Source organism: Agrobacterium sp. DKPNP3, from assembly GCF_052686535.1.
Map to the genome: position 1 here is coordinate 1 of NZ_JBQYSN010000031.1, position 48,028 is coordinate 48,028.

Here is a 48,028-nt window from a genome sequence, read left to right on the forward strand (position 1 = left end):
TGCGGCATCCTCGCTGGACAAGCCTGCCGCTATTTCTCGCCAGAACCGGCACAGGTTCTCACGCTGCCATACCGGTGGTCGCCCTGGCGAGAATAATTTCTGCCGCGTTGACCGCTCCGATTTCCGTCTTCCCGTCACGATAAACACCTCCATGTTTGGGGTGTTGCGGCGACCGGTTGAATCTGCCTTGGACTCCCCGGTCGGAATGGTGAACCAGGCTGCCCAGCTCGGGTTGACGATCAGTAATTGCCATCTCAAGCGCCTCGATGGCCAGGCTTGCCCTAAGATGCGTGTCCAGTGACCACCCGACCACTTTCCGGCTGAATGCGTCTAGCACAACAGCAAGGAAAGCAAATTCCTCAGCCAGATGCAGGAAAGTGATGTCGGCAACCCAGAGCTGGTCGACGCCATTCAGGATCATTCCCTTGGCAAGGTTCGGCACAACTCCATCCATGTTTCGAATCGGTGGTTCTCGGAACGAATGGACGAGAGCGCAAACACAGCAGATTATCCTCGCGCATGATGCGCAAAACGCATTTGTGATTGACTTGCCATCCGTCCCGCCGCAGCAACGCAGCGATCCGTCGATATCCATAATGAGCATTGCCCAGAACCAGCTTTTGAATGAGATCGCGCAATCCGGTCTCGGCCCTATGAGGGGCGGAATCGAGCCAATGGCGATAATAACTCGCGCGGCTGACGCCGGCGAGCCAGCACATTCTATCGATGTTAAGTTTGCCCTGCGGCAGATCAGCCATCATTTTTTCGATGACTTGGAAGACGCCGTTCCGCCAGGCGCGCTGCTCCGACGACGAGCTTCCTCGAAGTGCCGCAAGGCTCCGCGAAAAAAATCGATGTCCAATTGCTGCTGGCCGATTTTCTGCTCCAATTCCCTAACCCTGCGTCTAGCCTTGGTCAGCGATTGTTCTTGAGGGGAAGACGCGATCATAGCGGTCTGCAATGGCGAAGCACCGTCAACAATTGACACCACGCTCGGGGGGCGACCTCGCCGTCGTGAACTCAGATCGCCGTAGAGCCTGAGATGATCTCGCCACTCGTAGAGCCGTTGGCGGCTAACGCCGGCTTCGTTCGCCAGCTTGCTGACATTCTCACCGGCTTGCATGCGCTTAAGAAGCGCGAGCTTTTGGTCTTCATCAATGTTGTTTTGTCGTAGGGCCATGCACGGTTTCCTCTCGGTGTGGGGAAACTGTCCGCGATTTTCCTTGTCTCACCCTGCGGGTGCACTCCACTCCAGTCCGCGATTTAGTGAAACGACTGTCCGGGATTTACCGGGATGTCCCGTTAATCTGAAATCCGCAAACGGGACGTGGGTATTGCCAATGAAGCCTGTGCCCGGTTCATCCGCTTCTGGCTGAACACGACTGCTTCCCTGCCGGAAACCGTGCAGGCCGCCGCCCGCGCCAAGGAAGGCGAGCACTATGATAAATTCCTCGAAGCCCTTGGCCGGAGGCTGGCCAACGGGCTGCGGCTCAAGCAGGAAGTGCCGGAGGATATGGAATCAAATACCTGAAAACATTTCCTTATCAGCATTGTGAAGGCCAAATTTTCGTTGCCATCATGCAACAAGGCGCATGAAAGTTTACGCTCGCCTACGACATTCTTCTATTCACCGCCCGGATCGCTTTCGGCCGTATCCCACGGAATAACATGAATTTTATCGACAAGTTTTAAGATGCAGTGAAATCCTCATCGAAATCTTTGCGAAAACTGTACTTGCAAGGAATTTTCGATTGTCGCTAAAAAGATTGTAACCGTGGCTTCCACTATGGAAGAGAGATTGGCCGTGCGTGATTTGATAGAACCATTTTCCGAGGAAATGACAGAGGCCATTGCCACGGCTTCCGCATTTCGTCGTCGGTTCGGTCGACTTTCCCGACACTGTTTTGAAGTGTCGGAGTGAAAGGCAGGCAGCAATGAGTTGGGATGTACAAAATCTGTTCCGGCATTACGCCCCGGGAATTGCGAAGTCCCTGCATCGCCGGGGTATCAACGAGGATACGGCCGCCGATCTTACCCAGGATACGTTCCTGCGTGTTATTGCAACGCCGCCAGCCAGTACCACGCAGAACCACAATCCCAAAGCCTATCTCTATCAAGCTGCTCGTAATCTTGGTCTCAACCACCAACGGCGTGAAGCCTTGATCGAGACCGTCACTCTTGACGACGAAGAAGCAGCCAACATTCCAGACCCGGCCCCTTCTCCCGAAAAGATCGTCTATTCGAGGCAATGCCTTGTTCAGACCCATCAGGCGCTTTCCGAATTGCCGGAGCGGACGCGACAGGCTTTCGAGATGCACCGTCTGAGCGAGAGGACCATCGCTGAAGTTGCCGAAGAGCTTGGCATTTCGACCACGCGAGCATGGTCTCTCATCCGCGACGCATACCGCCATCTGGTCGGGCGCGTGGATGCATTCTGATTTATTTCTTCCGAAAGGAGAAAATTCGCACCGCTCGTTTGTATTAATAAATAGAGGCAGGTGAGATTCACCGCTCCTGCCGAAAGGATACAGATGAACGAGACGACGCCAGATCAGGAGCGATTGCTTGATGAAGCGATCGACCTGATTATCCGCTTGCAGAACGATCCCGGTAATCACGTGGCGATCGAGTTGATCCGTGCATGGCGTGCGCGTGGTCCGCAGCATGAGGAGGTTTGGGCGCAGGTATCGAAGGTGCATGGCGCATCTGGAAAAGTTCTCACAGAGAAGCGGCGGATAGAACGGCGGGAAAGCCTTGGTCTCACGCGCCGCAACTTCATAGTGGGTGGATTCTCCGCCTTTGGTGTCGGCGCAGCCGCTTATTCCTTCGGGCCGGGGATGCTTCTGCAGGCCCGTGCCGACTACGTGACCGACAAAGGTGAGATACGCCGGATCAATCTTCCCGATGGGAGTATTGTGACGCTTGGGCCGGAAAGCGCGATTGCGCTGGATTTCCGCAGCGAGCGCCGCGTGGTCGATCTTCTCGCCGGCATGTCGTTCTTCGAGGTGGAGGGCGATGCAAGCCGGCCGCTCTCGGTCTTTTCCGGAACCTTGACCGCGACCGGGCTTGGAACGGCCTTCGACGTGTCGAATGACGCCGGTATCCTGACAGTTTCCGTCGATCATGGTCTAGTTGATGTTCGGGCGTCGGACTCTGGTTTAGAAATGGGCGTGAAGCTTGCCGAAGGCCAATGGATCACCTTCGATTCTTCCTCCGGTAATATCGGCCGCGGCCAGCGTGAAAACGGGCAGATCGCATCATGGCGTGACAATCTCGTCATTGCGGAAAGGGAAACCGTATCTGCTCTCGTCGCTCGCATTGGCCGCTGGATACCGGGACGCATTGTCATCGCCGATCCATTTATCGCCGATATGCGTGTCAGCGGGGTGTTTGATCTGAACAATCCGCTGGTTGCTCTTCAGGCGGTGGTGCATCCGGCCGGTGCCCGTGTGCGCCAAATTTCCTCGTTTGTGACAGTGATTTCCCCCCTCTGAAAAAAAAGCAAAAAAACTTGAGCCAAAAAGTGAAAATTTCGCTGCCCCGATTGTAACAGTAGTAGGGACAGTAATTGCCTGAAGCCCAGGCCCAGCCTGTCCCTCCATACGAGTTGAAGAATTGGAGAGGTTTAATGGTCAAGGGGCGTGGGATTAGCAACAAGGTTTTCAGGGGTACGAGCCGGACGCTGATGGCAACGCTTCTGGTGTCGACGGCAATCGTCGTCGATCTCGCGGTAACGCATGGTGAGGCTGCTGCGCAGACACAGGCGCAGACGTCCTTTTCTATCCCGGCTGGTAAGCTCAGTCGCGCTCTCACGGCTTTCGGGCGGCAGGCGGGTGTTCAGGTCACATACCTTGCGTCTGCCGCGGCAGGTAAAACGTCGTCTGGATTCTCTGGCTCTGCAACACGTGAACAGGCGCTGGGAAGAATTCTTGCTGGCTCCGGGCTAATTTACTCCTTTCCAAATGCAACTACGGTTGCAATTTCTAATCCCACGATCGGTAGCGGAAATGCCTCTGCGGATGGCTCAACGGTGCTGGAAACCATCACTGTTCAGGGCAAAGGTGCGACGACCGAGGGGACAGGTTCTTATTCAGCCGACGAAAGCACAATTGGAAAAACATCGGAGAGCTTGAGAGAAACCCCACAATCGGTATCGGTAATAACAACTCAGCAGATCCGGGACAAAGGAATGACGACGCTTACCGATGCGCTCGAGGCAGCGCCAGGTATAACGGTCACTCCAGACGAGTACTATGGTGCCGGACGATATTTTTCACGCGGTTTTGAAATAACCAACGTGCGTAAAGACAGCGGCGCCGTGGGGGTGACGAATGCCTACGACGCAATATCATCGACCAGCCTCGCAAAATATGATCGTGTCGAGGTTCTGCGTGGCCCGGATGGGCTCTATTCAGGTAACGGCGAAGCTGGCGGCGTTATTAGTCTTGCTCGCAAGCGCCCACTCGATAAATTCCAGGCTATTGGTGAGGTGTCTGCGGGGAGCTGGAACACTTTCAAGTCGACGATCGACGTCACGGGTCCTTTGACCCAAGACGGAGGAGTGCGTGGTCGTTTCGTCGGATCATTTGACCGGGCGGACGCTTTCTACGATATCAGCGACAGTCGCAACGTCACACTCTATGGCGTCTTGGAAGCGGATGTGACTGACAACACTTCTATCATGTTCGGCGGCAGCTACGAAAAAAGCGACAGCACGCCTTGGCGTGCTGGTCTGCCCCGCTATTCAGACGGCTCGGCTATCGATTTCCCCGTGTCGACGAGCCTGGGAACGGATTGGAGTTACCTGCATCACAAAAGCTGGGAAGTGTTCGGCGAACTCAAGCACGAATTCGAGAACGGTTGGAATTGGACTACGACAGGTTCTTATGTCGGACACAAATACGATGCCAAGTACGGGTTCGTTACCGGGGTGGTTGACCCGGTGACGCTCGACGGCCTCTCCTATAATGGATCATATAATTGGTCTGATGGCTATCAGATCCAATTTGACACACACGCCGACGGTACTTTCGAACTCTTCGGTCGGGAGCATGAAGTTGTTGCCGGTTTCGATTATTCTAAGCATAGTTCCGACGTGAAGAGAGGCGAGTTTACTGGACCGGCGGTCAATCTTAATGATCTCAGAACATCTTACTGGTCGAGCAGTGATACACCAGCGTTCCCCTCCGACTATTATTTTAACTTCCACCCCTATATTGAGGAGCGCTATGGTGCTTATCTGCGAGGGCGGTTCGAGATCACCGATCCGTTGCACGTCATCCTCGGTGCCCGCTATGGGAACTATAGCTATTCATTCCATCGCGCGAGCTACAATCGAGACGGTTCAACAAATTGGACGGAAGCGCTCGATTATCATGACAATGGAGTAGTGACACCATTTGGTGCCGTGACCTACGATCTCACAGATCAGTGGACAGCCTATGCGAGCTTTGCCGAAATATACAAGTCGCAGGCAAACAACCTGAAGGGGCCGCTCCCTGGAACACCGCTCGAACCAATCACTGGCCAGACGTATGAGATTGGCCTCAAAGGTGAGTTGCTCGACAGTGGGCTTAATGCCGGGCTCGCTCTTTATCATACGAAGCGCAAGGGCCAAGCTGTCTACGATCCTACATTCGTGGGGGCATACAACCCCGACAACGGTAGCAATTGCTGCTACACAGCGTCAGGCGACATCGTAAGCCGCGGTATTGACCTGGAACTCAGCGGTGAGATTACAGACGGGCTTCAGATTTATGCTGGATACACTCTGAATCTCAATAAAAACAAGGTAGAGGACACGCTATATAGCGCAATTACACCAAGGCACCTCTTCAAGGTGTGGGGTACCTACAATCTGCCGGGCGAATATTCCGCCTGGACTCTTGGCGCAGGTGTTCGTGCTCAGAGCAAGACAACCGCGAAGGGAGAGGAGTGGGTTACGGATAGCAACGGCAACTCGACCGGGATTCCGTTTAATCTCACTCAGGAAGCCTACGCCGTGGCAGATGTCAGTGTCCGTTATGACATCAGCGACACCACCTCGTTAACCGTCAATGTCAACAACGTCTTCGACCAGAAATATTTCTCTCAGCTTGGTTCGTTGGCGAAGAACAATTTTTACGGCGAGTCGCGCAACTTCCTTGTTACTTTGCGTAGCACCTTCTGAGGCAGAGGAGATTGGATCGCGGCCGGAAAATCCGGCCGCTGCCTATTCCAACGGAGATGCAATGCATAATCCAACAAGAGTTATTAATCGGATATTCCAGTTTCTGGTGATTTGTTGCCTGTTTTCGGGCGGGGCATCGGCGCAGGAGTCAAGTATATTTCCAATATTTGTTGAGCACGCGCTTGGAAAAACGCGGATCGAAGCTCGCCCGGAACGTATCGTCACAATTGGATGGAGCGGTGAAGATGCGGTTCTGGCTTTAGGCTTGGTTCCCGTCGGCATGACGGAGTACAAATTTTTCCCTTCAGGCATGTTTCCCTGGAATGAAACGGCCGTGGGCGATGCGAAACCAATCCTTTTGTCAGATGCTGTAATCGACTTCGAGGCGGTGGCGGCTCTTCGACCGGACGTTATTCTTGGTATATATTCCGGAGTCGATGACGTGTCCTACAAGCGGCTTTCGGCGATTGCACCCACCGTGGTTTACCGATCAGGGCCATGGCAAGCAGACTGGATGGAACAAACCTATCTGACGGGAGAAGCCCTCGGCAAACGCCAAGAGGCGCAAAAGCTGATAAACGATACGATAGCAGAGTTGCGCGCGCTTGGTACAAGCCATCCCGCACTTGTTTCGAAGACGTTCATATTCGGGAGTTATTTTCCCGGCGGAAACGGGATCGTCGTCTATCTTCCCAAGGATCCCAGAGTGGCGGCACTGGTCGAGCTAGGCATGGTTGTCCCGCCTTATGTCGCCGATCTTGCTTCACAGAATCCCACTGAACTCTCTGTATTCGTCAGCTTTGAGGAAATGGAGAAACTCGCACCTGATCTGGTTGTCATGTGGTATAAACCTGGCGCGCGCGAGGCGTTGGAGAAGCAACCACTATTTACGAGCTTGGATGCGTTTCAGTCTGGACGATACGTTCCTTTGGAAGACGCAGTTTCTATCTGGGCGACATCTGCGCTCAGCGTCCGTTCCATCCCGTACTTTTATCCTCACTTCATCGGTCAACTCGCCGATGCTGCTGCGCATTAAAAAGCAACTATAAGATGAATGCAAACAAACACGCACTGTCGGCAGCCGTGGAACATGACCACGAACCTTACTCCGAAGACTACTTTCTTGGAGAGACCATTTCTATTGGGCGCCTGACGCCGTCGATGACCCGGGTGGTTCTGAAAATTGAGGGCGGCGAGCGGTTGGCGCCAAGTGGACATCCCGACGAGTGGGTGCGTCTGGCTTTTCCGCCCGATGTCGATACGCTGGTGACGCTGCCGGTCCTGATGGAGAACGGCAAGTGGGGCCGCCCTGATGGCTCAAAGCCCTGTCCGAACCGACCCTATACGATCCGGCGCTGGGATGCTGCCACCCATGAGATGACCATCGACATTGTCGCGCATGAGGGTGGCGTGGCTGCTTCCTGGGCCATGAATGCGAAGGTCAGCGATGTGGTCGGCATCTGCAATCCGGAGGGGCGTTTCTGGATTCCCAGAGGCAGCCAATGGCTCCTGATGCTGACTGACATTACCGGGCTTCCGGCTGTCGGTCGGGTGCTGGAGGAACTACCGGAAGGTTTCAAAACCATTGTGCATGTCGAGGTTCCTTCTGACGAAGACCGTCAAGACATCGATACGGCAGCCGACGCCTCGCTCGTCTGGCACGCTTGTCATGGTTTAATGCCCGAACGGCCCGGTTACACGGAGCTTTCGCGTATCGCCGGAACGATCACCGAACTACCGGAAGGTCCAGGCTATATTTACATCGCCGGCGAAGCAAAAGCTGTCTCGGACAGCCGCAAGCATTTCCGCGACGTGCTCGGGTTCGACAAGAATCGCATCGACGCCATCGGCTACTGGATCGAAGGGCAGGCGCGGGTTTGAGTGTCGGTTTGCTTAACGAGCATAATGAAGGAAGCGGATTTTCGATCAGCAACACCACGCGGCTGACCGGTCTGCTGCTTGGGCTTGCTTTGCTTCTGTCGGTTTCGCTGGCGGGCCTTTTGATCGGAGCGCGTACCATCTCGATTTCGACTGCGTGGAATGCGCTGTTCGTTCACGACGCCAGCATAGTCGAGCACATTATCGTTCGCGACTATCGTTTGCCGCGAACCTTGCTCGGCATTCTCTGCGGTGCAGCCTTCGGCGTATCCGGTGCTTTGATCCAGGCAGCGACGCGGAACCCGCTGGCCGATCCCGGTATTCTCGGTGTTAATGCTGGTGCCGCTTTCTTCGTGACGCTGGCGGTCGGCCTGTTCGGCTTTCACTCCATCGACGCCTATCTCTGGTTCGCCTTTCTCGGTGCCATCCTTGTCACTCTTGCCGTCTACGCGCTCGGGGCAGTGGGTCGTGACGGCGCGACACCCATTCGCCTCGTGCTGGCGGGCGTCGCACTTTCAGCCGTTCTCGGCGGTATCGGTTCATCAATCGCCCTTTTGAAGCCGCAAGCCTTCGATTCCATGCGTTTCTGGTCGATCGGCTCGGTTGCCGGAAGAAACATGGAGATCGTGGCGACGGTCGCTCCGTTCATCGGGATTGGGCTGGTGATTGCTTTGATTGCCGCCCGTTCTCTCAACGCCGTTGTGCTCGGCGACGATCTGGCCCGCTCGCTTGGTGCCAATATCATTCGCGCTCGCATTCTCACCGTCATTGCTGTCACACTACTTGCCGGAGCAGGAACTGCCGCTTGCGGGCCGATTGGCTTCGTCGGGCTGATGGTGCCGCATGTCGTACGTTGGTTCACCGGACCGGACCAACGCTGGATCATCCCCATGACCATGATCTTTGCTCCAGTGCTGCTGTTGTCAGCCGACATCGCCGGACGTCTGATCCTGTTTCCGGGTGAACTGGAAGCGGGCATCGTCACCGCCTTCATCGGCGCTCCCGTCCTGATCCTGCTGGCGCGGCGGAAGAAAGCAAGCGGCTTATGAAAACCGCAGTACCGCTCCATGTCGATTTCGGCCGCTCCGTGTTTGTCATGCGAGGCTTCCGTGGTCGTCTGTCAGCCCGGTTCGATAGGCTATCGATATTCATCGGTCTTGCGCTTGCCATTCTCGCACTCGGCATCACCGGTCTCTCGCTAGCAAGCGGCAAGTATCCGATCGCCCTGGCTGAAGTGCTTGGCGCTCTCGCTGGCCGTGGCGACGACCAGGTGCGAATGATCGTGGTGGAATGGCGTCTGCCGCGCGTTGCATTGGCTTTCCTGCTCGGCGGCGCGCTCGCCATCAGCGGAGCAATCTTCCAGTCGCTGACGCGCAATCCGCTTGGATCACCCGACATCATTGGCTTCTCGGCCGGCTCCTATACCGGCGCACTGGTCGTCATGCTGCTTCTGTCCGGCGGTTATTACGAGACCGCGGCCGGGGCGCTGATCGGCGGCATCCTCACGGCAATGGCTGTCTATCTTCTGTCCTCCCGGCGAGGCGTGCAAGGCTTTCGCCTGATCGTCGTGGGCATCGGTGCCGCCGCCATGCTGTCGGCCTTCAACGCGTGGATGATCCGCGAGGCGGAACTACAGGTGGCCATGTCCGCTGCGATCTGGGGCGCCGGCTCGCTGAACGGTCTCGGCTTCGAGCAGCTTGTTCCCGTCGCCGTCGTTCTGGCTGTCGTCGTCCCCCTGACGCTTCTGCTGTCACGACCGATGCGACAGCTTGAGATGGGCGACGACGCGGCAAGAGCGTCTGGCGTCAACGCCCACCGCACACGACTTTTGTTGATGGTGCTCGGCGTGGCGTTGACCGCCATCGTGACGGCCGCAGCCGGTCCGATTTCCTTCATTGCGCTGGCCGCGCCCCAGATCGCCCGGAGGCTGACCAACTCGGCCGGCGTTGCGCTGATCCCTTCGGCGCTGACGGGCGGTCTTCTGTTGCTCGCCGCCGATTGGGCGGCACAGCACGCCTTCGGTGTTCAGCTTCCCGTTGGTGTCATGACGGTCAGCATCGGTGGTCTCTACTTCATCTGGTTATTGATACGGGAGGGCCGCAAATGAGCCATTCTCACGGTGGTTTCGGCCGCCTTCATGCCGACAACGTGACCCTGCGCTATGACGAGCGGACGATCTCGCGGAATCTTTCGGTTGCCGTGCCCGATGGCTCCTTGACGGTGATCGTCGGCCCGAACGCCTGCGGCAAGTCCACGCTATTGCGCGCCCTGTCACGACTGCTTGTTCCCGCTTCTGGTCAGGTCATCCTTGACGGGAGGAGCATTTCCGATCTTGCCGCCAAGGACGTCGCACGCCGTCTCGGTCTTCTGCCGCAAAGCTCGATTGCACCGGAGGGCATCACCGTTGCCGATCTGGTGGCGCGCGGGCGCTATCCGCACCAGTCCTTCTTCCGCCAATGGTCGAAGGCCGACGAGGAGGCCGTCATCGCCGCGATGGACGCCACCCGAGTCACGGACCTTTCAGGCCGTCTTGTGGACGAGCTTTCCGGCGGCCAGCGGCAGCGTGTCTGGATCGCGATGGTTCTGGCGCAGGAAACGCCGATCCTGTTGCTGGACGAGCCGACCACCTTCCTCGATATTGCCCACCAGATCGAACTTATGGACCTGCTGGCCGATCTCAACGGCCAAGGCCGCACCGTCGTCGCCGTGCTGCACGACCTCAATCATGCCTGCCGTTATGCCTCGCACCTGATCGCCATGAACGACGGAGCGATCGTCGCAGAAGGCAGGCCGTCAGCCATCGTAACCGAACGGCTTGTCGAAGACGTCTTCGGTCTACTATCCGTCATCATCCCAGATCCGGTGTCCAATACGCCGCTGATCGTGCCGAAAGGCCGGCAGCAAACGCCGCGAGCAGCAGAGGCCACGCAAGTCGTGCGGCTGGACACCTCCCATCGCGCTGGAAAGGAGCGGCATCGTGATTGACCTGTTGAGACGCTTCGCCGCCTATTACCGTCCGCATCGCGGTCTGTTCGCGCTCGACTTCTCCAGTGCCGTCGCCGCCGGCCTGCTGGAACTGGCATTTCCCGTCGCCATAAGGCTGTTCATCGACCGTCTGCTTCCGACCAACCAGATCGGCATGGCCGCGCTCGCCAGCGTTGGTCTGTTCCTGATCTATGTGGTCAATGCCGGCCTTCAGGTCATCGTCACCTATTGGGGCCATATGCTCGGCCTCAAGATCGAGACCGAGATGCGAAGGAAAGCCTTCGACCATCTGCAAAAGCTCTCCTTCGGTTTCTTCGACAACCAGAAGACCGGCCAACTGGTCGCAAGGCTGACCAAGGATCTCGAAGAGATTGGCGAAGTCGCCCATCACGGCCCGGAAGACCTGTTTATCGCGCTCATGACCCTGATCGGCGCGTTCGCGCTGATGATGTGGGTGCATGTGCCGCTGGCGCTGATAACCGCGACCATCGTTCCGGTCACGGCAATCGTCACCACGCTTTACGGCAAGCGGATGATGGCAAACTCGCATGCGCTGTTCGGCCGGATCGGCGAGTTCAACGCCCGCATCGAGGAGAATGTCGGCGGCATCCGCGTGGTGCAGGCCTTCACCAACGAGGATCACGAGCGGGCGCTGTTTGCCCAGAACAACCGCAACTATCTCACGACCAAGCTGGAGTTTTACAGGACGATGGCGGCATCCATGTCGCTGTCCTACCTCTCCATGCGCTTCGTGCAGGTGGTGGTGATGCTAGCCGGGGCATGGTTTGTGGTGCGCGGCGAACTGACCGCTGGCGGCTTTGTTGGCTTCCTGTTGCTGGTCGGCGTGTTCTTCCGGCCCATCGACAAGATCAATTCGATCATCGAGAGCTATCCGAAGGGGATAGCCGGTTTCCAGCGCTACACGCGGTTCCTCGATACGAGGCCGGATATTGCCGACCGAACGCAGGCAAGGTCCGTCGAGCGATTGAACGGTGACATTGACTATCGCAATGTTCGTTTCGGCTATAGCCCGGACAAGTCCATCTTCGACGGTCTCATTCTCTCGATCAAGGCAGGGGAAACGATTGCCTTTGTTGGCTCGTCCGGCGCGGGCAAGACGACGATATGCTCGCTGCTGCCGCGTTTCTACGAGGTGACGGGCGGCACGATCAGTATCGGCGGCATCGACATCAGGGACATGAAGCTCAAGTCGTTGCGCTCCAACATCGGCATCGTGCAACAGGATGTGTTCCTGTTTGCCGGCACGATTCGCGAGAACATCGCCTATGGCCGTCTTGATGCAACGGAAGCGGAGATCGTGGAAGCTGCCCGCCGCGCAAGGCTGGACGGCGTTATCGCCTCGCTGCCTGCCGGTCTCGACACAATTATAGGTGAGCGTGGCGTCAAACTGTCGGGTGGCCAAAAGCAGCGGCTCGCCATCGCCCGCATCTTCCTGAAGAACCCGCCGATCCTGATCCTCGATGAAGCGACGTCGGCGCTCGACACCGAGACGGAGCGCGCCATCCAGCAATCGCTCGCCGATCTGTCGCAAGGCCGCACCACGCTGGTCATCGCCCACAGGCTCGCCACCATCGCCAATGCCGACCGCATCGTCGTGGTCGAAGACGGCCGGATTATCGAGCAGGGCAGCCATGCCGAGCTGTTGGCGCATGAGGGCGGACGCTATCGCGCGCTCCATGCAGCGCAGGCCAACGATCGCTTCGACGCCGCCAACGACCGAAAACCATGTGCCTTGCCGCTCGCAGGCGAATAGCAAGGAGGAATACCGATGATGACGGCCACTTTGGTTAGTCCTGATGAGCGATTTTGGCGAGGGAAACCGATTTGTTCCAGGGCCGGCGTTCAATCTCTCTCAACCGGCCAGCCTGAAAGGAGGTTAATACGATGAATTGGAGAATGCGGGCAACTGCCGCGCAACCGAGACACGAGCTTTCTGTGGGCGACCCGGCCCCGCCCCTAGTCGTCGGTGAGTTCCTGAAGGGCGAGCCGTATCGAGACCTCCGCTTCGGGACTGTCCACGTCGTCGGAATTTTGGGGTTCCGGCTGCGGCGTCTGCAAGACTAGGATACCGCAGCTCTCGGCGCTCCAGGTTAAATATCCCGACGTCGTGTTCCTTGGCGTTGCGATCCTTGAGCATGATATCGAGCGTTGCCGTGCCATCGTCGGGGAATTTGGCGACAAGCTGCGCTATCGCATCGCCGTGGAGGTGGCGGAAGCTTCCCGCGACGGGCTGTGGGCTTTGCCGAGCGGCGCGATGACACGGGACTGGTATGAGGCGGCATGCCTCCCGGGCGTCCCGGAAACGTTCATCGTCGACACACAGGGCCGCATTGCCTGGCGGGGTCATCCGTCCGACATCGAAGACCCATTGGACGCGGTCGTCGCCGGAACGTGGGACATCGAAGCCGCACGGCACGACCAGCAGGAACGATACCGCCGCGAAGCGACGCGGGAGCGCTTCTGGCTTATGCAGGACTACTGGCCGGCCCTGACAGGGAACGAGGGTGCGCAATCGGCTCTGCGATTGCTCGATGAGGAACTCAACGCCGATCTTGTGCATCGGAATGACCCCATCCTGCAGAGTTATCGGCTGACCGCGCTGTCCCACATCGATAACCGCGCCGACGAATTTCTCACTTTCGCCGAAACACTGGCGAACAGTGAAGCATTTTCGAATGCGCCCGGCCTCTACGCCATCGGTTGCATGATCATTCAGGTTGCGGCGGGCAGGCGAGCCTTCGCATCGCAGGGGCTTACCGTGTTTCGCCGCCTCGAAGCTTTGATTGCAAGCCCTGGGCAAACTCAAATCATGTCACCCTACGAGGCCGTCTCGCTGGAACTGTGGTTCCTGCGCGCCTTGATTGATCTTGGCCATACGGACGAGGCTACTGTGCGGCTTCCGGAAGCGAAGGCTCGTATCGAGGCCACTACCGCGCCTCAAGCCCACAAGGAACAGGTTCTATCGCAGATTGCCGAACTCATGAACTGCAGCAAGGTGGCCGGATGATGCGGATGCAAATCCTTTGCGGCCGATCGCGCGCGTCTCGATCCGGTCAGGGCACTCGCGAATAAACAACGAGGATACAGCATTGCCGATCTCGTGTCCGGCCCGCTGCATCACGCTCCGGCGGGCAAGCAGATGTCCCACCTTCGATGCTTTGATTGCGGGCTGGTGAAGTCGGTTCGCGAGACGGAAGGCAGTCCCTGGCCCTTTGTCATCGAGCAGGCGCGCAGTTCGTCATTGCCGGTTCAGCGATGAGCGCTTGGAATGGATGAAATCACCGTGGATAGTAGCTGGCGCAGATGCAAAGGGGAAACTGTCGTCACAAGCTAGGTGTTTGGTCCCAGCATGTCATCGCTTGGTACTCGAATGAAGATTTCAGGCTTTTTCTCGCTGATTTGCCTGATTGCTTCAAACGGTGTTTTAAATCGTAGGGCTTTGAGCTGTTTGGCGTAATTGTACGCGAGCAGCCAATTCCTAACGTGGCGTCGCAGGTCGGTGATTGAGGCGTAATGGAATAACTTAACAGTCGCGTCCTTGATCGTTCTAACCATGCGTTCAGCCTGCCCATTGGTCCATGGATGATAAGGCTTGGTCTGACGGTGCTCGATATCATTTGCGGAGCATACAGCGCCGAATATGTGATCAACGAACCCACGTTCTGTCCGTCTGTCATGCTGCACGAATTGGACGCCGTTATCGGTGAGCACTGTGTGGATTTTGTAGGGTACTGTTTTGACCAAAGCCTTGAGGAAGCCGGCCGCCACAAGCTTTGTCGCCTTGCGATAGATTCTGGCGACGACGATCTTTGAAGTGCGATCGGCTGCGACAAAGAGGAAAGCCTTGCCGCCCTCATATCGCAACTCTGCAATATCGATGTGGAAATAGCCGATTTCGTAGGGTTTGAACCGCTTGGGCTTTTCACGATCCGCCTTAGGCAGACGGGAGATGCCGTGGCGCTGTAAGCGGCGATGAAGGCTCGAACGGGACAGATGTGGGATTACGTCCTTCAGGGCGATATAGACGTCGTCCAATGGCAACCGAGCCTGAACCCTCAATGAATCGATCGCGGCCTCTTCAAGAGCCGACAAGACCGTACTGTTACGTTCCTTCGGACCCATCGCATCATCCTCGACGCGTGGTCAAGATCGCCATTTCCTCACCGTTTTCTCGTTGATGCCGTATCGACGCGCGAGCGCCGCGGTTGGAGCTTTCGATCGCTGTAACTCTGCTCGAATGTCGTGCGTGGTCTTGGCGCTGCCGTGAAGAAATTGGCCCATAGAGTGTCCCTCTGTGATCGCGACGTTGATACGCCATCACACTGTGGGACTAAACACCTAGGTCGCATGAAGCGTGGCTAAGTAGATGGAGCCGAGTCGATGAGAGAGGCATTGAAAGCGGCTGCAATCTCGTCTTCGCTGCGGCCTCCATTGATGGCGATGCGCCCGCTAAAGACGAAGTGAGGGACAGACCTGACGCCAGCAGCCAGGGCTCGGGCCGCTTCCTGTTCGACGCGTCTGTGTTGTTCGGGATCAAGCGCGATTGTACGCGCTTCTTCGCGATCGAAACCAAAAGCCACGGCAATATCCCCTAAGGCATCCGCATCGGAAATGTTCCTTGCCTCCAAGAAATAGGCATGGGTGATTGCGACTGCGAGCTGATGTTGTGTCCCACGTTCTTGCGCCGCAAGAATGAGACCATGCGCTGCCTGCGTCCTGTAGGTCCATGACTGAAGGCTGAGATCCAGATCAAGACCGGACGCACGGGCTTCGGCCTCGGGCCGGGCGAACGACGCCTTCGGATCGGTCGCGCCGTAGCGAGAAAAAAGAAGATCGGGAATGTAATGACCCTCCGCCGGCGCATCCGGAAGCAAAAGAACTGGGTGCTGGCGGATGTCCGCCTCCAGTCCAGGGAAACGCTCCACCAGAACCTTGTCGAGACGGTGATGCCCGATGATGCACCAAGGGCAGGTGATCTCGGTATAAAAATCGATTTGCAGCATAATGTGATCCTTCTCGCCATTGAGCCTAAAAGTCCAGGATTGAGGTGAGCCGCTTGACGGCGGCTGTGGGACTTTGCGCCAGTAGGTCAGTCCAGCCGATTGACGGGAGGCAAGCCGGGATCGATCCCGGTCATCGCGACAGATACGTCCCATAGTCGTTTGGCCGCCTGCGGATCTCTTGCCTCCCCGGAGGGCACGCTTTCACCGGACGGACCTCGCAACCCTGACAGTCCCATAGGACCATAGTAGCCGCCCGGTTTTATCTCTCCGGTCGCCGCATTCAGCGCCCCCCAGGCACCCATTGCCGGCTTGGCGAACAACAAGCCGATCATGGTCATTGCCATGTCGCCCCACCAACTGCCGCGGGCGAGGTTCGATCCGACTAGTCCGGGATGGCATGCGATAGCCGTTACTGGCGCTCCAGCCGCTCTCAGCCGCCGATCCAGTTCGAACACGAAGAGAAGGTTTGCAAGCTTGCTGGCGGCATAACGCGGAAGCCATTTGTAGCTCTTGTGAGCGTTGAGATCGTCCCATTCGATTTTCGCGCCCCTGTGCTGCCCGCTGCTCGTAACGACGATCCGCGATCTTGGCGTTTGCACGAGCTTGGGCAGCATGAGCGCGGTAAAACCGAAGCACCCGAGGTGGTTGACGCCGAAGGTCTGCTCGAAGCCCTGGGCAGTGTATCTTAACGTCGGCCCCTGAACGCCGGCATTGTTAATCAGCACGTCGATGCGTGGCTCCCTGGAAGCCAGTCCAGCCGCCCGCCGCACACTTTCCAGGTCCGCCAAGTCAAGCGGAAGAAACGCGAGATCGGCACCAAAGGTCTTCTGGCGGATAAGGCTCATCGCCGCTTCCGCCTTGGCTTCGTCGCGGCAGGCGAGCAGCACTCTTGCACGTCGCGCCGCAAGTGCACTCGCCAACTCGAAGCCTATTCCCGTATTGGCTCCAGTGACGATAAAGCACTTGCCTGACTGGTCCGGCACATCGGCCGTCGTAAATCCCTTGGATGCCATGGGGAGTTCCTGCCTCGTAAAGAGCGCCAACCTCTGACGCTGCTGAATGCTGCCAAACCGCATGCGGTATCGGGTGCCATTGAGCCGGGTCGAATATTCCCTTAGTTTCCGTCGGCTATCCCCGGCGCGGTACGCACGAACTCCTTTGCTGTAACTTGATCGATCAAGAATTTCGCGAGGTTCCCGCGTGACAGTTTCGCGCCGAGCTTCGTCTTGCCGTACCAGCCTACTTTCACCCGGCCTGTCGCGGGGCCATCCTTGAGGTTGGGAATCCGAACCAGTGTCCAATCGAGGTGCGAGTTGCTCACCAGTTCGGCCGTCGCTTTGATGTCATCATAAGCGTTATGGACGATCAGCTTGAACAACAGAACGAACGCCTGCGATTTGAAGTCAAAACCGTCATTGGGATCACGATAGGCAGCCGTCGAGATCTGGATGAGGCGACGAACGTTCAGTTCTTCCATAGCGGAGATGATTGCACCGACGCCGCGCATGATCGGCCGTTTGCCGCAGGATTTCAGACTGTTTGGCCCAAGCGCGCTGATCACCGCGTCTGCGCCCACGATGCATGTCCTGATCGCTTCGCGATTGCTCAGGTCGCCGACGATGACCTCGATCTTGCCATCGAAGGCCGAAAGTTTCGTGGAGTCACGCGTGTAGACGGACAGCGCATATCCTCGCCGCAGTGCCTCTTCGATAATGTGCTTCCCGGTTGGCCCGGTTCCTCCAAAGAGAGCGATCTTCATAGCATTTTCCATTTGTATCGTGGCTGGGAGCGGGGGCTCGGGCCGCTGACGTAGAATTTATCGCTGACAGCCGAAGCAGTTAGCCGTCCGCATTTTCAGGCTGCCTTTTCCAGCACCGCGCGAACCTGGGCATCAGTGGCCGCGATGGCGGCCTTGGCAGGCTCGGGACCGAAGACGGTGCCCTCTACCGAAACGATGTCAACATCGGTAAGGCCAATGAAGCCCAGGAGGTGGCGCAGGTAGCCGGTCTGGAAATCAAACGCGGCCCATTCACCTTCTGAAAAAACGCCCCCCGCGGCAGTGACCAGATACACCTTCTTGCCGGTCAGCCATCCCTGTGGGCTTCCGGCTTCGCTATAGCCAAAAGTGACGCCCGGCCAAGTGATGTGATCGAACCAAGCCTTGAGCTGCGACGACGGACCGAAATTGATCATGCTCGAGCCGAGAACGACCACGTCAGCCGCCTTCACCTCTTCGACAAGTTCCTGGGCAAGGGTGACGGCCTTAACTTGTTCAGGCGTACGCTTCTCTGGCGCTGCGACGCGACCCTGAATATACGCTTGTCCGATATGCGGGGCCGGGTTTGATGTAAGATCGCGGGTCATGAGGCTGCCACCCAGACGGGCCTTCAGGCCTTCGGCGATCTCTCTCGAGAAACGGGTGGATAGACCTTCCGAGCCACGTGGGCTCGACGTAACGAGGAGGATATTGGTCATGATTGCTCCAATGTGATCAGGGTGGTAAATTCTTGTTACTAACGATAGTAAGATCACTGGCAACCGCCCGCAAGAAGGCACTCGGATGACACTCAGTAACACTGATTTTCCTACTCCCAGCGAAGGTGACGACTGCCGCGTGGTCCGAGAAATCCTCGATCTCGTTGGCGACAAATGGACCCTGTACATCATCGCAACCCTTAGAGACGGGCCTGTTCGGTTCAACGAGCTGCGACGTCAGATTGACGGGATTTCACAACGGATGCTGACGATTAACCTGCGCGGGTTAGAACGTGATGGTTTGGTAAAGCGGACGATGTTTCCCACTATACCGCCCCGGGTGGATTATGAGTTGACGGATATGGGGCGAACACTCCTCGCGCCGGTCATGGCTATCGTGGTGTGGGCAGACAGCAATCGGCAGAATATCCAGGACGCTCGCGGTCGGTATGATACGAGATAAGCGCAGATTTCACTTCCAGGATTGCTGTGAAGACAATGTAGGAAATCCGGAAAAAGAAGGAACATAGAATGGCTCGAACACTTATCAGGCCGGGTGGACGGAGTGAGCGCATTCAGGTCGCGGTTCATAAGGCAGTAAAGGAACTCATTTCTGAGATGCCGGCAGAGAACCTCACAATAGCGCTTGTCGCTGCGAGAGCAGAAGTGCCGCCGTCAACCATCTACCGGCGATGGTTGACGCTTGATCAGCTTTTGGTGGACGTTGCCAATGAACGCTTCCTGCCCGACGCTATCCCGCCCGACACAGGAAGTTTCCGTGGTGACCTCGAAGTTTGGATAGAGCAGACGGTAGACGATTTGTCATCTGCGCCAATGAGAGCCGTACTCGGCGAGAGGTTGATCAATCGAAAGATCTCTGAGGTCGCTGCGGGTTACGTCTATATGAACTTTTGCTATCTCACGGATCGCTGCGCGGCTCGCGGTGAGCCTGTCCCCTCTGCCGATCGGCTCGTTGATATGGTTTTTGCCCCTTTGATCTATCGAATATTCTTTGCCAATCAAACAATCACCAAGACATATCAGTTGGAACTTATCGAACAGGTTATTTCCTCTCCTTTGCTAACACGCCCGCTTTCTGACCAGCTTAGCCTGGATGGCTACGCGCTGTTCGAAAACGACCCTCAGTAGTTTACGAGTGCGCTTTCGCGACCAGAGCCGAAACGCGGCTGGACACCCAAAAGTGCGCCTGTACGCTCTATGATGGCCTTCGCCATTGGGGCTGCAGTGTATGCTGCCAGTCGACCACCTTTCTCGCCTGTCAGCGGGGCGTCTATTATGGTCAGCACGACATACTGGGGCCTATCGATAGGGAACCCCGCCAAGAAGGCATTAAAATTGAGATGGGCAGCGTACCGCCCGTTGATCACCTTATCTGCCGTTCCCGTTTTGCCTCCGACATTGAAGCCATCAACCTGAGCGCTTCGGCCTGAGCCCTTGGTGCCATTCCATTCAAACAGAAAGCGCATGGCAGAGCTGGTTGATGGATTGATGACCTGATGAGCGACGGATAGTGCTCGCTCTGGAGTGCGAGGCAGGAACGTTGGAGAAATGAGTTTGCCGCCATTGATGAGCGCCGCTCCTGCAACTGCGGTCTGAAGGGGGGTCGTTGCAACGCCGTGGCCAAAAGAAATTGTCGCCTGATTGATTGGTTTCCATACACGGGGTTGGGTCGGTGTCGCAACCTCCGGAAGTTCCGTATCCATCTTCGTCAGCAGGCCAAGTCTCGTCAAGAAGGCTTTATGGGCATCAAGTGCGACCATACCTGCGATTTTGGCGGTTCCGATATTTGAGGAATACTGGAAGATTTCCGGAACTGTGAGAGGGCGTCCCTGTCCATGGTCGTCGTGGATGGTGAAACCTGCCATGCGAAGAGGCCGTGTGGCATCGATGACCGAGTTTAGGGTGATTTTTCGCTCATCAAGCCCCATCGCCAAAGTGAAGCTCTTGAAAGTCGATCCCATCTCATAGGTTGCGTTACTGATGCGATTAAACCAACCCTTCTCATATTCTTTGTCTTCTGAGCCGTCAGCTAATCGGCGGGACGGATTGTTGGAGTCGTAATCTGGGACCGAGGCCATCGCCATTACCTCTCCCGTATTTGCATTTAAAACAACCGCGCCAGCAGCCTCCGCCTGATAAGCTGTCATAGCATGGGCGATGACTTCATGAACGATGCTTTGGACCCTCAGATCTATAGATAGACGAATAGGCGCGAGCTCAGCACCGCTCGCCAGACCTGTGTCTCGCAGATCCGTTAGTCCCTGCTGATCCAGATAACGCTCCATGCCAGCAAGACCCTGGTTGTCCACATTGACGTGCCCAAGAATGTGAGATGCCACGGTACCAGCCGGGTAAAAGCGTCTCTTCTCGGGGCGAAACCCAATTCCAGGGATGCCGAGTTGGAGGATAGCAGCCTGTTGTCGAGGAGTTAGTAGGCGGCGAAGCCACTGAAATGCGCTGTTGGAAACAAGCTTTTTATGCGTTTCCAGCCAATCGATGTCGGGAATGACTGTTGCAAGCTTCTCGACTGCTTCATCTGGATCAATGATGCGTTGAGGCTCGGCATAGAGCGAAACGACATTAAGGTCGGTAGCGAGCAATTCCCCGTTGCGATCAACAATATTTGGTCGGGACGCTGGAGTGCTTGTCCTGCTAACAATGCCCGTCGCCGCAGTCCTCGCCATACCGTACTGAACAAGCCTGGCGCCGATCAAGCCGTAAGCTCCGAGGAATCCACAAAGTATGATGCCTATGCGCTGGCGTGACATTCTCTGGTGTGACCTCATCTCACCACGCGGAAAGCCCAGAACGTTCTTTCTCATTTGCAGATGGAGAATGCTGCGAAGTGCGAAAATTTTTGAAATCATGTCGGCTATCGTCTCATGTCACCCGAGAGATGACATTTTCCTTTAATGCAATCATAATTGCATTAGAGCCTTCGACGAATTAATGCAACAATTGCTGCAATGAGGCGAGTTTCCGTGCGAGGAGGCAACCACTACCATTTGGATTTGCCGCCTGACTAACCTGCTCAGTTGTAAGTGGAAATCAACAAATGCAAATTGCGATGGCATTTAGGTCGGTAAAAGCCGAACTCCTCTTCCAACCGCCTGGGCGGCTATCACATGGAACAGTATCATCGTTGAATTGCACGCCGACATCCGCTGGCACAGTGAAAAGCATATTGAGCCTGGCAAATGGCTGTCCTGGCAAGGGCAAGTTCTCGCCGCAGCGCTTTATTGAGCAGTCTCAGATTGTCGATTACACCATGGTAGGTAGCGCGACGATCTGCTTGTAAACCGTTAATGCGCGTCAAATTGCAACCGTAGAAATTTCTGCTATCCTACAGGTATGACTACAGAGGTAATTCGCACCATCGCTTGGATATTGTTGGTGACAGTTGGGGCGTTGGTGCTAGCGCCTGTCAACTGGCGCGCGCACTCTGCTATCACGGCAAACATAGACCGGCTGTCTACTTTCGCCCTCCTGGCAATGCTCTTTGTACTTTCGTATCCGAATGATCGTCGAGCAGTCGCGATTTTCTGTATCTTGGGGGCAATCGCGTCAGAACTGCTGCCGCCCCTCACATCTGACAAGCATCCAAAAATTAAACAAGCGCTAACGAAAGCAGTTGGCGCCTTGATGGGTGTCCTTATCGGCGCGATTATCTTACAAGTCTCAACCTATCGCTGACCGGTTGGACCGGGAATTTATGCGACCGCCATTTCCGGACAATGTGTTATCTTCAGTGTTAGTATCCGCCCTGACGTGAGTCAGTGGAGTGCACCTCGGGCCGGCTCACTTCTGTGCGGAAACCAACACTTGGGAATTGGCCGCGCACTACCTGATAGCCCCGATGGAAGGACCTCTGCCTCTCGGGCTTGGTTAAGTGGTTCGCGGAAGATAAAGGGGATTCCAGCGCCCGTCGGAGCGAGAAGCGCATCAAGTATAGATCATGCGTCATACGCGGCGCCCGGGCGTCTGAAACACTTCGCGAATGCCAGCGACCTCGATGTCGGCGGTCGCCGGTAATCGGGCTGGCCGGGGATAGAGCGAAACTGTGTAGGAAGGTTGCCGTCATAGGGCTAGCGCTCGTTGCAAATCATCGTGCTCGAATGCACTGGCCATACGGTTGATCTCGGCTGACCGCGCGCCGACCGCCTTCGCAGTCTCGCGCCATGGTGCGGTGGCGCTCGCGACTTCCTTAATGATAGCACGGGCTTGGGCGAGTGTGAGGGCGAAGAACTCGGCAGCCTCTTCCAGCAGGTCAAGGGAGCAAGTGCCTTCGTCAAGATCTATGTTGGTCGCCAGGACGCGCGCCTTGACGTCAGTAGGCACTGGATTGAGATCATACGCAGGGGATAACGACCAGCCGGCTTTACCGAGCCACAGAAAGCCGTGATTTCTCAGGTGGTCATCAACGTTGGAGATCAGCACATTGAAGGCGACGCGGCGATAAAGCGCGTGCGCATCGGTCTTTCCCTGCGCGCCGTGTTCGGCCAAGGCGTCTACGATCTCCGGATGGCTTCCACGCTCACCGCCGATTGCGCCCATCATCGCCATCGCGGACAAGGAAGGGGATCCGTATAGCTCCATCGCGGTCGAAGCGACGCGAGAGCATGACCTTATTGCCAGCGACGTCTATGAGCTCATGGCGCGGCGTGACAATGCCAGCTTGTTCAGCCAGTTGCAGAGCGACCGCTTCCCATGTCTCAATGCTGTAGTCGTTGGTTTCCTTAGGAAACTTGGCGATCGAAAGATTGCCATGTTGATCGATAACAGAAGCCTTCGGACGCGCTCCGCCAAGCGAGGAGACAGGCGCGAAGATGAGTTGAAGGTCTTCGTCGGTTTCCTCATCGCGTAGAATACGTTCCGTGATCTGCAGCAGGCGGTCGAGCTCGATGAGGGCGGGAACGCCGGTACGGATCGGCGCCTGGAATTCCTCGTCGCCTACCCAGCGGAACCGGAGCGCACCGAGCCGTGTCTCGTCGGCGACGCCAAGCAGATAGTCGCTTTCGGCAAGCGTGCGAACGGCCCGCCCATTGCGCTCAGCCAAGCGCCTTTCCGAGCGTTGCATGAGCCGTCGGCCCCAAGTATCGGGTGCTGAGTCGCCAATAGAGCCAAATGTTGCAAGGCCCGCGGATGGGGCGAACGCTCCCCGGCTCAGAGCTAGAGCGGGCTCCAGCGAGAAGCGGTCGGGTCCTCAAGCCAGGCACGGTCATACTCAAACATGATCGTTTCGGCACCACGGACGCGATTGCTCCGCGCCAAACCGATTGGACGTGGGCGGTCGTGGAGGTCAAGATGAATTTCAAAATCAGCCATCGTGTGACGATCCCGGCGATCGCTTTAGGTGAGCGTGCTTGGGCAACTGCGCACTGGCCAGAGCCTGGCCGACGCTGTCGTTGCTGATGTCGGCGACTTGGCTCAGCCCATCTAGTAGGCCGAGTGCCTGGAGGACGCCTGCATAGATGCCGATGCTGACATTCGTGTCCCCGGCCTCGATCTTTTGAAGCGTTGAGCGTGAGGTGAAGGCACGGTCGGCTACTACCGCCATAGATAGGCGGCGACGTCGACGTGCGTCGTGGATGTCTGCGCCCAGTTTGCGCAGCGCGCGCCGCACAGCGGCCGAAGGATTGTGAGGTGTCGGCATTTGCGACCTTCGCACTACAGATTAGGCCGATATGTAGCACGAAGATTACAATATTTCCAGACGGATGGGTAGGTAGAAAGCTGATTGTTTCGGTGAGATTGGCATGGCTTCGAGTAGGAACAAATCACATACGACAACTTGCTCGCTAAGCCATCCAAGTCGGCAGCTATTGGCGGAACTTGAAGCAGCGTATGCTCTAACCACGAATTCCATCCAACAAAGATATTACTAATCAGTAGCTTAGGCAAATCAGAGCAGGGGGAGGCGGTTCGTATATCTTCAAGGCGGAGACTGCTATGCCTTGGAAGTATTCTCGCAACCGACTGACCTACTTATCATCGGTTTCCAGGATTTTCCGAAGATTTTCGAGGGCAGCCCTGTGCTTAGCCTCCGGCATCCGCTCCAGGTTCTGCATTTTCCAGCGGACGGCCGGTAGCTTATCCGCGCCATCGACGCTGAGCAGTGACCAGTCAGGGTTTCGAGACTTGAAGGATATCAAGAACCGTCTTTGATCGTCGGTCAGGGCCTTGTTGATTTCGAATATCAAGCGTTCGTGCACGTCCAAAAGCGCATCAAGGCTGATTTCTACCTCTGCCATTTGCAGAAACTCGCCCTCGTAAAGGCCCGCGATGTCCTTGCGTACCGGGCGCAGCAATTCGCCCATCGTGCGGTTGTGGCTGATCAGATAGACGATGAATGTTCTGACGAGATCTGGAGTTAGCCCCTCGTTTTCGAGGAGTAGCTTCACGTCGAAAAGATCGCGTGGGTGCTGCCGGTCGAGAGCGGCGCAGATTTTGCCGGCGTAAAGATCGGGGAGCGAAAGCAGCGACATCTCGACGTAGCCGAACCTTTCTTCGACGCTCGGTGAGAATTCCCGCAATTCCTCCGGAAATACCGATCCGCGCAGGACAGGCGAAAGCTCAATCTTGATGCGATCGCCTCCTTGCGAGACGAAGAGCCTAAGTGCATCGACCCGATCTTCGAAAGACCGAATAATCTCGGAGCCAGGCATTGCCTTCTGGATTGCATCGGCGATGCGGCCGAGCGCGGCCGTAATGTTTTTCAGCGCTGTCTCGCGGTCGTCCATCGGCAAGTAGACGAGATCGATGTCGACTGAGAGGCGCGGTAGATCCCGGACAAAAAGATTGATGGCGGTGCCACCCTTCAAGGCGAAGCACGGTTCTTGCGCAACAAGAGGCAGAATGCGTGTCAGAAGTCTGACTTGCCGGTAGTAGGTGCTGGCGGTGTCCACATATCCTCCGGGACGGTTATCATATATTTCTTGTCGAGTTTGCCGCCCTTGACCAGCACCCTGTTTCCACGGCCAAGTCCAAGCTGATCGAGGATTTCAGGCTGTGGCAGCTTCTTGAGCCACGAGTAGGATTGGCGTTCCGCCATCCAATAGAAGAGCCGACGCACTTTGACGTGGGTGCATTTTCGCAGGAGCTGTTCCATGACACGCGGCGACAGCGTTGTCATGCCTTGCAGTAGTTGATCGGCGTGTTCGAAGGATATCGTTTCTGGCACGTCTTGTAGAACTTCGAGGTATGCCCGTTCGGGCGAGGACACGGTGAATGGCCACGCGCTTTTTCGCTGTCCGGATATCTCCGGCCTGACGAGGGTCCGTTCCTGCGTTTCGTATTCAAAATTGACAAGACCAGTCGCCCCCAAGTTCGGGAGAGGAAGATGGCGGATGAACTCTATATCTGGCAGTGCTGCTTCAACCCATTTCGGAACAGCATCCTTGCCGTACAGATGCACTTGGCGCTTGCTCGAAATCGGAAGGTAGTGAGCGAAGCCCTGCTGTTCGATGGCGGTCAGTCCTCCTGGTGTTAAATCCAGGTGAAACACGTTCTGCAGTGAGGCAACCGCACTCTCCCAGCTTACTCGTGTGCCTGGCCGAAGATAAACGGCAGGGGCTATGGGTGTGAGCTGGCGACTCTTTAGCAAATTATCTACGGCATGCCGATCCATTGTTGGTTCCTGACGTATGAGCCACGACTTGCTGACCGGCATCCCGTCGGGAAGCAGGTTCAGAAGAAGCAGCCGTCGTTCAGCGTCAAGAGGCATAGATTGCAATAAAACACATTTGCGGCGACCATCGCCGCAATCTGTTCCTGTGGTAAATATCATTATCTTTCGAGTTTATCAAACTGCAAATATTCGGCGATGGTCGCCGCAAACAACGCGATATCCAAATAAAGCCAAGGGTGTGGTTTGATAACGCTGCGAAGCCGGGTGCAACGGAATGCGGTCAACACTGGCATTTGGCCAACGTGGTCAGTGAAAGCACCCGTATCGCACTGGGTGCCGCGAAGAACTTCGCGGTCGTCAACACGATCGCCGATCAGGAAGCCGTAGTCCGCCGCTAAGCACTTACATGACGACTGACGGAGAGAAATCAGGTCGTGGCGGTCCTTGTGGCACCGTGAACGATCTGTGCCGGAAAAACCCCTCGGTCCTCCGAAGCAAACCAATCCCGCACTTGATGGATGGCTTCCTGGTCCGGCCCCGGATCTCCGCCGCTCAACCCGCTGACGGGGTCCGCTAGCAAGCTGCGGCCGCTTCGGCTCTCGCCTTCGCGGTGATCGCGACCGGTTCCGGACACTGACGGGAGCCATCGAGCGGGAATGGCCCGCTCCAAAGATGGAGCCTTAGATGAACACCGATCTTTCCCTTGCGCAGAACCACGTCTTCCAGCTTTCCCGCACCCTGATGGTTCCAGTCACGCTTTTCAGGTCCGGCGACGAGTTCGGCGTTCCGCCGAGCGACGAACTCGATGACGAAGACGATCTAGAGATCGTGCATGAATATGAGCCGTGATGACTTATGGTCATCTCAGGCTCGGTCACCCTGCTTCGCAGGACATCCTCGCCTTTCAGTTGCACATAATCCGCCCCGGCTTGGCAGCGGTTGACTTCTCCAATATATCCAATATTCTGGATATATGGAAAATAACAACGCAATAGCGGCCCTTGCGGCCTTGGCGCAGACCACCCGCCTTGAGACATTTCGGCTACTCGTGCGCCAGGAACCAGACGGCGTTCCGGCTGGCGAACTCGCGCGGCTACTCGCGGTCCCGCAAAACACGATGTCGGCGCATCTCGCGACGTTGTCGCGTGCCGGGCTGGTCAAGAGTGAGCGCCAGAGCCGATCAATCATCTACCGGGCCGATCTAGATGGCCTGCGCGACCTCACTCTATTCCTGCTGAAGGACTGCTGCGGCGGATCGACGGAGCTTTGCGCGCCGCTCATCGCAGAACTGACGCCATGCTGCGTGCCGGGAGCGAAGCCATGTTGAGCGCGATCGCATTGCACGAAGTGGTCGGTATCGACGCTCGTCTCCGCGAGGCGCTCCGTGCCGCGGACCTCCCGACCGATGATATTGAAGACGATGGCCGCGCCTTCTTCGAAGCCGTCTCAGGCGACGGCCAGACGATTGGATATGCCGGCCTCGAACGGTGCGCCAGCGATTACCTGCTGCGTTCTGTTGTCGTGCTCACGGAACATCGAGGGCACGGGTTCGGCCGGGCCCTCGTCGAGGCAACGCTAAGAGACGTCGTTGGCGATGTGTTCCTCGCTACGACGAGCGCTGTGCCGTTCTTCTCGACCATCGGGTTTTCAGAGGTACCGCGGGCCGAAGTGCCGACCGCGGTGCTTGCGACCCGCCAATTATCCTCAATCTGCCCATCGTCGGCGACCATCATGAAGCTCAACAGGCCTCAGACCTAACAACGGACCACGACCATGACTAACAAGACATATAACGTGCTGTTCCTCTGCACGGGCAATTCCGCTCGCTCTATTCTCGCCGAGTCCATCCTTAACAAAGAGGGCGGTGGCCGGTTCAAAGCTTATTCAGCCGGCAGCCAGCCGAAGGGCGAAGTCAATCCCCACGCGCTGAAGGAACTGGATGCGCTCGGCTATCCATCGACGGGTTTTTCGTCAAAGAGTTGGGACGTATTCGCCGGACCGGATGCCCCCGAGATGGATTTCATCTTCACCGTCTGCGACAGCGCCGCAGGCGAAGCCTGTCCGGTGTGGATCGGCCATCCGATGACTGCTCACTGGGGTGTTGAGGATCCGGCGGCCGTCGTCGGCACTGAAGTCGAGATCCAACGCGCTTTCGCTCAAGCTGCACGGTTCCTGAAGAATCGGATCAGTGCATTCATCAACCTGCCCATCGCCTCGATCGACCGCTTGGCCCTTGCTCAGCACGTGCGCCAGATCGGTTCGTTGGAAGGCGCCTCGGTCAAATCCGCGAAGGCAGAGTAAGATGTCGACATTTGAACGATACCTGACCCTATGGGTCTTCCTCTGCATCGCCGTCGGCGTTGCCCTCGGCCATCTGATGCCCGGCATCTTCCAGATCATCGGGGGCGCCGAGATCGCCAAGGTCAATATCCCGGTCGCGATCCTTATTTGGCTGATGATCATCCCGATGCTGCTGAAGATCGATTTCCGGTCGCTGGCGCAGGTCGGCTCCTACTGGCGCGGGATCGGCGTCACGCTGATCATCAACTGGGCGATCAAACCGTTTTCCATGGCATTGCTGGGATGGCTGTTTGTCGGCTGGCTCTTCCGGCCCTATTTGCCTGCAGACCAGATCGACTCCTATATTGCAGGCCTCATCATCCTGGCTGCGGCGCCTTGCACTGCCATGGTCTTTGTCTGGTCGAACCTGACACGGGGCGAGCCGCTGTTCACCCTGTCGCAGGTCGCCTTGAACGACGCGATCATGGTGGTCGCCTTCGCACCGATCGTCGGCCTGCTGCTCGGTCTGTCAGCCATCACCGTTCCTTGGGCGACGCTCGTCCTGTCGGTTGCGCTCTATATCGTCGTGCCCGTCATCATCGCGCAGGTGCTGCGGAGCCGTCTGACGGCCGATGGAACGACCCGATCAATCGATAGCCTCCTTGGCAAGCTGCAGCCGATGTCGCTGGTCGCGCTGCTTGCCACCCTCGTGCTTCTCTTCGCCTTCCAGGGCGAACAGATCATCGCCCAGCCAGCCATCATCGCGCTTCTGGCCGTGCCGATCCTGATCCAGGTCTATCTTAACTCGGCGCTCGCCTATCTCTTGAACCGCATGGCAGGCGAGCGCCATTGCGTCGCGGGGCCTTCCGCCCTCATCGGCGCCAGCAACTTTTTCGAGCTCGCCGTTGCTGCCGCCATTAGCCTGTTCGGGTTTCAGTCGGGTGCGGCACTCGCCACCGTCGTCGGTGTTCTCATCGAAGTACCGGTCATGTTGTCGGTCGTCTGGATCGTGAACCGCTCGAAGGGTTGGTACGAGGCATCGCCCGCCGTTTCTCGCAACACCATCATCGAAAGGCCTTAACCATGAACGCCGTCATCTATCATAATCCGGCCTGCGGCACGTCTCGCAATACGCTGGCGCTGATCCGCGCTGCCGGGATCGAACCCACTGTCATCGAGTACCTGCAGTATCCTCCATCGCGCGCGCAGCTCTCGAAGATGATCGCAGACGCCGGCCTGACGGTCCGCGAAGCGATCCGTGAGAAGGGCACGCCCTTTGAAGAACTCGGCCTCGACCATCCGGACCTGACAGAAGAGCAATTGCTGGACGCGATGATCGCCACCCCGATCCTGATCAACCGACCACTCGTCGTCACGCCGCTGGGCACCAGGCTCGCCCGCCCTTCCGAGGTCGTGCTCGATATCTTGCCGGCAGACGCATTCAAAGGACCATTCACCAAGGAAGACGGCGAACAGGTCCTCGACCAGGAAGGAAAGCGCATTGTCTGAGACATTTCCCGCTCTGCACGACGACCATCTTCAGCCCATCGCGGCAGAATCGCTTCGGCCGGCATTCTCGACGCACAAGCCGAGAATCCTGATCCTTTACGGCTCGCTACGGGAAGTGTCCTATAGCCGCCTCCTTGCCTTTGAGGTCCGTCGGCTGCTCGAACGGTTCGGATGCGAGGTGCGGATATTCGATCCGGCTGGATTGCCGCTTCCAGACGAGGCGCCTGTCAGCCATCCCAAGGTTCAGGAACTGCGTGACCTCTCCCAATGGTCTGAAGGCCAGGTCTGGATCAGCCCGGAGCGCCATGGCGCGATGACCGGCATCATGAAGTCGCAGATCGACTGGATCCCGCTGTCGCTCGGCTCCGTTCGCCCCACCCAGGGGAAGACGCTGGCGGTCATGGAGGTGTCGGGCGGCAGCCAGTCCTTCAACGCCGTGAACCAGTTGCGCATCCTCGGCCGCTGGATGCGGATGATCACCATCCCCAATCAGAGCAGCGTGGCGAAGGCGTTTCAGGAATTCGACGCCGACGGCCGGATGAAGCCATCGTCGTATTATGACCGCGTCGTCGATGTCTGCGAGGAACTGGTGAAGTTCACTATTCTCACGCGCGATGCCTCGTCCTATCTGACGGACCGCTATAGCGAGCGCAAGGAGAAGGAGGCCGAGCTGGAGAAGCGGGTTTCGCTCAACTCGATTTGAGGGATCAAACTGTCGTGGTGGCAGGCTGCCGGCAGGACACTGCCACCGCACAAACGCAGCGACGCTCATCGCCACGAGGCATGCATTTGCAACAAGCGCAAAACTCAGCCGAATGCTCTTCACAGCACCGCGAGATCGAAAAAGGGTGGTAAGAATGACTGTTTCGGAAGGTTTCCGTACTGTCGGATTTCGCTCCAACGAAGGTTCTCTCAATGACTTTGTTTAGGAAAGTTGTGGACTGTTTGTTGAACGCTTTCAGACTGTTAGCGCAAAACGAACTGCGGTGTCCTTGATCCAGATCCCTTCAAGGCGAAGGCTACTGTCGTTTCGCACCTTCCTTCATGTCATCTTGGTCAGATGTAACAGTGTCCGCTTGTCCCTGGACCTTGGCGGAGACCCTTCGCATGGTGTCGCGTATACGGTCGCTCAGAAGTCTGACGCGCGCAGTTTGCCGGGTGTCGCTGTGGGTTAGGAGCCATACATCGCCGGTGTGTATTACCGGACTGCCTGGGACACGCGAGAGCAGCGGGTCTGCATCGCCGACAAAGCAGGGTAGCAATGTGATGCCCATGCCCGCGCGCGTGGCGTGCAGCCTCGACCGCATCTCGGAAAAGCGGACAGGCGTGGCAGCCATTTCGATCTCTCCCGGGATCCAATCGAGAGGAACAAACTCGTCAGGTCCTAGCAACCAGGCCAAAGGGGATGAAACGTCGCTGAGCCGGTCACAGCGTCGGTAAAACGCTGTGTGGAATCCGCAGAGCCTGCTTCCGTAGAGGTTTTCCGGAGGCGACGTCTTTCCAAGAACGACGCGCAAAGCCACATCCGCCTCTCGGTTGCTCAGGTTGGCAACCGTCCCCGTTCCGATGATTTCGAGCGCGATGTCCGGATAGGTGGATCTGAACTCCGTCAGGGTCTCCATCAAAAGATCGGTCGCAAACGAGACGGGGAGCGTGAGGCGCAACGGGCCAGATACACTCTGGTCGCGAGCGAAGATCCTTCCCTCGATCTTCGTGGATGCCTCCGACATCTGCGCGGCGAGGTCCACAATGTCGGCACCCGCTGACGTCAGCCTGTATCCGGAAGGAAGCTTTTCGAAGAGTTTTGTTTTCAGTCGCTGCTCCAGACGCGCAACGCCGCGAAGCACCGTTGCGTGGTTGAGGTCCAGCTTGTCAGCCGCCGCACGCACCGTTCCGCCGTTGGCCACTGCTAGGAACATCCGTAACTCATCCCAATGATCCATGGTGCGTTTATTCATATCCCTTGTGTTATCTCTCGGAGTTTATCCTCGGATCAGTACCGTTGTATATCCAAAAACCAGATATGGTGTGTGAATACGCACCGTTCGACTGGTCCTCTCCGATATCTCATGCAATCGCCCAACACAAAGGTTTATGATGCAGATCCTCTCCAAGATGCAGGCAACCGTGCTTGCCCTTCTCCTCAGTACAGCCGGTGCCTCGTCGCAATCGCTCTCCGACATCAAGCCCGCACCGGAGCCGCTTGTGCTTCAGAGCCAGGGTAGTTTCTTCGTCGGCGGCCGGACCGTCGAAACCGAAAGCGCCGGCTGGGGCGACCTGAAGGACATCTTCGGCGAGAGTTTCGAAGCCGGTGATGTCGTCGTCGATCAGATGTATGTCCAGTTCCAGACCCCGCCGAAGCCGACGCACCTGCCGATCGTGTTCATGCATGGCGGGCTGCTCTCTTCAAAGCAGTGGGAAACCACGCCGGACGGTCGCATGGGCTGGTTCGAATATTTCACGCGACAAGGATTTCCCACCTATCTTGCCGAACAGACGGGCCGGGCACGTTCGGGCTTCAACGGTACGATCTTCAACCAGGTGAAAAACAAAACTCTGCCACCTGAGGCGCAGCCAAAGGTTTTTCTTGGCACGTCGAGCATGGCCTGGAAGGTGTTCAGGTTCGGTCCTGAGCTCGGCAGGGCCTGGCCAGACGTCCAGTTCCCGATCGAGGCGACCGATGAATTCGCCAAGCAGGTGATCCCTGATATGATCGAGACCCAGGTGCCGAGCCTGCTGGGCGAACTGATCCAGCCTGAAACTGACAACCCGACCGTCGCGAACGTTGCCGATCTGGCCGCAGACCTCGGAGGGGCAATCCTCGTCGGCCACTCGCAGTCGGCGGGATTTCCGACCCAGGCAGTCCTGAAGGGCAATGGCGGTATCAAGGGCCTGATCCAGCTTGAGACCGGCTGCTTCTCCAACCTGACGGAGGAGCAGGTCAAGGCGCTGGCCGAGGTTCCCATCCTCGTGGTGGTTGGCGATTACATGGGCGACAACCCAGCCGCAGCCTGCGCCAAGGAAATGGAGCAGATCAAGGCGGCAGGTGGTGACATTAGCTTCCTCTCGCTCCCCGACGTCGGGATCAAGGGCAGCACGCATATGTTCATGCAGGGCAAGGAGAACATCAAGGTCGCGGACGTCCTGATCGACTGGATCGGCAATCACGTCGGCCAATAGGGACAGGACCTATGTCTTGAGATGCGGTCAACTGCGCGGAGCACGGCTGCCACCGGTGCATTTCGGTTGCGGTCCTTAAGAGAGGCTTGAGGGATATTGCGGCGGGGATCTTCGACGCTACGGCTCCTGGGGCTTCCGCGCGAGATTGAGATCTCGCGGGGAAAGGCCTCCCTTCACCTGAGCTTGTCCAGGACTGGCAATAGTTCAGAGGGATCGGGGCGCCGGGTGTAGTCGGGATTGACATCAGCATAGGCGATTAGACCATCACGGCCGATCACGTATCGGGCAGGCATTGGCAAACGCCAGTCCTGACCGGCATCGAAGTGTGAAAGGTTGCTGCCGAAGCTCTTGTAGACCTCGATAAGATCGTCCGGTAGCGAGAAGCGGAGGCCAAATGTTTCAGCGACTTCACTGTCCGGGTCGCTGAGGATCGGAAAGTTGAGTTTGTTGTCACGCTGGGACCTGCGGCTATTGGCAAGGGTCTGCGGAGAGATTGCCAACAACTGGGCGCCACGAGCTTCGATCTCTTCGCGTACGGCCTCAAGAGCCACAAGGTCCAGATTGCAAAACGGGCACCAGACACCGCGGTAGAAGGTCACTACGAGCGGGCCATGAACCAGAAGATCTCTCCTCGTCCGGGGCATCCGGATGGAAAATCCTGGGTTCCTTGGAAAGCAGTGAAACTTGAAGATCGAATTTGCGGTGTGGATCCCGCCAACGTCGCGAACGCCATCGAGACAGACGGATATTTCATCAGCGAGTGAAAAGCCGTCAGCCATTTGCATCCATCGGCATCCTCAAGGCTCTTCAAAAGTGGCCAGCTCTTGCTGGTCACGATCCGCAAGTGCGGTGAAATTGGAGGAGCTGGCGCACCTCAATCAGAACAGCATGACCGAGCACAGGTCACTCGAATAGAACGCCTTGAAGGGAACTAAACCTGCGACACCAGGAGATGATTCGGCTAAGTTGCTGTTTCGTCGATATCTTAGTCGCCAACACGCCCGGTACGGAACTGTAAGTCGCTCCTTACAGCATAGCTGGCTTTAGGCGTTCGGCACGAAATGGCTGCTCCATCAGTGCATGTGGACATCGAGAGGTGGGCCGGTCCAAATGCCGCATTGCGCTTGTGATCCCCAACAGATAGTGTCCGAAATGTGTCATGAATGGCATTATGGGGATCTATGACCAAACGGTTGGGCTTTGCTGAGCAATGCATCGTGCGCACTTTGTGCGCGCTTGCGTTGCTGTTGGTAGGCTTTGCCCATAAGCCACCAGTTCTGGCTAACAGCCAGATCCCTCTCAGCGAAATCGCACAATACGTCCTTCCAGACGGAACCCTCCCGGTTCTCTGCCTCCCATCGGAGGACGGCAAGGCCAACCACGATCACCGCGACATCGGATCGGGTTGCGAAGCGTGCCGTTTGACGGCTTCGGTGCTTCTGCCGGCTCCCGCCGATGCACTCGGGCTGCCAATCCTTCGCGAAGTTGAGCGTCTCACTCCGATCCGGACGGAAGCGTTCTATCGCCAGCTCTTTCCACCGAATGCCTCTCCTCGCGGACCTCCATCCGGCCTGACTGCATAAATCGCCGCTGGCATCAGCGGCTATTTCAGTCTGTGCCGGTTCGCTCCGCCTGTGGCGGAATACCTTCCGGCACATTGCCGGAACCCTTTCCATGTCACACGGAACCACCGCGTCCGCATGCGCGGATCGCGCTCTGATCGCACCCGCGAGGAGCATCAAAGAAATAGTCTATCCCGGCATAGCCGCACCCCAGGGCGCGTCGCTTCTGCCTGCGGGACATCATCGCAGACGATCAATCACTGCCTGCGAACGGTTCACGCTTCCGGCTGACACCGCAAGCACTTTCGTGGCCGCTCATCGCGGCAGCCAGACAATCACCATCAATCTCGGGGACTGCCAATGACACTCACTGCCGACACTCCGTCCGCAAGCTCGGACAAATCGCTCAGCCGGGCATTCTACAACACCGCATGGCGCTGGCATTTCTACGCCGGCCTCTATGTCGCTCCGTTTCTGATCATGCTGGCCATAACCGGCCTCATAATGCTCTGGTCATCAGTCCTGGTCGGTCGTGACGGCGAAAAACTCTATTCCGTCGTTTCCGCCTCTCAGACCGTTGCGGTCTCCGAACAGGCGAATGCCGCGGTCTCCGCGGTTCCAGGCGGATCGCTCGTTCAGTACATCGTCCCGCGAACGGAAGATCAACCAGCGGTCTTTCGTGTCAATGTCGACAAGGAGTCAACGATGGTAGCGGTCGACCCCTATCGGGGAACGGTCCTCGGCACATGGGAACGTCGCGACGCCCTCTACGACCTCGCCAACCTCATTCACGGGACTTTGTTGATTGGAACCCTGGGCGATCGATTGATCGAGATCGCCGCAGGCTTCGGCGTGGTTCTGATTGTCACTGGAACTTATCTCTGGTGGCCGCGCGAAGGTCGTGGACTTGCCAGATCACTTCGGCCCCAATTTTCGGGACGCGGCCGCCAGATCTGGAAGTCGCTCCATCAGACTGTCGGCGTCTATGCCGCAATCCTTCTTCTGTTCTTCCTGATCTCCGGCCTGTCCTGGGCGGGTATCTGGGGTGAGAAGATGACGCAGGCTTGGAGCACGTTCCCCTGTCTGATGTCACGCATGCCAGCATGAACCATAATGGCGTGAAGGATGTGCCGTGGGCGCTGGAGCAGACCCAGATGCCCGCCTCCGATCCCCATGCCGCCCATAATGGTCATGCAATGATGCCGCAGAATAGCGTCGACGGCCTCGATGCAGTCGTTGCACAGGCACGATCGCTCGGTTTCGATGGTCGTTTCCAGCTCTCGTTCCCGAATGGAGATACGGGTGTCTGGACGATCGCACGGGACACGATGAGCAATGACAGTGCCGACCCTTTGTCCGACCGAACCGTTCATATTGATCGCTACACCGGCAAAGTTCTGGCTGATGTCAAGTTCGCCGACTATAGCCCAGCCGGCAAGGCCATGGCTGTCGGCATTGCACTTCATGAGGGCGATCTGGGCGGCGGCTGGAATGTCGCGCTCAACACGATCTTCTGTCTCTCGGTCATCTTCCTGTCTGTCAGCGGTATCGTGATGTGGTGGAAGCGCCGGCCCTCCGGCGCAAGCCGCCTCGTGGCCCCTGTCGTTCCGGACAAAATGTCGATCTGGAAAAGCGGTGCGATCGTCATGGTCGCCGTCTCCCTGCTCTTCCCGCTCACCGGGATCGTTCTCGTCACCGTGCTGGTGCTGGACCTGCTGGTCATTCGGCACGTGAAGCCGTTGAAGCGCGCGCTCAGCTAATTCTCACCCTCGTTCGAATGGAATCTTCATGATGCGAATACTGTTCAGGCTGCTTGCCATCATCTTGGCACTCACGTTCCCGGTCGTGGTTTTCGCCCACGGCTTCAAGATCGGCGAAGTACAGATCAGCCACCCTTACGCACGAGCCATGCTGCCGGGCGCCAAGGTTGGTGGTGGTTATCTCAAAATCGTCAACGACGGCGCAGCAGACCGTCTTGTCAGCGCATGACGAGCTGGAAGCTAGTGAACAACGCTTGCGGCTGGCTCTGGAAGCTGGCAGGCTTGGCATATGGACTATAGACCTTGCGACAGGTGAATTAACAGCCTCAACCGAATGTAAGTCGATCTGCGGTCAAGCGCCTGACGAACCGTTGACGCTCGCAGACCTGAGATCGTCCATTCATCCAGAAGACCGCCAGCTGCAGGTAGAGGCGATCGATCAAGCGATTGCTGATGGAACCCCGCTCGATGCGGAATACCGGCTTGTGACCCCAGCCGGTGAGCTCAGATGGGTTCAAATTCGTGGACGAGCAACCTACTCGCCAAGCGGCGTACCCCTATCCATTACCGGTACGACACAAGACATTACATCGAGACGGATCGTCCAGGGGCATCGCGCGCTCCTTGCGCGAGAATTGAGCCACCGTGTCAAAAACACGCTGACATCCTTGCAGGCTGTTGTGTCACAGACAATTCGGCGGGCGGGGACACTGGATGAGGCTGGCGCCACCTTGGCGGCACGCATCCGCGCGATGGCTGTCGCCAACGATCTTCTCGTCACCGAAGACTTCGGGAGCGCGTCTCTTCGCAACCTTGTGACGCGAACGCTTGCCCCATTCGGTGTCGACGATGCAGCACGTTTCACGATTACCGGCGAGGACTTCGAACTGCCGTCTCATGTTGTCCCGGCTTACGCGCTCGTTTTGCATGAGCTTGCGACAAATGCCACCAAATATGGTGCGCTTTCCACTGACGCAGGCCACATCGAAATTGAATGGGTTATGGACACGACGTCGAATGGAGGAGAACTGACGCTGAAATGGCGAGAAAGCGGCGGGCCGCATGTCACTGCACCGGTCAAGACCAGCTTCGGAACGCAACTCATTCAACGTCTTTTGGCAAGCGAAGCAGGGGGCGTCGCAAAGATCTCTTACCTTGCGTCTGGTGTTTCCTTCACCGCAACAGTTCCCATGAGATAAAAAAAACCGTGGGCGTGAGAAAGTACTTAGGCAGTCGCTTGGAACTGTATCTCGCCCGCCGCCATTATCGGTGACATCATAAAGGGAGTCACCAGATGGCATTCATCGAAGCAAAAGACGGCACGAAGCTGCACGTAAAAGATATGGGCGAAGGCCGCCCCGTCATCCTCATCCACGGCTGGCCATTGACGGGGGATATGTTTGAATACCAGGCATTGGCTCTCCTGGAAGCGGGCTTTAGGGTCATAACCTACGACCGCCGGGGATTTGGCCAGTCAGGACATCCTGCAAACGGTTATGATTACGATACATTCGCTGACGATCTGGCTTCCGTGATCGATGGTCTTGAACTGGGAAGTGTCAGCCTTGTCGGCTTCTCCATGGGCGGGGGTGAGATCGCCCGGTATCTCTCGCGGCATGGAGCATCGAAAGTGTCGAAAGCCGTTCTGGTCGCTTCGGTCGCCGGTTACCTGCTTAAGGACGAGAGCAACCCCAACGGTGTTGACGCGAGCGTCTTTGAGGGCATGAAAAAGGACATCCGGAAGGACCGCTTCGACTTCCTGCAAAGCTTTGCCAAGACATTCTATGGCGTTGGCTTCGTGACCAGCCCGGTCAGCCAGGGCGTGCTGGACTGGTCTTTCGTTCTTGGCATCATGGCAAGCCCGAAGGCGACAATCGATTGTGTCGACGCTTTCGGCAAGACAGACTTTCGTCCGGATTTCTCAGCCTTTACGATCCCCACGCTCGTCATTCACGGCACGGGCGACAAGACCGTACCGATTGATCCGACAGGCCGGGCGGCTGCAAACGCGATCGCAGGCGCAAAGCTCATTGAATACGAAGGCGAGCCTCATGGCTTGTTTGCAACGGTGCCAGAACGTCTGAACAAGGACTTGATCGAATTCCTGCGCTGAGATGAAGGCGACGGGCGCGCCTTGGTGCGCCCGGATTCCTTGGAGAAATTTTGGCTTTAGGCCACTCCGGTCAGCGGAGTAGGCCGTCTAGGTCGAATTCCTCCCAGCCCTTAAGCTCCAGATCTGGCTCGCCCACGCGATCCGATGCATCCTTCGAGCGCTTCTTTTTTTCATTTCTACTCAGGCGCTTCAGCTTTGCCCGATAGGCCGCGCGAATTCTCTTCTCGGCTTTCGCCTCTGCGTCCTCGACGCGCCATTCGTCTACAGCTTCGCTATTGAGGAGCTCCTCAACCACCTCGGGGTCGAAGACATGGAACGTAATCTGGCGGGCGCGTCCATTCAATCGGACCGTCCTTGTACCAGCGCTTTGTAAACGACCGTCGGCGAGCCAGCGGTGACGCTCGCTGGTCTTCATGGTCAGGATGTCCTCGATTTCTCGCGGAATGACAGGAAGTCGCTCGGCTTGAGATATCACGCTGTTCGCAATACTTGCGGCCGCGTTGAAGGCGGCCTTTTCGCTGGCTCGCATCGCCAGAATAAGATCGATTCCATCAAGAGAAATCGACTTTTTGGACGGTGCAGGCAGCCTGGCCTGCAGCTCTTGAAACACGCCCTTCGCGCGTTTGGCTGATCCCAAGGTTACTGCGACGGGCAGGGTCCACGTCCTGATCAGTTCTATGTCGTTATGTTCACGCTTCGGCATCGCTCATAAATGGGGGCAGCCCGCTTTCAGTCAACGCGTGCGCGGGCAGAGGTCTAACAACATCGGCATTGCTCGGATAGTCGACCGCGCCGGTTCATATCTCTTTCCGGCGCTCTCCGCGGAAAGTTCGGTACGGGGAGTAAATGCTTGCCGCATCAATCAGCGCCTTGCCGTGCAAACCACGCCGCATATGGCGTGTTCTTTGCCAGATGGCGATTGAAATCCTGAACGCCATCGTCCCACCAAACCGGCCCACGCTCGCCGAGCGCGCGCTTGGCGGCGTCCACTTCTTCTCTAGCCCTCGCCATTTCAGGGGAATTTGCTGATGCGTGGTGGACTGCTCGGCGTGCCGACATCAGATCATCGACGAGTGCCTGGCGTTTGTGTTCATCGAGCGCTGGGTTACTACACCGCCAAAGTCTTCCCTTGACGACAAAGTATCGACCGTCCGGTGTCTTGGGATAGAGCTCCTTCATTTGAGCCAATTTTCTCCTCAAGCCGCGCATAATGAAGCGGAATGAACGAACTCGCGAGGTGTTCGGCGACTGTGAGATCCTTAGTCTGGAAATCTCCTCCCGGCGTTCATGCAGGGAGGAGATAGCACAACAGATTGCATCGCGCTCAACTTGCGGATAACGCAGTCTGCAGAACGCGCCTCTACTTCGTCTGGCCCTTCGCAACCGACGACGTCGCCGGAACGCCTTGATATCCACTAATCGAAGCGGCGCTCGCCATTCCAGGACATTTTGAGGTACCGCCGACCAGATCACGGGTTGCCTTTTCGATCCTGTCCCCAATCTCTTTGTCAACATTGCGCCAATAATCGAATGCTCGAACCAAAATCGGCTCGCTTACGCCGTCGGCAAGGTGACCTGAAACATTTTGGACAAAGCGATCGCGTTGTGCGTCGTCCATCACTTCGCGCACCAGCGCGCCAGCTTGGCTCCAATCGTCATCGTCTTTTCGCAAGGTGTAGGCTGCCCGGACCATCTCGCCATCTGCCAGCCAGGTTGCTTCGCCGCCTGTCTGCGGCTGGGCGGCGGGACCTCCGTAAGAGTTGGGAGCGTAAACGGGATCAAGCGCATTGACCGTGCGGCCCTGTCCCGCTCGCGAATAGGAATGCACCTCGGCTGCTTTGGCCTGATTGACGGGGATTTGTTTGTAGTTCACGCCGAGGCGGGCACGATGTGCGTCAGCATATGAAAAGCCGCGGGCGAGAAGCATTTTGTCCGGGCTGAGACCGATGCCCGGCACCATGTTATTGGGTTCGAATGCCAATTGCTCAATCTGGGTGTCCCAGTCGACGGGATTTGTATCGAGCGTAAGCTTGCCGACTTCCATGAGGGGGTAATCACGGTGCGGCCATGTCTTGGTAAGGTCGAAGGGGTTTATCCGGTATGTCTTTGCATCATCGAACGGCATCACTTGGAACTTTAGCGTCCAGCTCGGAAATTCGCCCTGGGCAATATGATTGAACAGGTCGCGCCGGTGATAGTCGCCGTCCTGACCTGCCATGTTGTCAGCCTGATCCTGAGTCAGATGCGCATTACCATCGCCCAGATCGGTATGAAAGTGCCACTTCACCCAATACTTTTCGCCCGTTTCGTTGATGAGCATATAGGTGTGGCTTCCATAGCCATTCATCTCGCGCCAGTTTTTTGGAACCCCGCGATCGCCCATCAGGTAGCTGACCTGATGGGCACTTTCGGGGCTTAGCGTCCAAAAGTCCCACTGCATATCATGATCGCGCAGTCCATTATCCGCTCGCCGCTTTTGGCTGCGGATGAAATGCTGAAACTTCATCGGGTCGCGTATGAAGAAGATAGGCGTGTTGTTGCCTACCATGTCGAAATTACCGTCTTCCGTGTAAAACTTGACCGAGAAGCCGCGAGGGTCTCGCCAAGTGTCTGGGCTCCCACGCTCGCCGGCGACCGTGGAAAAGCGAACAGCCGTTTCCACCCTGGCACCCGGTTGAAGGAATTTTGCTTTCGTAAATTTGGTGACGTCATTTGTCACTTCAAAATGGCCAAACGCCCCGCTGCCTTTGGCATGCGGTTGCCGTTCAGGAATACGTTCCCGGTTGAAATTCGCCATTTGCTCGATCAAATAGTGATCGTTCAATACGATAGGGCCGTCTGGTCCTACCGTCAGTGAATGCTCGTCACTTTGTACAGGGATGCCTGCGTCGGTTGTCGTGCGGGGGGCGGATTTCTTGTCGGTCATGGTTGCCCTCGAAAGTGCGGGTTGCGGCTGGATGCTACAACGCAACCTCAAGCCTGCGGTTCCATGCCCCGTGATCCGTCAGATGGAAATGCTTAACGCCCGTACCGTGTTGGCTGGAGCTGGAGAGCCAAAGAGGCAATTTCGCCAACCGAAGAGAAGCTTCTGGGGGCTGGTGACGACGCCGGCCGGAACCGTCGACTAAAGAAGTGTAATCAAATCTGACAGAGTAGGAACTTGTCTCGACCTGCTGCGGTTAAGGTGCGCGGCGCTACGTCGACTTCGACACGTTGAATGGAGATAACAGATGGCAAAGTCTCTCAGCAAGGGCGACAAGGTAGAGTGGTCCACCAGCCAAGGAAAGACGACCGGCAAGGTGGTCAAAAAGCAGACCAAAAACACGAAGATCAAGGGCCATGAGGTGAAGGCCTCGACATCCGATCCGCAGTACATCGTTGAGAGTTCGAAATCGGGCAAGCGAGCGGCCCACAAGCCTGAGCAACTGCACAAGACATGACTCTGGAGCAGAGTCCGCGACCAGTCGTATCGGCGGGAGGGTCCGCATCCTCGGTCAAAACACGCTACGACCTTTAAATTTCGCTCGAAAACCGCATATGGTGCGTTAACAGACCATGTCATCGGAGGTAAGATGCAAGAAAGCGATATCGAGCCGGCGCTGAAGGATTTCTTCGGCAATTCTTCTATTGCGCTAGCACTGGCAAGCACAGAACGTGATAACCCGTTGGTTTTAGCCAATTCGCAATTTTACAAACTGACTGGGTACGAAAGCACCGACGTGATCGGCCGCAATTGTCGTTTTCTTCAACGACGACCGGACGGCGAGTTCGCTTCGAACGAGGAAGCCAAGCGCAAGCTGCACGCTTTTATCCATGGTGACGAAACAAACGTGAGAGCGCCGATCGTCAATTTCCGCAGAGACGGCCGCCCGTTCGTCAATTTGCTGTTCATGTCAAAATTAAAAGCTTCAACTGGGAAGGTTCGTTACATCATCGCGTCGCAGTTCGATGTAAGCCGGGCCCATCCCGATCTTCTGCAGGCCTACGATGACGCTCTCGGCGACGCGCTGGCGCGCCTGAAGCCGCTCCTTGACGGTCACAATGTGATGGTTGAGGGCACCCTGGCTACGATCGCAAACTCGACCACCACGATTGCGCAGGCCAAGCTGACATTGGCTGAATTGGAAACCAATTCGCCCTATTGATAGAAGGGCTTCGCTAATCGTGGCCTGGAAGAATGTGCCTCGCTGCAGAGGCCGAGGAATATTAATTGACCGACATTCGCGAACCCGAGCAGCCTGTTCCAGTTGTGGGCATAGGATCGTCAGCTGGTGGCCTTGAAGCCCTCCGCGAGATGTTCGCTGTAGCCGAAGTGCCGACCGGGCTTGCCTTCGTTGTGGTACAGCATCTTGCGCCCGACCACGAGAGTATGCTCGCTGAGTTGGTGGGCAGACATACTCAGTTGTCCGTTCAGCAGTGCGAAGGTGGCGAAGCGATCGAGGCCGATACCGTTTTCGTCATCCCGCCTGGCAAGAGCTTGAGCATGGAGCATGGAAGGCTGGCGCTTAAGGATTTTGAAGAGCCTCGCGGTCTAAGGCGGCCGATCGACGACTTTTTTATCTCGCTGGCCAACGACCAGAACGCAAATTCTGCCTGTGTTATCTTATCAGGGACGGGCGCCGACGGTTCGACTGGCCTTCGAGCAATCAAGGAGAATGGCGGTCTCTGCGTTGTGCAAGAGCCATCGACGGCAAAGTACGACGGTATGCCTGTCGCCGCAACCGGAACCGGCCTGGTGGACTTCGTCCAGCCGCCTGACCAGATCCTAAGCTGCATCAGTGGGTTCTTTTTTCGCAAGAGCCAGAGCGCTGACAAAAAGGAAGCCTCGAAGGTTGCAGACCATGTTGATGACCTCTGCACCGCACTTCAGAGCGTGGTTGGCCACGATTTTGCTGGATACAAGCGCACGACCTTCGTGCGCCGGGTCGAGCGCCGAATGCATGTCCTGGGTATCGACAAGGGCGCCGACTATCTGGAGCGCGTCCGCGAAGATCAAAACGAATGCCAAGCATTGTTTCGTGATCTGCTGATCAACGTCACCCGCTTTTTCCGCGACAGGCCGTCGTTTGACGTTCTGGCCGAGCAGGCCATTGAACCACTCTTGCGCGAAGGCGCGCCGTCAGAAGATGGCGTCCGCGTTTGGATTCCTGGCTGCTCCAGCGGCGAAGAAGCCTATACGATCGCAATCCTGTTTGCAGAGGCCGCCCGCAAACTTGACCTGCCATGCAATGTGCAGATTTTTGCGACCGATATCGACGAAAGCATGTTGAGGATCGCACGAGAGGGATCTTATCCGATCGCCTCGCTTTCCGACATACCGCACGAGCTGCAAGAACACTATGTCATTCCGCACAAAGAGCGGTTCAATTTTGTCGGCCAGATCCGCGATATGATCCGGTTTTCTGGTCATAGCCTGATCAAAGACCCGCCATTTTCGAAGATCGATCTGATCTCCTGCCGCAACCTGCTGATCTACTTCGATGACAAGCTGCAGAAACGGGTCATGCCTTTGATGCATTATGCCATTCGGCCTGGTGGCTACCTGTTTCTGGGATCGTCTGAAAGTGTCGGCCGGTTCGACAACGTGTTTTCAGTCATCAACCAGAAGGCGCGACTGTTCGAACGAGTGCCCGGTTCTCCAACATACCCTATTTCACTTCCAGGTGAGCGGCGGGACATCCGGCGACCGCAGACGGCGTCGTCGTCTGCGTCAGTTCCGAGCGAAAACGTCGAGCAGCTGGCGACAGCAAGGCTCATGGAAAAATACGTGCCTGCCAGTGTTGTTCTCGACAACGATGGCCAGATTGTCGTCGCTTACGGGCCATTGGGTCGTTTTTTCGATTTTCCTGTCACTGGTATCAACGAATCCAGTGCCGCGAGTTTGGCTCGGCCAGGTGTCCGTGAGCACCTTGGGCCATTGGTTCGACAGGTGGCGTCGGTCAAGAAGCGAGTGGTCGCCCGTGGCATTGAGGTCGTTACCGATTTCGGCACGCTCAAAACAGATATCATCTGCGATCCGCTCGACGCTGGCTCGTTTCTCGTGGTCTTTCAGGAGATAGCTCAGTTCACGCAACTTGAAGCGGGCGATTTGATCGACCTAGAGCCGAATAACGGGCACATCGAAAGTCTTGAGCGCGAACTGCGTTCGGCGAAACATCGTCTGCGATCTGCAACCGAGGAGCTCGAAACTGCGAATGAGGAACTGAAAAGCTCCAACGAAGAAATGATGTCGATGAACGAAGAGCTCCAGTCAACAAATGAGGAACTGACCACGGTCAACGATGAGCTCAAGACCAAGGTTGATGAGGTCACCGTCGCCAATACGGATCTACGAAACTTTTTCGAGTCCACCAGCCTCGCCGTCATCGTTTTGGATCGGGAACGCCGGCTTCGATCCTACACGAAGGCTGCAACGACCATCTTTCCGCTGCAGCCAACCGACCGTGGCCGACCTTTGTCGGACGTCACGAACCGCCTTCTCAGCTTCGATCTGACGACCCGAGTCGAGAATGTTATGAACGACGGGGCCGAGTATCAGGAAATGGTGTCGGATCGTGACAGCGATCGCACATTCTCGCTCAGGATCCTCCCCTACCGCGCGATCGATGGCACAATCAATGGTGCAACAATCGTCTTTACCGACATCAGCCACGCCATCAGCGTCGAGAGCCAGTTGGCAGCCGAGCGGGACCGTCACGACCTGGCGATCGAAGCCTCGGGTATTGGCGTCTGGGAGTACGTTCCCAGCGAACACCAGTTCGTATTCGGTGGTGCCGCGATGGCACTGCTTCAGACGGATGATGAACGCCCCTCACTGGACAGCTTTCTGGGCAAACTGTCGGCCGCCGACAGCGACCGCATGCGCGCGGCCCTTGTCAACGCGGAGGCGGAAGGCCATGAGGCGTTCGAGATTACGACGCGGCTGGAAGGCAATGGACGCTTCAGCTGGATAAAGACATTCGGCCGCTACGTCGAAGATAGTGATCCACCGCGCATTATCGGCGTCAGCGTTGACGTAACTGCCGAAAATGAGCTCGCCGAAGCGCGAGAACTGATGATCAGCGAGATGAACCATCGCGTAAAGAACCTGTTCGCAATGATCGGCGGTATCCTTCGTATCGCGGCACGCAAGCACGAAACGACGGAGGCGCTTGTTGCTGACGTCGAGGGTCGTGTGTTGGCACTTGGCAACGCCCACACGCTAGCGTCTAACCGCAATAGGGAAGAGCCGGTCGAGATGCGCGAACTCGTTGAAATTATGATCGCTCCCCATGCCCGCGCTACCAAGGTCAGCGTTTCGGATGCTCCTTTTCCAGTCTCTACCAACTGCATCACGCCTTTGACGCTTATCCTTCACGAGTGGGCAACAAACGCCGTAAAGCATGGCGTGCTCGGTAAAGAGGCGGGCAAATTAAAGGTCGATTGGAAACGAACAGAAAAAGGTACGGTTTTAAAATGGAACGAGATCGGCGATTCAGACGTTAAGGCGGCCGGGGATGCGGGTTTCGGGACAATTTTGCTTTCGACCTCTGCAAGGCAACTGGGTGCCAGGATCGAGACCCATATCGACGGGCCGATCCTCTCGCATGTGTTGACAATGCCAAACTCGGTGAGACATGACGCATAAAACTGTTCTGCTGGTTGAAGACGAAATGTTCGTCGCCCTCGATATCCAGATGACACTCGAAGATGAAGGGTGGGAGGTGTTGGGGCCATTTGCCAGCACCCGCGAGGCGCTGGAGTTTCTGGAAGCCCACACGGTTGATTGCGCCATCCTCGATGTTCGCCTGACAGACGGGGAGGTTTTCCCGGTCGCAGATCGTCTTACGGACTCGGGCATTCCGTTCGTATTTCACTCGGCTCATGCGAACCCCGCTAAACTCGAACAGGACTATCCGCAGGCACTGGTCTGTCAGAAGCCGTGTCATCCAACAGCTTTAGTCGAAAAGCTCACGGGCTTTAGAGTTGAGGGGCGGGCTGCCTGATCAGCCAGTGGGCGAAATTCGCTGGCAGATTTTGTGGCTTCCCAGCCGGGCCGCACTTGAGTCGGTTAAAACTGCGAGGCGCCGTCGGCGTGGACCTCAAGCGCCCGACTTAATCAAGCTCCGATAGAAGATATAACCGGCGACCACCAAGATGAGCGCCGCGAATAGTCGGTTGAGGATGTTCTTGTAGGCGCTCAGCCGCGTCGCGAGCATTATGCCAAGGAGGCCGCCTGCGATGCCTCCAGCGGTGAACTCGGCTGCCAGCCACCAGTCCACCAGCCCGGACGCTGCATAGTTCAGCGCGGTCGCCAGCCCGAACGCCGCGACGGACAGGAGCGACGTGCCGATCGCGTTGATCATTGGCATGCCGGTCGCAAGCATCAGACCTGGCACGATCAGAAAACCTCCGCCGATCCCGAAGAAGCGGGAAGCTGCGCCGGCGGCCAGCGCCACGGCTGCGGTGACAAGGCACATCCTCAGGTCGACCGGACGATTTTCGACCAATGTCGGCTTCCTGGGCTTGAGTATTAGGGCGCCAACCACGACCATCAGAATGCCGAACAGGAAGATCAGGCGTTCTCCGTCCATCGCTTTGCCGAGGCTGGAGCCGGCCAGCGCGCCAGAGGGGTCAATATTCCACGCCGAAACACAACTTGAATGTGGTGGTGTCACGTTGGCTCAGGCGCAACCGGGGTCTGGCCTAGATCATTTCTTGCCACGAACGATGAATGTAAGGACGGTCAGAACGAGGGCCTGGCGACGGTCGTCACTGCCGCGTGGTTTCGCTGGGCCTTCCCGAAGCCACTATAGAGCGGCCGCGTTAAGGACTGGAGGGTTCCCGGCAGAATGGCATGTGCCGTTATCCGGTCGTACCGCCTGAGATCGGAAACAACGTTTGATGAATTTCAGTCCAACCTACTGAGAAAGCCTTGTTGTGAATTCGGGGTTTCTCGCCTTGTAGACGACTGTCTCCAGGTCCGGATCTGCGTAGGCATTCACATTGGTCAGGTGACCGTTATACCCGCCGACCTTCGTAAGCGTCGCACCGTTTCGCCAAACCATCATGAGTCCCCGTTCGGCATCCCAACCGCACTCAGCCTGCATCACAACATACCAGTTGTCATCGTCCCTTCGCCCTTTCTGGACGGCGACAGATCCGGGAGTGACATGATCCCAAATATCGGCGGGTGATTCCGGAATGCCTATTTCCGCGTCCAGCCATTCCGGTCTCCCGGCCTCTTCGTAATAGTCCTTGTAGAAGGCAAAAACGTGCCGCGTGTCCGACAGCCTGTCTTCCTTCGTCAGCGCAAGAAACGAGGCCAGAGCAGCAGCGGACCCCGGAGCGTCAGGATCAGGCTCTTCGTCCAGTTCGACTTCAGCGCCATCAAAATAAGAAACGATTATCGTAGTCATAGATCTGTACCTTCGCAAATGCGGCCCAAGTACGGTAAGGTTAGGGG

46 protein-coding genes and 5 pseudogenes are annotated in these 48,028 nt (G+C 57.0%); 30 read left to right on the forward strand and 21 right to left on the reverse strand.

What is annotated here, in order from left to right; all coding sequences use genetic code 11:
• From ACUTJJ_RS10945 to ACUTJJ_RS10960, 4 genes and pseudogenes are all read right to left on the reverse strand, one after another.
• A pseudogene (locus tag ACUTJJ_RS10945) lies at nt 1-138 on the reverse strand (IS30 family transposase); the annotation flags it as partial.
• 61 nt (nt 139-199) lie between these two features.
• A pseudogene (locus ACUTJJ_RS10950) lies at nt 200-454 on the reverse strand (DDE-type integrase/transposase/recombinase); the annotation flags it as partial.
• On the reverse strand, nt 360-761 hold the full coding sequence (locus ACUTJJ_RS10955) for an IS3 family transposase (protein WP_445542141.1): 402 nt from the start codon (nt 759-761) through the stop codon (nt 360-362). The gene ACUTJJ_RS10955 and the pseudogene ACUTJJ_RS10950, both read right to left, overlap by 95 nt.
• The gene (locus ACUTJJ_RS10960; protein ID WP_445542142.1) at nt 758-1,180 is read right to left on the reverse strand and encodes a helix-turn-helix domain-containing protein; all 423 of its coding nucleotides are present in this window, start codon (nt 1,178-1,180) and stop codon (nt 758-760) included. Before ACUTJJ_RS10960 ends, ACUTJJ_RS10955 begins: the two co-directional genes overlap by 4 nt.
• 147 nt (nt 1,181-1,327) lie before the next feature.
• Between ACUTJJ_RS10960 and ACUTJJ_RS10965 the strand changes: the two genes are divergently transcribed.
• The 11 genes from ACUTJJ_RS10965 (at nt 1,328) to ACUTJJ_RS11015 (ending at nt 14,060) form a co-directional block, all read left to right on the forward strand.
• A complete protein-coding gene (locus ACUTJJ_RS10965; protein ID WP_445542143.1) occupies nt 1,328-1,531 on the forward strand; it encodes a hypothetical protein in 204 nt (67 codons plus the stop codon).
• Nucleotides 1,532-1,934: 403 nt separating this feature from the next.
• Nucleotides 1,935-2,438 carry a sigma-70 family RNA polymerase sigma factor gene (locus ACUTJJ_RS10970; RefSeq protein ID WP_445542144.1) on the forward strand — a complete coding sequence of 168 codons (504 nt, stop codon included), beginning with the start codon at nt 1,935-1,937 and terminating at the stop codon, nt 2,436-2,438.
• 93 nt (nt 2,439-2,531) lie between these two features.
• A complete protein-coding gene (locus ACUTJJ_RS10975) occupies nt 2,532-3,494 on the forward strand; it encodes a FecR family protein (protein WP_445542145.1) in 963 nt (320 codons plus the stop codon).
• Nucleotides 3,495-3,685: 191 nt separating this feature from the next.
• Nucleotides 3,686-6,169, forward strand: coding sequence for a TonB-dependent siderophore receptor (locus ACUTJJ_RS10980; protein WP_445542146.1), 2,484 nt, complete (start codon nt 3,686-3,688; stop codon nt 6,167-6,169).
• A gap of 61 nt (nt 6,170-6,230) precedes the next feature.
• Nucleotides 6,231-7,205: an iron-siderophore ABC transporter substrate-binding protein gene (locus ACUTJJ_RS10985; RefSeq protein WP_445542147.1), complete on the forward strand. Its 975-nt coding sequence runs from the start codon at nt 6,231-6,233 to the stop codon at nt 7,203-7,205.
• 14 nt (nt 7,206-7,219) lie between these two features.
• Nucleotides 7,220-8,050, forward strand: coding sequence for a siderophore-interacting protein (locus ACUTJJ_RS10990; RefSeq protein ID WP_445542148.1), 831 nt, complete (start codon nt 7,220-7,222; stop codon nt 8,048-8,050).
• Nucleotides 8,047-9,096, forward strand: a complete 1,050-nt coding sequence (locus ACUTJJ_RS10995) for a FecCD family ABC transporter permease (RefSeq protein WP_445542149.1) — start codon at nt 8,047-8,049, stop codon at nt 9,094-9,096. Before ACUTJJ_RS10990 ends, ACUTJJ_RS10995 begins: the two co-directional genes overlap by 4 nt.
• Nucleotides 9,093-10,154: a FecCD family ABC transporter permease gene (locus tag ACUTJJ_RS11000; RefSeq protein ID WP_445542150.1), complete on the forward strand. Its 1,062-nt coding sequence runs from the start codon at nt 9,093-9,095 to the stop codon at nt 10,152-10,154. Before ACUTJJ_RS10995 ends, ACUTJJ_RS11000 begins: the two co-directional genes overlap by 4 nt.
• Nucleotides 10,151-11,032, forward strand: coding sequence for an ABC transporter ATP-binding protein (locus ACUTJJ_RS11005; RefSeq protein ID WP_445542151.1), 882 nt, complete (start codon nt 10,151-10,153; stop codon nt 11,030-11,032). The genes ACUTJJ_RS11000 and ACUTJJ_RS11005 overlap by 4 nt, the downstream gene beginning before the upstream one ends.
• Entirely contained in the window at nt 11,025-12,806 is a 1,782-nt protein-coding gene (locus ACUTJJ_RS11010) for an ABC transporter ATP-binding protein (RefSeq protein ID WP_445542152.1), read from the forward strand. Before ACUTJJ_RS11005 ends, ACUTJJ_RS11010 begins: the two co-directional genes overlap by 8 nt.
• Nucleotides 12,807-13,160: 354 nt before the next feature.
• The gene (locus tag ACUTJJ_RS11015) at nt 13,161-14,060 is read left to right on the forward strand and encodes a hypothetical protein (protein WP_445542153.1); all 900 of its coding nucleotides are present in this window, start codon (nt 13,161-13,163) and stop codon (nt 14,058-14,060) included.
• A gap of 323 nt (nt 14,061-14,383) precedes the next feature.
• On the opposite strand, the pseudogene ACUTJJ_RS11020 reads toward ACUTJJ_RS11015, so the two are convergent.
• The 5 genes and pseudogenes from ACUTJJ_RS11020 to ACUTJJ_RS11040 all read right to left on the reverse strand — a co-directional run bounded on the left by ACUTJJ_RS11020 (nt 14,384) and on the right by ACUTJJ_RS11040 (nt 18,531).
• Nucleotides 14,384-15,334, reverse strand: a pseudogene (locus tag ACUTJJ_RS11020) (IS481 family transposase).
• 77 nt (nt 15,335-15,411) lie between these two features.
• Nucleotides 15,412-16,056, reverse strand: coding sequence for a DsbA family oxidoreductase (locus ACUTJJ_RS11025; protein WP_445542154.1), 645 nt, complete (start codon nt 16,054-16,056; stop codon nt 15,412-15,414).
• Between the two features lie 86 nt (nt 16,057-16,142).
• On the reverse strand, nt 16,143-17,069 hold the full coding sequence (locus tag ACUTJJ_RS11030; protein ID WP_445542155.1) for an oxidoreductase: 927 nt from the start codon (nt 17,067-17,069) through the stop codon (nt 16,143-16,145).
• A 101-nt stretch (nt 17,070-17,170) separates the two neighbouring features.
• The gene (locus tag ACUTJJ_RS11035) at nt 17,171-17,815 is read right to left on the reverse strand and encodes an SDR family oxidoreductase (RefSeq protein WP_445542156.1); all 645 of its coding nucleotides are present in this window, start codon (nt 17,813-17,815) and stop codon (nt 17,171-17,173) included.
• A 95-nt stretch (nt 17,816-17,910) separates the two neighbouring features.
• Nucleotides 17,911-18,531: an FMN-dependent NADH-azoreductase gene (locus ACUTJJ_RS11040; protein WP_445542157.1), complete on the reverse strand. Its 621-nt coding sequence runs from the start codon at nt 18,529-18,531 to the stop codon at nt 17,911-17,913.
• A gap of 85 nt (nt 18,532-18,616) precedes the next feature.
• Between ACUTJJ_RS11040 and ACUTJJ_RS11045 the strand changes: the two genes are divergently transcribed.
• Together ACUTJJ_RS11045 and ACUTJJ_RS11050 are read left to right on the forward strand one after the other, a co-directional pair.
• Nucleotides 18,617-18,994 (forward strand): winged helix-turn-helix transcriptional regulator, encoded by a 378-nt coding sequence (locus ACUTJJ_RS11045; RefSeq protein ID WP_445542158.1) that lies wholly within the window; start codon nt 18,617-18,619, stop codon nt 18,992-18,994.
• 68 nt (nt 18,995-19,062) lie between these two features.
• Nucleotides 19,063-19,680, forward strand: a complete 618-nt coding sequence (locus ACUTJJ_RS11050) for a TetR-like C-terminal domain-containing protein (RefSeq protein WP_445542159.1) — start codon at nt 19,063-19,065, stop codon at nt 19,678-19,680.
• Here ACUTJJ_RS11050 and ACUTJJ_RS11055 read toward each other — a convergent pair.
• From ACUTJJ_RS11055 to ACUTJJ_RS11075, 5 genes and pseudogenes are all read right to left on the reverse strand, one after another.
• Nucleotides 19,674-21,374 (reverse strand): peptidoglycan D,D-transpeptidase FtsI family protein, encoded by a 1,701-nt coding sequence (locus ACUTJJ_RS11055; RefSeq protein ID WP_445542186.1) that lies wholly within the window; start codon nt 21,372-21,374, stop codon nt 19,674-19,676. The genes ACUTJJ_RS11050 and ACUTJJ_RS11055 overlap by 7 nt on opposite strands.
• 1,255 nt (nt 21,375-22,629) lie before the next feature.
• Nucleotides 22,630-23,877: pseudogene (locus ACUTJJ_RS11060) on the reverse strand (type II toxin-antitoxin system HipA family toxin).
• The gene (locus ACUTJJ_RS11065) at nt 23,870-24,205 is read right to left on the reverse strand and encodes a helix-turn-helix domain-containing protein (RefSeq protein ID WP_445542160.1); all 336 of its coding nucleotides are present in this window, start codon (nt 24,203-24,205) and stop codon (nt 23,870-23,872) included. The pseudogene ACUTJJ_RS11060 and the gene ACUTJJ_RS11065 overlap by 8 nt, the downstream one beginning before the upstream one ends.
• 328 nt (nt 24,206-24,533) lie before the next feature.
• The gene (locus ACUTJJ_RS11070) at nt 24,534-25,457 is read right to left on the reverse strand and encodes a nucleotidyl transferase AbiEii/AbiGii toxin family protein (RefSeq protein ID WP_445542161.1); all 924 of its coding nucleotides are present in this window, start codon (nt 25,455-25,457) and stop codon (nt 24,534-24,536) included.
• Nucleotides 25,415-26,338 carry a type IV toxin-antitoxin system AbiEi family antitoxin domain-containing protein gene (locus ACUTJJ_RS11075; protein WP_445542162.1) on the reverse strand — a complete coding sequence of 308 codons (924 nt, stop codon included), beginning with the start codon at nt 26,336-26,338 and terminating at the stop codon, nt 25,415-25,417. Before ACUTJJ_RS11075 ends, ACUTJJ_RS11070 begins: the two co-directional genes overlap by 43 nt.
• Nucleotides 26,339-26,863: 525 nt before the next feature.
• Here ACUTJJ_RS11075 and ACUTJJ_RS11080 point away from each other — a divergent pair.
• The 7 genes from ACUTJJ_RS11080 to arsH all read left to right on the forward strand — a co-directional run bounded on the left by ACUTJJ_RS11080 (nt 26,864) and on the right by arsH (nt 30,671).
• Nucleotides 26,864-27,028, forward strand: a complete 165-nt coding sequence (locus ACUTJJ_RS11080) for a hypothetical protein (RefSeq protein ID WP_445542163.1) — start codon at nt 26,864-26,866, stop codon at nt 27,026-27,028.
• 124 nt (nt 27,029-27,152) lie between these two features.
• Nucleotides 27,153-27,506 (forward strand): ArsR/SmtB family transcription factor, encoded by a 354-nt coding sequence (locus ACUTJJ_RS11085; RefSeq protein WP_445542164.1) that lies wholly within the window; start codon nt 27,153-27,155, stop codon nt 27,504-27,506.
• The gene (arsN2, locus tag ACUTJJ_RS11090) at nt 27,500-27,937 is read left to right on the forward strand and encodes an arsenic resistance N-acetyltransferase ArsN2 (RefSeq protein WP_445542165.1); all 438 of its coding nucleotides are present in this window, start codon (nt 27,500-27,502) and stop codon (nt 27,935-27,937) included. Before ACUTJJ_RS11085 ends, arsN2 begins: the two co-directional genes overlap by 7 nt.
• A 15-nt stretch (nt 27,938-27,952) precedes the next feature.
• A complete protein-coding gene (locus ACUTJJ_RS11095) occupies nt 27,953-28,480 on the forward strand; it encodes an arsenate reductase ArsC (RefSeq protein WP_445542166.1) in 528 nt (175 codons plus the stop codon).
• Between the two features lies 1 nt (nt 28,481).
• Nucleotides 28,482-29,540, forward strand: a complete 1,059-nt coding sequence (arsB, locus tag ACUTJJ_RS11100; protein WP_445542167.1) for an ACR3 family arsenite efflux transporter — start codon at nt 28,482-28,484, stop codon at nt 29,538-29,540.
• A 2-nt stretch (nt 29,541-29,542) separates the two neighbouring features.
• Complete coding sequence (gene arsC / locus ACUTJJ_RS11105) at nt 29,543-29,968, forward strand: arsenate reductase (glutaredoxin) (RefSeq protein ID WP_445542168.1); 426 nt, start codon at nt 29,543-29,545, stop codon at nt 29,966-29,968.
• Nucleotides 29,961-30,671: an arsenical resistance protein ArsH gene (gene arsH, locus ACUTJJ_RS11110; protein ID WP_445542169.1), complete on the forward strand. Its 711-nt coding sequence runs from the start codon at nt 29,961-29,963 to the stop codon at nt 30,669-30,671. The genes arsC and arsH overlap by 8 nt, the downstream gene beginning before the upstream one ends.
• A gap of 316 nt (nt 30,672-30,987) precedes the next feature.
• On the opposite strand, the gene ACUTJJ_RS11115 is transcribed toward arsH, so the two are convergent.
• Nucleotides 30,988-31,926 carry a LysR family transcriptional regulator gene (locus ACUTJJ_RS11115; protein WP_445542170.1) on the reverse strand — a complete coding sequence of 313 codons (939 nt, stop codon included), beginning with the start codon at nt 31,924-31,926 and terminating at the stop codon, nt 30,988-30,990.
• A gap of 139 nt (nt 31,927-32,065) precedes the next feature.
• On the opposite strand from ACUTJJ_RS11115, the gene ACUTJJ_RS11120 reads away from it, so the two are divergent.
• Nucleotides 32,066-33,148, forward strand: a complete 1,083-nt coding sequence (locus ACUTJJ_RS11120) for a hypothetical protein (protein WP_445542171.1) — start codon at nt 32,066-32,068, stop codon at nt 33,146-33,148.
• A 173-nt stretch (nt 33,149-33,321) separates the two neighbouring features.
• On the opposite strand, the gene ACUTJJ_RS11125 is transcribed toward ACUTJJ_RS11120, so the two are convergent.
• Nucleotides 33,322-33,933 carry a peroxiredoxin-like family protein gene (locus ACUTJJ_RS11125; RefSeq protein ID WP_445542172.1) on the reverse strand — a complete coding sequence of 204 codons (612 nt, stop codon included), beginning with the start codon at nt 33,931-33,933 and terminating at the stop codon, nt 33,322-33,324.
• A 1,137-nt stretch (nt 33,934-35,070) separates the two neighbouring features.
• Between ACUTJJ_RS11125 and ACUTJJ_RS11130 the strand changes: the two genes are divergently transcribed.
• The 5 genes from ACUTJJ_RS11130 to ACUTJJ_RS11150 all read left to right on the forward strand — a co-directional run bounded on the left by ACUTJJ_RS11130 (nt 35,071) and on the right by ACUTJJ_RS11150 (nt 38,583).
• Nucleotides 35,071-35,817 carry a PepSY-associated TM helix domain-containing protein gene (locus ACUTJJ_RS11130; protein ID WP_445542173.1) on the forward strand — a complete coding sequence of 249 codons (747 nt, stop codon included), beginning with the start codon at nt 35,071-35,073 and terminating at the stop codon, nt 35,815-35,817.
• On the forward strand, nt 35,814-36,470 hold the full coding sequence (locus tag ACUTJJ_RS11135) for a PepSY-associated TM helix domain-containing protein (RefSeq protein WP_445542174.1): 657 nt from the start codon (nt 35,814-35,816) through the stop codon (nt 36,468-36,470). Before ACUTJJ_RS11130 ends, ACUTJJ_RS11135 begins: the two co-directional genes overlap by 4 nt.
• A 28-nt stretch (nt 36,471-36,498) precedes the next feature.
• Nucleotides 36,499-36,699, forward strand: a complete 201-nt coding sequence (locus ACUTJJ_RS11140) for a hypothetical protein (RefSeq protein WP_445542175.1) — start codon at nt 36,499-36,501, stop codon at nt 36,697-36,699.
• A complete protein-coding gene (locus tag ACUTJJ_RS11145; RefSeq protein ID WP_445542176.1) occupies nt 36,686-37,669 on the forward strand; it encodes a sensor histidine kinase in 984 nt (327 codons plus the stop codon). Before ACUTJJ_RS11140 ends, ACUTJJ_RS11145 begins: the two co-directional genes overlap by 14 nt.
• Before the next feature lie 95 nt (nt 37,670-37,764).
• Complete coding sequence (locus ACUTJJ_RS11150) at nt 37,765-38,583, forward strand: alpha/beta fold hydrolase (protein ID WP_445542177.1); 819 nt, start codon at nt 37,765-37,767, stop codon at nt 38,581-38,583.
• Nucleotides 38,584-38,653: 70 nt separating this feature from the next.
• Here ACUTJJ_RS11150 and ACUTJJ_RS11155 read toward each other — a convergent pair whose 3' ends face one another.
• The 3 genes from ACUTJJ_RS11155 to ACUTJJ_RS11165 form a co-directional block, all read right to left on the reverse strand.
• Nucleotides 38,654-39,286: a hypothetical protein gene (locus ACUTJJ_RS11155; RefSeq protein WP_445542178.1), complete on the reverse strand. Its 633-nt coding sequence runs from the start codon at nt 39,284-39,286 to the stop codon at nt 38,654-38,656.
• A gap of 155 nt (nt 39,287-39,441) precedes the next feature.
• The gene (locus ACUTJJ_RS11160; protein WP_445542179.1) at nt 39,442-39,762 is read right to left on the reverse strand and encodes a hypothetical protein; all 321 of its coding nucleotides are present in this window, start codon (nt 39,760-39,762) and stop codon (nt 39,442-39,444) included.
• Nucleotides 39,763-39,943: 181 nt separating this feature from the next.
• On the reverse strand, nt 39,944-41,509 hold the full coding sequence (locus ACUTJJ_RS11165; RefSeq protein WP_445542180.1) for a catalase: 1,566 nt from the start codon (nt 41,507-41,509) through the stop codon (nt 39,944-39,946).
• A 304-nt stretch (nt 41,510-41,813) separates the two neighbouring features.
• Here ACUTJJ_RS11165 and ACUTJJ_RS11170 point away from each other — a divergent pair, with 304 nt between their 5' ends.
• The 4 genes from ACUTJJ_RS11170 to ACUTJJ_RS11185 all read left to right on the forward strand — a co-directional run bounded on the left by ACUTJJ_RS11170 (nt 41,814) and on the right by ACUTJJ_RS11185 (nt 46,568).
• On the forward strand, nt 41,814-42,023 hold the full coding sequence (locus tag ACUTJJ_RS11170) for a hypervirulence associated TUDOR domain-containing protein (RefSeq protein ID WP_445542181.1): 210 nt from the start codon (nt 41,814-41,816) through the stop codon (nt 42,021-42,023).
• A 132-nt stretch (nt 42,024-42,155) separates the two neighbouring features.
• Nucleotides 42,156-42,728: a PAS domain-containing protein gene (locus ACUTJJ_RS11175; protein WP_445542182.1), complete on the forward strand. Its 573-nt coding sequence runs from the start codon at nt 42,156-42,158 to the stop codon at nt 42,726-42,728.
• Nucleotides 42,729-42,793: 65 nt separating this feature from the next.
• On the forward strand, nt 42,794-46,210 hold the full coding sequence (locus ACUTJJ_RS11180) for a CheR family methyltransferase (RefSeq protein WP_445542183.1): 3,417 nt from the start codon (nt 42,794-42,796) through the stop codon (nt 46,208-46,210).
• Nucleotides 46,200-46,568 (forward strand): response regulator, encoded by a 369-nt coding sequence (locus ACUTJJ_RS11185; RefSeq protein WP_445542184.1) that lies wholly within the window; start codon nt 46,200-46,202, stop codon nt 46,566-46,568. Before ACUTJJ_RS11180 ends, ACUTJJ_RS11185 begins: the two co-directional genes overlap by 11 nt.
• Nucleotides 46,569-46,664: 96 nt before the next feature.
• On the opposite strand, the pseudogene ACUTJJ_RS11190 reads toward ACUTJJ_RS11185, so the two are convergent.
• Both ACUTJJ_RS11190 and ACUTJJ_RS11195 read right to left on the reverse strand, forming a co-directional pair.
• A pseudogene (locus tag ACUTJJ_RS11190) lies at nt 46,665-47,189 on the reverse strand (sulfite exporter TauE/SafE family protein); the annotation flags it as partial.
• Nucleotides 47,190-47,483: 294 nt separating this feature from the next.
• Complete coding sequence (locus tag ACUTJJ_RS11195) at nt 47,484-47,981, reverse strand: DUF6985 domain-containing protein (protein ID WP_445542185.1); 498 nt, start codon at nt 47,979-47,981, stop codon at nt 47,484-47,486.
• Nucleotides 47,982-48,028 lie beyond the last annotated feature (47 nt).

Excerpts from the sequence above, each read along its gene's own strand:
- ACUTJJ_RS11195 (WP_445542185.1), bottom strand. The coding sequence starts at position 47,981 with ATGACTACGATAATCGTTTCTTATTTTGATGGCGCTGAAGTCGAACTG.
- ACUTJJ_RS10980 (WP_445542146.1), top strand. The coding sequence starts at position 3,686 with ATGGCAACGCTTCTGGTGTCGACGGCAATCGTCGTCGATCTCGCGGTA.
- ACUTJJ_RS11075 (WP_445542162.1), bottom strand. The coding sequence starts at position 26,338 with ATGATATTTACCACAGGAACAGATTGCGGCGATGGTCGCCGCAAATGT.
- ACUTJJ_RS11040 (WP_445542157.1), bottom strand. The coding sequence starts at position 18,531 with ATGACCAATATCCTCCTCGTTACGTCGAGCCCACGTGGCTCGGAAGGT.
- arsC (WP_445542168.1), top strand. The coding sequence starts at position 29,543 with ATGAACGCCGTCATCTATCATAATCCGGCCTGCGGCACGTCTCGCAAT.
- ACUTJJ_RS10970 (WP_445542144.1), top strand. The coding sequence starts at position 1,935 with ATGAGTTGGGATGTACAAAATCTGTTCCGGCATTACGCCCCGGGAATT.
- ACUTJJ_RS11160 (WP_445542179.1), bottom strand. The coding sequence starts at position 39,762 with ATGAAGGAGCTCTATCCCAAGACACCGGACGGTCGATACTTTGTCGTC.
- ACUTJJ_RS11125 (WP_445542172.1), bottom strand. The coding sequence starts at position 33,933 with ATGCAAATGGCTGACGGCTTTTCACTCGCTGATGAAATATCCGTCTGT.
- ACUTJJ_RS11150 (WP_445542177.1), top strand. The coding sequence starts at position 37,765 with ATGGCATTCATCGAAGCAAAAGACGGCACGAAGCTGCACGTAAAAGAT.
- ACUTJJ_RS11085 (WP_445542164.1), top strand. The coding sequence starts at position 27,153 with ATGGAAAATAACAACGCAATAGCGGCCCTTGCGGCCTTGGCGCAGACC.
- ACUTJJ_RS10990 (WP_445542148.1), top strand. The coding sequence starts at position 7,220 with ATGAATGCAAACAAACACGCACTGTCGGCAGCCGTGGAACATGACCAC.
- ACUTJJ_RS11130 (WP_445542173.1), top strand. The coding sequence starts at position 35,071 with ATGACACTCACTGCCGACACTCCGTCCGCAAGCTCGGACAAATCGCTC.
- ACUTJJ_RS11170 (WP_445542181.1), top strand. The coding sequence starts at position 41,814 with ATGGCAAAGTCTCTCAGCAAGGGCGACAAGGTAGAGTGGTCCACCAGC.
- ACUTJJ_RS11065 (WP_445542160.1), bottom strand. The coding sequence starts at position 24,205 with ATGCCGACACCTCACAATCCTTCGGCCGCTGTGCGGCGCGCGCTGCGC.
- ACUTJJ_RS11035 (WP_445542156.1), bottom strand. The coding sequence starts at position 17,815 with ATGAAGATCGCTCTCTTTGGAGGAACCGGGCCAACCGGGAAGCACATT.
- ACUTJJ_RS11045 (WP_445542158.1), top strand. The coding sequence starts at position 18,617 with ATGACACTCAGTAACACTGATTTTCCTACTCCCAGCGAAGGTGACGAC.
- ACUTJJ_RS11155 (WP_445542178.1), bottom strand. The coding sequence starts at position 39,286 with ATGCCGAAGCGTGAACATAACGACATAGAACTGATCAGGACGTGGACC.
- ACUTJJ_RS11000 (WP_445542150.1), top strand. The coding sequence starts at position 9,093 with ATGAAAACCGCAGTACCGCTCCATGTCGATTTCGGCCGCTCCGTGTTT.
- ACUTJJ_RS11165 (WP_445542180.1), bottom strand. The coding sequence starts at position 41,509 with ATGACCGACAAGAAATCCGCCCCCCGCACGACAACCGACGCAGGCATC.
- ACUTJJ_RS11175 (WP_445542182.1), top strand. The coding sequence starts at position 42,156 with ATGCAAGAAAGCGATATCGAGCCGGCGCTGAAGGATTTCTTCGGCAAT.
- arsB (WP_445542167.1), top strand. The coding sequence starts at position 28,482 with ATGTCGACATTTGAACGATACCTGACCCTATGGGTCTTCCTCTGCATC.
- ACUTJJ_RS10960 (WP_445542142.1), bottom strand. The coding sequence starts at position 1,180 with ATGGCCCTACGACAAAACAACATTGATGAAGACCAAAAGCTCGCGCTT.
- arsN2 (WP_445542165.1), top strand. The coding sequence starts at position 27,500 with ATGTTGAGCGCGATCGCATTGCACGAAGTGGTCGGTATCGACGCTCGT.
- ACUTJJ_RS11140 (WP_445542175.1), top strand. The coding sequence starts at position 36,499 with ATGATGCGAATACTGTTCAGGCTGCTTGCCATCATCTTGGCACTCACG.
- ACUTJJ_RS11050 (WP_445542159.1), top strand. The coding sequence starts at position 19,063 with ATGGCTCGAACACTTATCAGGCCGGGTGGACGGAGTGAGCGCATTCAG.
- ACUTJJ_RS10985 (WP_445542147.1), top strand. The coding sequence starts at position 6,231 with ATGCATAATCCAACAAGAGTTATTAATCGGATATTCCAGTTTCTGGTG.
- ACUTJJ_RS11025 (WP_445542154.1), bottom strand. The coding sequence starts at position 16,056 with ATGCTGCAAATCGATTTTTATACCGAGATCACCTGCCCTTGGTGCATC.
- ACUTJJ_RS11135 (WP_445542174.1), top strand. The coding sequence starts at position 35,814 with ATGAACCATAATGGCGTGAAGGATGTGCCGTGGGCGCTGGAGCAGACC.
- ACUTJJ_RS11095 (WP_445542166.1), top strand. The coding sequence starts at position 27,953 with ATGACTAACAAGACATATAACGTGCTGTTCCTCTGCACGGGCAATTCC.
- ACUTJJ_RS11055 (WP_445542186.1), bottom strand. The coding sequence starts at position 21,374 with ATGAGAAAGAACGTTCTGGGCTTTCCGCGTGGTGAGATGAGGTCACAC.
- ACUTJJ_RS11005 (WP_445542151.1), top strand. The coding sequence starts at position 10,151 with ATGAGCCATTCTCACGGTGGTTTCGGCCGCCTTCATGCCGACAACGTG.
- ACUTJJ_RS11115 (WP_445542170.1), bottom strand. The coding sequence starts at position 31,926 with ATGAATAAACGCACCATGGATCATTGGGATGAGTTACGGATGTTCCTA.
- ACUTJJ_RS10975 (WP_445542145.1), top strand. The coding sequence starts at position 2,532 with ATGAACGAGACGACGCCAGATCAGGAGCGATTGCTTGATGAAGCGATC.
- ACUTJJ_RS11030 (WP_445542155.1), bottom strand. The coding sequence starts at position 17,069 with ATGGCATCCAAGGGATTTACGACGGCCGATGTGCCGGACCAGTCAGGC.
- ACUTJJ_RS11080 (WP_445542163.1), top strand. The coding sequence starts at position 26,864 with ATGAACACCGATCTTTCCCTTGCGCAGAACCACGTCTTCCAGCTTTCC.
- ACUTJJ_RS11185 (WP_445542184.1), top strand. The coding sequence starts at position 46,200 with ATGACGCATAAAACTGTTCTGCTGGTTGAAGACGAAATGTTCGTCGCC.
- ACUTJJ_RS11120 (WP_445542171.1), top strand. The coding sequence starts at position 32,066 with ATGCAGATCCTCTCCAAGATGCAGGCAACCGTGCTTGCCCTTCTCCTC.
- ACUTJJ_RS10955 (WP_445542141.1), bottom strand. The coding sequence starts at position 761 with ATGATGGCTGATCTGCCGCAGGGCAAACTTAACATCGATAGAATGTGC.